The 54,230-nt window shown below is 46.3% G+C and carries 68 protein-coding genes and 1 other RNA gene (2 of these 69 only partly in view); 58 read left to right on the plus strand and 11 right to left on the minus strand.

Annotated elements, in window-relative coordinates; genetic code table 11:
- The 3 genes in view from ACXAFJ_RS08030 to ACXAFJ_RS08040 are tightly spaced (at most 2 nt apart) and all read left to right on the plus strand, a layout consistent with a single transcriptional unit that may run on beyond the window.
- Nucleotides 1–429: the 3' portion of an ABC transporter permease gene (locus ACXAFJ_RS08030; RefSeq protein WP_475322645.1), read on the plus strand. The gene continues 357 nt to the left of window position 1, outside the view; 429 of the gene's 786 nt are visible here — the last part of the coding sequence; its start codon lies off the left edge, out of view; the stop codon is at nt 427–429.
- Nucleotides 426–1,445: an ABC transporter ATP-binding protein gene (locus tag ACXAFJ_RS08035; protein WP_475322646.1), complete on the plus strand. Its 1,020-nt coding sequence runs from the start codon at nt 426–428 to the stop codon at nt 1,443–1,445. The genes ACXAFJ_RS08030 and ACXAFJ_RS08035 overlap by 4 nt, the downstream gene beginning before the upstream one ends.
- A 2-nt stretch (nt 1,446–1,447) precedes the next feature.
- On the plus strand, nt 1,448–2,101 hold the full coding sequence (locus ACXAFJ_RS08040; RefSeq protein WP_475322647.1) for an HAD family hydrolase: 654 nt from the start codon (nt 1,448–1,450) through the stop codon (nt 2,099–2,101).
- A gap of 67 nt (nt 2,102–2,168) precedes the next feature.
- Here the strand turns inward: ACXAFJ_RS08040 and ACXAFJ_RS08045 are convergent, their stop codons facing one another.
- Nucleotides 2,169–2,672: a transcription elongation factor gene (locus ACXAFJ_RS08045; protein WP_475322648.1), complete on the minus strand. Its 504-nt coding sequence runs from the start codon at nt 2,670–2,672 to the stop codon at nt 2,169–2,171.
- A gap of 68 nt (nt 2,673–2,740) precedes the next feature.
- Between ACXAFJ_RS08045 and ACXAFJ_RS08050 the strand changes: the two genes are divergently transcribed.
- Nucleotides 2,741–4,660 carry a RecQ family ATP-dependent DNA helicase gene (locus tag ACXAFJ_RS08050; protein WP_475322650.1) on the plus strand — a complete coding sequence of 640 codons (1,920 nt, stop codon included), beginning with the start codon at nt 2,741–2,743 and terminating at the stop codon, nt 4,658–4,660.
- A 712-nt stretch (nt 4,661–5,372) separates the two neighbouring features.
- On the opposite strand, the gene ACXAFJ_RS08055 is transcribed toward ACXAFJ_RS08050, so the two are convergent.
- Nucleotides 5,373–5,783 (minus strand): DUF3574 domain-containing protein, encoded by a 411-nt coding sequence (locus ACXAFJ_RS08055; protein ID WP_475322651.1) that lies wholly within the window; start codon nt 5,781–5,783, stop codon nt 5,373–5,375.
- 560 nt (nt 5,784–6,343) lie between these two features.
- Here ACXAFJ_RS08055 and ACXAFJ_RS08060 point away from each other — a divergent pair.
- Nucleotides 6,344–7,366, plus strand: coding sequence for an AraC family transcriptional regulator (locus ACXAFJ_RS08060; protein WP_475322652.1), 1,023 nt, complete (start codon nt 6,344–6,346; stop codon nt 7,364–7,366).
- A gap of 122 nt (nt 7,367–7,488) precedes the next feature.
- On the opposite strand, the gene ACXAFJ_RS08065 is transcribed toward ACXAFJ_RS08060, so the two are convergent.
- On the minus strand, nt 7,489–7,899 hold the full coding sequence (locus ACXAFJ_RS08065; protein WP_475322654.1) for a GFA family protein: 411 nt from the start codon (nt 7,897–7,899) through the stop codon (nt 7,489–7,491).
- 46 nt (nt 7,900–7,945) lie between these two features.
- Nucleotides 7,946–8,848, minus strand: coding sequence for a DMT family transporter (locus ACXAFJ_RS08070; protein ID WP_475322655.1), 903 nt, complete (start codon nt 8,846–8,848; stop codon nt 7,946–7,948).
- 165 nt (nt 8,849–9,013) lie between these two features.
- Here ACXAFJ_RS08070 and ACXAFJ_RS08075 point away from each other — a divergent pair, with 165 nt between their 5' ends.
- Nucleotides 9,014–9,421 (plus strand): hypothetical protein, encoded by a 408-nt coding sequence (locus tag ACXAFJ_RS08075; protein WP_475322656.1) that lies wholly within the window; start codon nt 9,014–9,016, stop codon nt 9,419–9,421.
- Nucleotides 9,422–9,461: 40 nt separating this feature from the next.
- On the opposite strand, the gene ACXAFJ_RS08080 is transcribed toward ACXAFJ_RS08075, so the two are convergent.
- The 3 genes from ACXAFJ_RS08080 to ACXAFJ_RS08090 form a co-directional block, all read right to left on the minus strand.
- Entirely contained in the window at nt 9,462–10,418 is a 957-nt protein-coding gene (locus ACXAFJ_RS08080; protein ID WP_475322657.1) for a DUF3179 domain-containing protein, read from the minus strand.
- 91 nt (nt 10,419–10,509) lie between these two features.
- On the minus strand, nt 10,510–11,052 hold the full coding sequence (locus tag ACXAFJ_RS08085; protein ID WP_475322659.1) for a PH domain-containing protein: 543 nt from the start codon (nt 11,050–11,052) through the stop codon (nt 10,510–10,512).
- A 72-nt stretch (nt 11,053–11,124) separates the two neighbouring features.
- Entirely contained in the window at nt 11,125–11,715 is a 591-nt protein-coding gene (locus tag ACXAFJ_RS08090) for a histidine phosphatase family protein (RefSeq protein WP_475322660.1), read from the minus strand.
- 202 nt (nt 11,716–11,917) lie between these two features.
- Here ACXAFJ_RS08090 and leuA point away from each other — a divergent pair, with 202 nt between their 5' ends.
- Complete coding sequence (gene leuA / locus ACXAFJ_RS08095; RefSeq protein WP_475322661.1) at nt 11,918–13,600, plus strand: 2-isopropylmalate synthase; 1,683 nt, start codon at nt 11,918–11,920, stop codon at nt 13,598–13,600.
- Here the strand turns inward: leuA and ACXAFJ_RS08100 are convergent.
- Nucleotides 13,589–14,440 carry an AraC family transcriptional regulator gene (locus ACXAFJ_RS08100; protein ID WP_475322663.1) on the minus strand — a complete coding sequence of 284 codons (852 nt, stop codon included), beginning with the start codon at nt 14,438–14,440 and terminating at the stop codon, nt 13,589–13,591. The genes leuA and ACXAFJ_RS08100 overlap by 12 nt on opposite strands.
- A gap of 410 nt (nt 14,441–14,850) precedes the next feature.
- Entirely contained in the window at nt 14,851–15,546 is a 696-nt protein-coding gene (locus ACXAFJ_RS08105; RefSeq protein ID WP_475322664.1) for a LexA family transcriptional regulator, read from the minus strand.
- A 385-nt stretch (nt 15,547–15,931) separates the two neighbouring features.
- Between ACXAFJ_RS08105 and ACXAFJ_RS08110 the strand changes: the two genes are divergently transcribed.
- The 49 genes from ACXAFJ_RS08110 (at nt 15,932) to ACXAFJ_RS08350 (ending at nt 51,380) form a co-directional block, all read left to right on the plus strand.
- Complete coding sequence (locus ACXAFJ_RS08110; protein ID WP_475322665.1) at nt 15,932–18,178, plus strand: DNA-binding protein; 2,247 nt, start codon at nt 15,932–15,934, stop codon at nt 18,176–18,178.
- Nucleotides 18,179–18,317: 139 nt separating this feature from the next.
- A complete protein-coding gene (locus ACXAFJ_RS08115; protein WP_475322667.1) occupies nt 18,318–19,049 on the plus strand; it encodes an AAA family ATPase in 732 nt (243 codons plus the stop codon).
- Between the two features lie 10 nt (nt 19,050–19,059).
- Entirely contained in the window at nt 19,060–19,650 is a 591-nt protein-coding gene (locus tag ACXAFJ_RS08120; protein ID WP_475322668.1) for a hypothetical protein, read from the plus strand.
- Nucleotides 19,637–20,197: a LacI family DNA-binding transcriptional regulator gene (locus tag ACXAFJ_RS08125; RefSeq protein WP_475322669.1), complete on the plus strand. Its 561-nt coding sequence runs from the start codon at nt 19,637–19,639 to the stop codon at nt 20,195–20,197. The genes ACXAFJ_RS08120 and ACXAFJ_RS08125 overlap by 14 nt, the downstream gene beginning before the upstream one ends.
- A gap of 70 nt (nt 20,198–20,267) precedes the next feature.
- Entirely contained in the window at nt 20,268–20,519 is a 252-nt protein-coding gene (locus tag ACXAFJ_RS08130; protein WP_475322671.1) for a hypothetical protein, read from the plus strand.
- Complete coding sequence (locus ACXAFJ_RS08135; protein WP_475322672.1) at nt 20,516–21,127, plus strand: DUF3164 family protein; 612 nt, start codon at nt 20,516–20,518, stop codon at nt 21,125–21,127. Before ACXAFJ_RS08130 ends, ACXAFJ_RS08135 begins: the two co-directional genes overlap by 4 nt.
- Before the next feature lie 26 nt (nt 21,128–21,153).
- Nucleotides 21,154–21,360, plus strand: a complete 207-nt coding sequence (locus tag ACXAFJ_RS08140) for an ANR family transcriptional regulator (RefSeq protein ID WP_475322673.1) — start codon at nt 21,154–21,156, stop codon at nt 21,358–21,360.
- A gap of 89 nt (nt 21,361–21,449) precedes the next feature.
- Nucleotides 21,450–21,758, plus strand: coding sequence for a hypothetical protein (locus tag ACXAFJ_RS08145; RefSeq protein WP_475322675.1), 309 nt, complete (start codon nt 21,450–21,452; stop codon nt 21,756–21,758).
- 10 nt (nt 21,759–21,768) lie between these two features.
- The gene (locus tag ACXAFJ_RS08150) at nt 21,769–21,915 is read left to right on the plus strand and encodes a hypothetical protein (protein WP_475322676.1); all 147 of its coding nucleotides are present in this window, start codon (nt 21,769–21,771) and stop codon (nt 21,913–21,915) included.
- Nucleotides 21,912–22,535, plus strand: a complete 624-nt coding sequence (locus tag ACXAFJ_RS08155; protein ID WP_475322677.1) for a gp16 family protein — start codon at nt 21,912–21,914, stop codon at nt 22,533–22,535. Before ACXAFJ_RS08150 ends, ACXAFJ_RS08155 begins: the two co-directional genes overlap by 4 nt.
- Nucleotides 22,489–22,671 carry a hypothetical protein gene (locus tag ACXAFJ_RS08160; RefSeq protein ID WP_475322678.1) on the plus strand — a complete coding sequence of 61 codons (183 nt, stop codon included), beginning with the start codon at nt 22,489–22,491 and terminating at the stop codon, nt 22,669–22,671. Before ACXAFJ_RS08155 ends, ACXAFJ_RS08160 begins: the two co-directional genes overlap by 47 nt.
- Nucleotides 22,668–23,219, plus strand: a complete 552-nt coding sequence (locus ACXAFJ_RS08165) for a hypothetical protein (protein ID WP_475322680.1) — start codon at nt 22,668–22,670, stop codon at nt 23,217–23,219. Before ACXAFJ_RS08160 ends, ACXAFJ_RS08165 begins: the two co-directional genes overlap by 4 nt.
- Nucleotides 23,209–23,505, plus strand: a complete 297-nt coding sequence (locus ACXAFJ_RS08170; protein WP_475322681.1) for a hypothetical protein — start codon at nt 23,209–23,211, stop codon at nt 23,503–23,505. The genes ACXAFJ_RS08165 and ACXAFJ_RS08170 overlap by 11 nt, the downstream gene beginning before the upstream one ends.
- A gap of 105 nt (nt 23,506–23,610) precedes the next feature.
- Nucleotides 23,611–23,964, plus strand: a complete 354-nt coding sequence (locus tag ACXAFJ_RS08175) for a hypothetical protein (RefSeq protein ID WP_475322682.1) — start codon at nt 23,611–23,613, stop codon at nt 23,962–23,964.
- Between the two features lie 4 nt (nt 23,965–23,968).
- On the plus strand, nt 23,969–24,985 hold the full coding sequence (locus ACXAFJ_RS08180; RefSeq protein WP_475322684.1) for a hypothetical protein: 1,017 nt from the start codon (nt 23,969–23,971) through the stop codon (nt 24,983–24,985).
- Entirely contained in the window at nt 24,982–25,452 is a 471-nt protein-coding gene (locus ACXAFJ_RS08185) for a hypothetical protein (protein ID WP_475322685.1), read from the plus strand. Before ACXAFJ_RS08180 ends, ACXAFJ_RS08185 begins: the two co-directional genes overlap by 4 nt.
- An 87-nt stretch (nt 25,453–25,539) precedes the next feature.
- On the plus strand, nt 25,540–25,947 hold the full coding sequence (locus tag ACXAFJ_RS08190; protein ID WP_475322686.1) for a Mor transcription activator family protein: 408 nt from the start codon (nt 25,540–25,542) through the stop codon (nt 25,945–25,947).
- Between the two features lie 196 nt (nt 25,948–26,143).
- Nucleotides 26,144–27,067, plus strand: a complete 924-nt coding sequence (locus tag ACXAFJ_RS08195; RefSeq protein WP_475322687.1) for a hypothetical protein — start codon at nt 26,144–26,146, stop codon at nt 27,065–27,067.
- Nucleotides 27,068–27,128: 61 nt separating this feature from the next.
- Complete coding sequence (locus ACXAFJ_RS08200; protein WP_475322689.1) at nt 27,129–27,563, plus strand: DUF5675 family protein; 435 nt, start codon at nt 27,129–27,131, stop codon at nt 27,561–27,563.
- A 4-nt stretch (nt 27,564–27,567) separates the two neighbouring features.
- Nucleotides 27,568–27,813 carry a hypothetical protein gene (locus ACXAFJ_RS08205; protein WP_475322690.1) on the plus strand — a complete coding sequence of 82 codons (246 nt, stop codon included), beginning with the start codon at nt 27,568–27,570 and terminating at the stop codon, nt 27,811–27,813.
- Nucleotides 27,779–28,399 (plus strand): hypothetical protein, encoded by a 621-nt coding sequence (locus ACXAFJ_RS08210; RefSeq protein WP_475322691.1) that lies wholly within the window; start codon nt 27,779–27,781, stop codon nt 28,397–28,399. The genes ACXAFJ_RS08205 and ACXAFJ_RS08210 overlap by 35 nt, the downstream gene beginning before the upstream one ends.
- Nucleotides 28,396–28,614, plus strand: a complete 219-nt coding sequence (locus ACXAFJ_RS08215; protein WP_475322692.1) for a TraR/DksA C4-type zinc finger protein — start codon at nt 28,396–28,398, stop codon at nt 28,612–28,614. Before ACXAFJ_RS08210 ends, ACXAFJ_RS08215 begins: the two co-directional genes overlap by 4 nt.
- Nucleotides 28,611–28,919, plus strand: coding sequence for a DUF2730 family protein (locus ACXAFJ_RS08220; protein ID WP_475322694.1), 309 nt, complete (start codon nt 28,611–28,613; stop codon nt 28,917–28,919). Before ACXAFJ_RS08215 ends, ACXAFJ_RS08220 begins: the two co-directional genes overlap by 4 nt.
- Entirely contained in the window at nt 28,919–29,209 is a 291-nt protein-coding gene (locus ACXAFJ_RS08225) for a VpaChn25_0724 family phage protein (protein ID WP_475322695.1), read from the plus strand. The genes ACXAFJ_RS08220 and ACXAFJ_RS08225 overlap by 1 nt, the downstream gene beginning before the upstream one ends.
- Before the next feature lie 8 nt (nt 29,210–29,217).
- Entirely contained in the window at nt 29,218–29,385 is a 168-nt protein-coding gene (locus tag ACXAFJ_RS08230; RefSeq protein WP_475322696.1) for a hypothetical protein, read from the plus strand.
- A gap of 9 nt (nt 29,386–29,394) precedes the next feature.
- Nucleotides 29,395–29,970 carry a DUF3486 family protein gene (locus ACXAFJ_RS08235; protein ID WP_475322698.1) on the plus strand — a complete coding sequence of 192 codons (576 nt, stop codon included), beginning with the start codon at nt 29,395–29,397 and terminating at the stop codon, nt 29,968–29,970.
- Nucleotides 29,967–31,523 carry a terminase large subunit domain-containing protein gene (locus ACXAFJ_RS08240; protein ID WP_475322700.1) on the plus strand — a complete coding sequence of 519 codons (1,557 nt, stop codon included), beginning with the start codon at nt 29,967–29,969 and terminating at the stop codon, nt 31,521–31,523. The genes ACXAFJ_RS08235 and ACXAFJ_RS08240 overlap by 4 nt, the downstream gene beginning before the upstream one ends.
- Before the next feature lie 21 nt (nt 31,524–31,544).
- Nucleotides 31,545–33,134: a DUF935 domain-containing protein gene (locus ACXAFJ_RS08245; protein WP_475322701.1), complete on the plus strand. Its 1,590-nt coding sequence runs from the start codon at nt 31,545–31,547 to the stop codon at nt 33,132–33,134.
- A 17-nt stretch (nt 33,135–33,151) separates the two neighbouring features.
- Nucleotides 33,152–33,889, plus strand: coding sequence for a phage head morphogenesis protein (locus tag ACXAFJ_RS08250; protein ID WP_475322702.1), 738 nt, complete (start codon nt 33,152–33,154; stop codon nt 33,887–33,889).
- Nucleotides 33,889–34,347 (plus strand): phage virion morphogenesis protein, encoded by a 459-nt coding sequence (locus ACXAFJ_RS08255; protein ID WP_475322704.1) that lies wholly within the window; start codon nt 33,889–33,891, stop codon nt 34,345–34,347. The genes ACXAFJ_RS08250 and ACXAFJ_RS08255 overlap by 1 nt, the downstream gene beginning before the upstream one ends.
- A 163-nt stretch (nt 34,348–34,510) precedes the next feature.
- The gene (locus ACXAFJ_RS08260; RefSeq protein ID WP_475322705.1) at nt 34,511–35,344 is read left to right on the plus strand and encodes a hypothetical protein; all 834 of its coding nucleotides are present in this window, start codon (nt 34,511–34,513) and stop codon (nt 35,342–35,344) included.
- A 53-nt stretch (nt 35,345–35,397) separates the two neighbouring features.
- Nucleotides 35,398–36,186: a hypothetical protein gene (locus ACXAFJ_RS08265; protein WP_475322706.1), complete on the plus strand. Its 789-nt coding sequence runs from the start codon at nt 35,398–35,400 to the stop codon at nt 36,184–36,186.
- Between the two features lie 36 nt (nt 36,187–36,222).
- The gene (locus ACXAFJ_RS08270) at nt 36,223–37,332 is read left to right on the plus strand and encodes a phage protease (RefSeq protein WP_475322708.1); all 1,110 of its coding nucleotides are present in this window, start codon (nt 36,223–36,225) and stop codon (nt 37,330–37,332) included.
- Nucleotides 37,332–37,718, plus strand: a complete 387-nt coding sequence (locus ACXAFJ_RS08275; RefSeq protein ID WP_475322709.1) for a hypothetical protein — start codon at nt 37,332–37,334, stop codon at nt 37,716–37,718. Before ACXAFJ_RS08270 ends, ACXAFJ_RS08275 begins: the two co-directional genes overlap by 1 nt.
- Before the next feature lie 4 nt (nt 37,719–37,722).
- On the plus strand, nt 37,723–38,622 hold the full coding sequence (locus ACXAFJ_RS08280) for a Mu-like prophage major head subunit gpT family protein (protein WP_475322710.1): 900 nt from the start codon (nt 37,723–37,725) through the stop codon (nt 38,620–38,622).
- Nucleotides 38,623–38,749: 127 nt separating this feature from the next.
- Nucleotides 38,750–39,166 carry an HI1506-related protein gene (locus tag ACXAFJ_RS08285; RefSeq protein ID WP_475322711.1) on the plus strand — a complete coding sequence of 139 codons (417 nt, stop codon included), beginning with the start codon at nt 38,750–38,752 and terminating at the stop codon, nt 39,164–39,166.
- Nucleotides 39,167–39,176: 10 nt separating this feature from the next.
- On the plus strand, nt 39,177–39,593 hold the full coding sequence (locus ACXAFJ_RS08290) for a gp436 family protein (protein ID WP_475322713.1): 417 nt from the start codon (nt 39,177–39,179) through the stop codon (nt 39,591–39,593).
- Entirely contained in the window at nt 39,593–40,024 is a 432-nt protein-coding gene (locus ACXAFJ_RS08295; protein WP_475322715.1) for a phage tail terminator protein, read from the plus strand. The genes ACXAFJ_RS08290 and ACXAFJ_RS08295 overlap by 1 nt, the downstream gene beginning before the upstream one ends.
- A gap of 11 nt (nt 40,025–40,035) precedes the next feature.
- Nucleotides 40,036–40,953 carry a phage tail tube protein gene (locus ACXAFJ_RS08300; RefSeq protein WP_475322717.1) on the plus strand — a complete coding sequence of 306 codons (918 nt, stop codon included), beginning with the start codon at nt 40,036–40,038 and terminating at the stop codon, nt 40,951–40,953.
- A 69-nt stretch (nt 40,954–41,022) separates the two neighbouring features.
- Nucleotides 41,023–41,352 carry a hypothetical protein gene (locus ACXAFJ_RS08305; protein ID WP_475322718.1) on the plus strand — a complete coding sequence of 110 codons (330 nt, stop codon included), beginning with the start codon at nt 41,023–41,025 and terminating at the stop codon, nt 41,350–41,352.
- 8 nt (nt 41,353–41,360) lie between these two features.
- The gene (locus ACXAFJ_RS08310) at nt 41,361–41,687 is read left to right on the plus strand and encodes a hypothetical protein (protein WP_475322720.1); all 327 of its coding nucleotides are present in this window, start codon (nt 41,361–41,363) and stop codon (nt 41,685–41,687) included.
- A gap of 19 nt (nt 41,688–41,706) precedes the next feature.
- A complete protein-coding gene (locus tag ACXAFJ_RS08315) occupies nt 41,707–44,679 on the plus strand; it encodes a tape measure protein (protein ID WP_475322721.1) in 2,973 nt (990 codons plus the stop codon).
- Nucleotides 44,680–44,687: 8 nt separating this feature from the next.
- Nucleotides 44,688–45,575, plus strand: coding sequence for a hypothetical protein (locus ACXAFJ_RS08320; RefSeq protein WP_475322723.1), 888 nt, complete (start codon nt 44,688–44,690; stop codon nt 45,573–45,575).
- Nucleotides 45,575–46,441, plus strand: a complete 867-nt coding sequence (locus tag ACXAFJ_RS08325; RefSeq protein WP_475322724.1) for a hypothetical protein — start codon at nt 45,575–45,577, stop codon at nt 46,439–46,441. Before ACXAFJ_RS08320 ends, ACXAFJ_RS08325 begins: the two co-directional genes overlap by 1 nt.
- Complete coding sequence (locus ACXAFJ_RS08330; protein ID WP_475322726.1) at nt 46,441–48,084, plus strand: hypothetical protein; 1,644 nt, start codon at nt 46,441–46,443, stop codon at nt 48,082–48,084. Before ACXAFJ_RS08325 ends, ACXAFJ_RS08330 begins: the two co-directional genes overlap by 1 nt.
- Nucleotides 48,071–48,820 (plus strand): phage BR0599 family protein, encoded by a 750-nt coding sequence (locus tag ACXAFJ_RS08335; protein ID WP_475322728.1) that lies wholly within the window; start codon nt 48,071–48,073, stop codon nt 48,818–48,820. Before ACXAFJ_RS08330 ends, ACXAFJ_RS08335 begins: the two co-directional genes overlap by 14 nt.
- Nucleotides 48,821–48,828: 8 nt before the next feature.
- Nucleotides 48,829–49,044 (plus strand): hypothetical protein, encoded by a 216-nt coding sequence (locus ACXAFJ_RS08340; protein WP_475322729.1) that lies wholly within the window; start codon nt 48,829–48,831, stop codon nt 49,042–49,044.
- The gene (locus tag ACXAFJ_RS08345) at nt 49,025–49,240 is read left to right on the plus strand and encodes a hypothetical protein (protein WP_475322731.1); all 216 of its coding nucleotides are present in this window, start codon (nt 49,025–49,027) and stop codon (nt 49,238–49,240) included. The genes ACXAFJ_RS08340 and ACXAFJ_RS08345 overlap by 20 nt, the downstream gene beginning before the upstream one ends.
- Entirely contained in the window at nt 49,233–51,380 is a 2,148-nt protein-coding gene (locus ACXAFJ_RS08350) for a phage tail protein (RefSeq protein WP_475322732.1), read from the plus strand. Before ACXAFJ_RS08345 ends, ACXAFJ_RS08350 begins: the two co-directional genes overlap by 8 nt.
- Before the next feature lie 83 nt (nt 51,381–51,463).
- Here ACXAFJ_RS08350 and ACXAFJ_RS08355 read toward each other — a convergent pair whose 3' ends face one another.
- Together ACXAFJ_RS08355 and ffs are read right to left on the minus strand one after the other, a co-directional pair.
- On the minus strand, nt 51,464–52,420 hold the full coding sequence (locus tag ACXAFJ_RS08355) for a hypothetical protein (protein ID WP_475322733.1): 957 nt from the start codon (nt 52,418–52,420) through the stop codon (nt 51,464–51,466).
- A 382-nt stretch (nt 52,421–52,802) separates the two neighbouring features.
- Nucleotides 52,803–52,899: signal recognition particle sRNA small type (ffs, locus tag ACXAFJ_RS08360), an RNA gene on the minus strand.
- Between the two features lie 175 nt (nt 52,900–53,074).
- Here ffs and ACXAFJ_RS08365 point away from each other — a divergent pair.
- Both ACXAFJ_RS08365 and tesB read left to right on the plus strand, forming a co-directional pair.
- Nucleotides 53,075–53,386, plus strand: coding sequence for an MGMT family protein (locus ACXAFJ_RS08365; protein WP_475322735.1), 312 nt, complete (start codon nt 53,075–53,077; stop codon nt 53,384–53,386).
- A 45-nt stretch (nt 53,387–53,431) separates the two neighbouring features.
- Nucleotides 53,432–54,230: the 5' portion of an acyl-CoA thioesterase II gene (tesB, locus tag ACXAFJ_RS08370; protein ID WP_475322736.1), read on the plus strand. Its footprint extends 62 nt past the window's final position; the window shows 799 of its 861 coding nt (coding positions 1–799); its start codon is at nt 53,432–53,434; its stop codon lies off the right edge, out of view.

Genomic DNA, 54,230 nt, shown 5'->3' on the forward strand with positions numbered 1-54,230 from the left:
CTTTATGCAGACAGTGATATCCCTATTGTTGGCACGCCGTGGATCCTCATAGGCACCTATTTCACCATTGCCCTACCCTTTATGTACCGAGCGATCGCAAATAGCTTTCAAGCCATTAACCTAAGAGATCTGATGGATGCTGCCCATCTGCTTGGTGCTAGTACCGCTAAGGCGTTTTGGTTAATCATTTTACCTAACCTCAAAAAAGGCTTAATGGCCTCACTGTTTTTGTCTTTCTCTTTTTTGTTAGGCGAGTTTGTGTTTGCCAATATCTTGGTAGGAACCCGCTTTGAGACCCTGCAAATCTATCTCTACAACATGCGCCAGACTAGCGGCCATTTCACATCTGCGTTAGTGATGACTTACTTTATTTTCGTTTTTCTAATGACTTGGCTTGCCAGTCGATTTAGCCAAGGAGCCAAACAATGAGCTACGTAACCGTGAATCAGTTAAGTAAGGCATTTGACCAAAATACCGTATTTGAAAACATTGGTTTTCAGATTGAACAAGGTGAATTCATCACCCTACTTGGCCCCAGTGGCTGCGGAAAATCGACCTTGCTGCGTAGCTTGGCAGGATTGGAATCTGTCGACCAAGGGACAATAGCAGTAGGCGGTGAAGACATCACCCACCTCGCCCCACAGAAGCGGGAAATAGGCATGGTGTTCCAATCATATGCCTTGTTTCCCAATATGACGGTACAAAACAACATTGCCTTTGGCCTAAAGATGCAGAAAGTTGCTCCTGATAACATCGCGCACCAAGTCAAAAAGGTCGTCGAATTGGTCGAGCTAGCAGGCAAAGAACACCACTACCCTCATCAACTTTCTGGCGGCCAACGTCAACGGGTCGCACTTGCTAGAGCATTAGTAGTTAAGCCCAGAATTTTGCTGCTTGATGAACCGCTCTCTGCGCTTGATGCCAAGATTCGAAAACACTTGCGTCAGCAGATTCGGGAAATACAAAAAGAGATGAATCTAACGACGATATTTGTCACCCATGATCAGGAAGAAGCCATGATCATGTCGGATCGAATATTTTTGATGAATCAGGGAGAAATTGTTCAGTCCGGTTCACCAGAGCAAATCTATACCAATCCTGCTAACGAGTTTGTCGCCGGCTTTATGGGCCACTACAATTTGGTCGATTCTCACCAAGCCAAACAGCTCTTTGATATCCAAACCAATCACAAAGTCGCGGTACGGCCCGAGTCTATCTATGTCAAAGAAGATGGTCACCATTACGGAGAGCATATTTCCAAACCGCGTACTGGCACGATTAAAAGCCATCAAGTACTGGGGAACGTGATTCGCTATCAAGTGGATGTCGAAAACTGTGAGTTAACCGTTGACCTACTCAACCGTTCATCAGAACGTTTGCTTGAGGACGGCAATCAACTTGAGCTGTTATTCAACCTTAACGAAATCCAACCCGTGGGAGCTTAAACATGTCACAGCCGTTGTATGTGTTTGATTTGGATGAAACGCTAATCAAAGAAGATTGCTCAATATTGTGGGCTCAATTTTTAGTCGATCAGCGAATTGCTACTCAGCCCGGATTTTTGGAAGAAGACCGACGTTTAATGGACCTCTACGCCGAAGGCAAAATGAACCTCGATGACTACCTGAATTTTGCAATGGGCCCATTACTAAACATACCTGTTGAGGAGGTCCGTCGACTTGCCGAACAATGCGTATTAGAACATGTGCTTCCAACACACTTTGCGCAAGCCAAAGCGCTTATCGAACAGTTAACTCGTGACAACATCGATATGGTGATCATATCTGCGAGCGTTAGCTTCCTGGTAGAAGCCACGGCCAAGCATCTAGGCGTTGAGCACGCACTTGGCGTGGATTTAGTCGAGCATCACGGAAAGTTCTCTACCGAAATCGCAGGTGTACCCAGTTATCGAGAAGGCAAAGTCACAAGGTTACAACAGTGGATGGAAGCACAAGATAAACCATACTCTGAAATACATTTCTACACCGATTCAATTAATGACCTGCCTATGTGCCAATACGCCGACCACGCCTATTTGGTCAATCCATGCGAACAGTTGAGGCAATATCATGACCAATTCACAGTTTTAAGCTGGGTTTGATTGCTACGTCTTCACAAATAGTCATTTTCCAGTGCTTACCATCAAACCTAAAGGGTAGATACAGTAACTAAATCACTGCTGTGATTTCAAAAGCCCGACTGTCTCTACCCCCACCTATTTGCACTTCATCACCTAAGTATTTTCCTTTTAATTCTTGTCCGAGCGGCGCTTGCAGGGTCACACTACGCACTGAGATCCCAGCTACCGTCACTTGCACGCCACCCGCAATTGGTGCCAAAAAATACCAAGACTGTTGGACGGAATCACCACTTGAATCTAACACCACAGGTTCGAGCTTAACCAAAGCCGACAAACCGATAGGCGTATCTTCTGTAAATTCTCTTAACACTAGCTCGTTGTACAATCGAATGTTCTCTTCACATTCAGCCACTCGCTGCGCCTGCCCGTGTGCCAAATAGGCCGCTTCTAGTGCCAAAGTATCGTATTTATGTTCTGGGACGGTTTCTTCATCCGTAGCTGATTCGATGGCAGTCTGAGCGGCGCTTAGTGCAGTCTTATGGACTCGGTGCAACTCTTCTAAAAACGCCTGTCGGACATCAGACTTATTCATATTTATGCTTCTTTCAATTTTGAGGCTGTTAGAATAGCCGCTCAGCTAGAGAAAAGGGAAGGTTTTACATGCTCGGTCAGGCGATTCAACACAGTTTGCAACAAACGTTCGGATTTAATGAACTTCGCAAAGGCCAAGAGGCGGTCGTGAGTAATGTATTACAAGGTCATTCAAGTGCAGCGATTTTTCCAACGGGTTCAGGCAAATCTTTGTGCTATCAGCTTCCCGCACTACACCTCCCCCATTTAACTCTGGTCATTTCTCCGTTGCTTGCGCTGATTAAAGATCAAATTCAATTTCTAAAAAGTAAAGGCATCAACGCAGAATCAATCGATTCAACCCAAGACCGAGCCACCACGCAAAAAATCATGCAATCTGTGCGCAATGGCTCGACTAAGATTCTGATGATTTCGGTAGAACGACTCAACAATGAGCGTTTCCGACAGTTCATTTCGCAAGTTCCAATTTCAATGATGGTAGTTGACGAGGCACACTGTATCTCAGAATGGGGGCACAATTTCCGACCGGACTATCTAAAACTACCTAACTACCAAAAAGCATTAAACATTCCACAAGTTCTATTACTTACCGCTACCGCCACCCCGCAAGTTATCGCGGATATGCAGAGCAAATTTTCAATCAAACCCGAGCACATTACGGTGACGGGTTTTTACCGTGCTAATTTGACACTCGACATCAGACCCAGCTTGGCAGAAGAGAGGCTTTCTAAGTTAAGTCATATCGTTCAGCAAGGTCCAACTGAGCCAACCATTGTGTACGTCACTTTGCAGCACACTGCCGAGCAAGTTGCTCAGCAGTTAAAACAAAATGGCATCAACGCAGTGGCTTATCATGCAGGCCTAAAAAGCGACGTTCGAGAGCAAATCCAACAAGCGTTTATGCAAGGAGCTGTCCCTTGTATTGTGGCGACCATTGCTTTTGGCATGGGCGTAGATAAATCTGATATTCGCCGAGTGATTCATTTTGATTTACCTAAATCTATCGAAAACTATTCGCAAGAGATTGGTCGTGCCGGGCGAGATGGTGAAGACTCCCAGTGTGTCCTACTTGGAGATAAATCGGGGCTCACCGTGTTGGAAAACTTTGTCTACGGTGATACTCCTGACGAAGAGGCAATTCAACATCTTATAGAGACAATTTACGACGCCGATAATGAATGGAGCATTATGCTTAATCGGCTTTCTCAAGAGACAAATATTCGATTGCTCCCACTCAAAACTCTGTTAGTTTACTTGGAATTAAAAGGCGTAATTGAGCCAAAGTACTCCTACTTCGCGGATTACCGCTTCAAACTAAATCAAAGCCAAACGGCTATCACAGAACGCTTTCAAGGCGAGCGAAAAACATTTGTTGATGCCATTTTCCAATGTTCACAAAAAGCCAAAACGTGGCATACGTTAGATTTTGACTCCTTATGGCACAACTACGCAGCAGAACGCAGTCGTGTGGTTGCTGCACTCGACTACTTTAATGAAAACGGCTGGATAGAGCTCGAGAGCAAACAAATCACCGATGTTTATCAGGTACTGAAGACTTCCCGACCCCCACGTGAGCTGGCGGCTGAGATTTATCAGCTTTTCGAACAAAAAGAAGCCAGCGAAATAACACGAATCAAAAACATGGTCACCTTTTTTGAAGAAACACGTTGCCTTAGCCATAGACTGGCTGGCTATTTTGCTGATCAAAATGCACCACAACACTGTAATCACTGTTCCGTCTGCAACGGTAATATTGCAGTACTACCAGCCTCAAAATCCTTGAGCATTAACAATGAGCAAGTTACTGCGTGGTTGGCTCCATATCTCAAGGCAAAACAAGGGCAATCCAAACCAAAGGCACTAGCGCGATTCTTATGTGGTATCACCACTCCGGAATCTACCAAATTAAAAGCGAAGAAAATGGAAGGGTTTGGCAAGCTTGAGAAAGTACCTTTTTCGGAAGTGCTTAAGTTAATCACAACCCGTTAGCTGATATAAAACAAAATGTAGTCAGTATGTCCGATTACCAATATTTGACCACGATTTTCCCTGCCAAATTCGTCCCACCATTACCTTACTCAGATTGGTTTATATGAGGAGTATCTAAGCACTGTTGACTAAAACCTAATTCGTTATCTGCATATTTGACTTAGGTAAATTTTGATAATTTGCTCAAAGCATCACCAATTGAGAACAACCTCTGTATACAAAATATAAGAGACATTTATCACATGACTTATAAAGCAGAAAATGAATGGATTAGATCACAGGCGTCATTCCTTGAAGAGGACGTCGAATTCGGGCTGGTGTCGTTCCAGAAACATCGAGACTCTTGCCTATTCCTATTGCTGTTTTTTATTTCAACTTTTCTATTGATAAATACTCTAGATTTCTTAAGGCCAATAGGTGAAACCACAGGTTCTTGGTTAGAAAGAACGGGAGCCATGTTAGTTTTTGGAACGGGCTATGTTTTGTTTAGAGTCCATCAAGTCGCAAGACAAATCGAAAGTTATCTCCAAACGCTTAATACAAGGACCCCCTACTCACTTAGCCTCGCTTTGATTAACCACAATAGACTAATACCAGTTTGCCATTATTTAATACTACTTGGCGCAAGCTGTTGGGTATTTGGGATTCCATTGCTCAACGGGTTCGAAGCCATTCATCTGTTTTGGCTTAGCAATGGCTATCTATAACCGTATCAATCAGCGCCAACAAAAATCCATTCTTCCACGGGGATTTTCACAATCATCACCGAGTTTTGCTTGAACTCTTTAGCGTATTCTTTAGCAACCTTTTTGGCTTTAGCCATTTCGCTTTCTTTAAGAATTACCGTCACCACTTTTGAGCGTTCCGGCTCACCCAAATAGTAACCAACCGAATCGACCACATTAAATCCGGGAAACTCTTTAGCAATCGTACCGATCTCAAAGTTTTGCCAGTCCTTTAAAGAAACCGCGCCACCATCTGGTTGAGATAACCCAAAAAAGATTCGCAACCGAACATAGTTTTCTTCATCAGTACTTGCTAATGCAAGTGGACTTGAGAAAAGCATTATGCTCATAACGATTGGCAAGAATGCTCTATAGATTTTGGTCGTTGAAATGTTCATTCACCCTCTCCTAGTTGGTTTATTCGATCCTTAAAGTACTTAATACCTATATATCGAATCAGTTAGCGTGAACTATGCATAAACCGAAATAGTGCGAGGATTGCGATAGCTTTGCAGTGGCATCAGAACAAATCCTGAAAGATATGAAACAAATCCCACTTATTGAACAAATACCAAACAGAAATTCATTACTCAAAAGTCTATCCGAATTTACTCGAATTCACCTTACTCCAAACCATTTGACTACCAACAATCCAGCTAAAAAACCGTATTAATCACACTTAGATAAAGCCGAAAACAGAGCGCCAGACTGCATTAACAGAAGTAAATGTTAAGTTCTATGCAAAAACCGAACAGCTAGTAACAATAAAGTTATTAGCGAGAAGCAACCCGTGATTCTCACTCATAGATTGTGATTATGATATTCCGTTCAGTTAAATTCCGAACCAAACAAAAAGCGTATATGAATGGACTCCAGCCCTTCAAAAAAAGCGCATAAAGATTGATTGCAGGAAAGCGATCATTTGAGTAGTGGATGAATCAAACTGATAAATGGACTTATGTGTGTCAATGAAACTAAACCGGAGCTAACAGTTCGTCATAAAACAGTTCACGAAATTGAGCTGGCCATACCCAAGGCAACCATGCGTTCAATTCGTACCGATAACGTTGTGGAATACACAAATTTTGTCACCCATAGGTATCGTAATTACACACAGCTAAAATCTGGAGTTATGGATTTTCAATACTCAGACTACGCATTTGGTGGCATTCGTGTGCTTCGCGAAAAAACTAATCTTGGCTGCAGAATTGAAGGCATACCACCAGACAACTTTTTACCTATTGCTACAATGGTAAACCCTGCTACCGAAGGTAATGTAATGGGTGAAACGTCTTTTCACAGCCGTCTACTGCTAGCATCTGGGAATGCATGGGAGATGAATCTTAGAAATGGTATGGAGTACGTGTGTGTCATCTTTGACAAAAACCAGTTCAACCAGGCGTTAGTTGATCTCAGACACTTCGAAATCCCCAAAGACTGGGTTGAAACAAAAGTTGTATCAACCATCAATGACTACTTGAACAACCTTAGATCTACTACGTTTAATTTTACAGAGCGTCTTAATCAGAAACCTGATTTATTAGAAAGCGAATTACGCGCCAAATATCTATCCAACCAGATGTTTCACCTTACCCTAGCTGCGCTAGAGCCTACTGTTGATACAAGCAAGCATGTGCGAATACAACAAATCCGATCAGGTGGAGTTAGGAAAGCAATAGATTACCTTCATCAACACGCCCACAAGATGCCGACAAATACAGAACTATGCAATGTATCTGGTTTAAGTGAGCGTAACTTACAATATGGCTTTCGTGACCATTTGAATGTGTCACCGCAGCAATACTCAAAAATACTCAGGCTCAATCTGGTAAGAAAGAAGCTGATTGAATGTGACCCAGCCTTAACGCGGGTCATGGATGTGGCCATGGACCTAGGATTTTTTGAATTGGGCCGATTTTCTGGAGAATACAAAAAGCTTTTTGGCGAAACGCCGTCAACAACACTTAAGAAGTACATCTAGCTTCAAAATCACGAGTAAAACTTATCGCACTTTTTCTCGCATTAGAATTACTTGCCCACCAATAGAAGGGGCTCACATTCAGCCTTTTTAATAATTCAAGTTACGGATTTTAAGCATCAGGGTTAGCCAATTTTTGGTGCTTCCTCATACAAAGGAACGCCAGTATCAGGAATATGTTCCCACGACGCTTTTGAACCAACAAATTGATGATGGATAAGTTCAATCTCGGGGTCTTCATTTAGACAGCCCAATGTAATCCCGTGCACTTCTCCATTGAATACTCCAGTTAAAGTCGAGCCACATTGACTGCAAAACTGGATGCCAAACCCATGTTGACCAACATAAGACGTGAGTTTTTCCTCACCAGTAACCCATTGAAACTCTTTAGCATCAACCAAAGCATAGGCAGAAGCTTGGGAACTGAACGCTTTGCGACATCGCGAACAATGACAAGACCGACCGTCATAAACTTTGCCACTAATCGAATACTGAACCTCGCCACAAAAACACTCGCCAGTTAGCGCAATCGACATTTCCTACAACTTTGTTTCGCCGTTAAAAACTTATTACTCAATTGCATTATTGCTTCTTCAAAAGGAAAGGAAAATGCTTACCCACAATGACGATCATCACACCGCCAAGAACCGTTATCGATGCAATCACTAGGCGAATTTCGAGGGTTTCACCGGCGAAAACAACACCGCCAACCGCAGCCAAAACAGGGACTAGCAGTTGAAGAATCGAGGCTTGTATCGATTTAAGCCCTTGTAAAGCAAGAAACCAAATGGCGTATCCACAGGCTGAGGCGAGCGCTCCGGAAGCCACGGCCAAAACAACACCCGTTAGCGAAATCTGCGCCGAGCTCAATGTCAAAATCGCCAACAAAAAAATTAAAGGCAAGGTACGAGTAAAATTGCCGGTTGTATCTGACAACGGACTTGCAGCCCCTTTGCCTTGCAGAGTGTATAGCCCCCACGCGGCACCCGACACGGTCATTAATACAAAACCCCAAAGTGTTGGTGTTTGAACTTGTGGTGCCATCAAATAGACAAAGCCGGTCAAAGCTAACATCAACCCTATCCAGTCAAACCAGCCAAGACGTTGCCCTTGCAATGAACTCACCACAATCATAGTGAACTGAACTGCACCAAACAAAATTAAGGCACCCGTGCCCGTATCGAGGGATACGTACCCATACGAAAAGCATGCCGCATAAGTAAACAAGTAAAAAGCGCCCAACCAACTTCCGCCTTTAAACTGCATCCAAACATCAGCTTCGCCATGCCTCAGAACCCCTCTAAACAATACAATCAGCCACAATGCAAAAACGCCAGATATCAGGCGAATAGTGGTAAAGCTTCCTGCGTCAATTACACCTTGCTCTAGTGCCAATCGACACAATACCGAATTACCAGCAAACGCTAGCAATGCGAGTGTTGTGTAAAGCCAAGTTTTGGCTTGATTTGAATTTTGTATTCTCATGCCCTCTAAAGACCGTGATGCACACTCTGACATTTCAATCCGTGCGCAAAATAAAAACTGCTTTGGCTGTATTTTCTACTCACCTAAATCGCCGATCTTCTGGTATTGCAGCGCTTTGCGATTAAACGATATTATACAACCCGAGCTCTCAACCAAGATGTCACTATGTCAGATGAAGAATTAGCGCTTGAATGGATGCGCCAACAAGCCAGTAAAATTGCACCTTATGTCGAGGAGCCGTCATTTGAAGAGTGTGTGGAGCTAATTAGCCCGGCCTTTAAAAAAGGGAAAAGCGTTGCTCAGCTTAGATTTTTATTGGCGGAAGCGGATCGCAGAGCAGGTGCCGCTGAGAGAAAACACGCGGCAATGAAATACGCCAAAGAAAAAAGCCCGAACGCGGGGCAGATTTTGCGCCTACAAGGCAAGTTGCAACAAGTCGAATTGGCACTGAAACTCGCGACGGGAGACAACAACATGTCCATTTCTCAGTTTTGTTCTGAATACAATGTCAGCAAGCGAGATGGCAACGAAGCATGGCGTGAGAAACTACTTCATCTGGGGAAGAAAAACTAATTAATAGTCGCCACTCCATTGCCTTTTAGACACTCCAAATTTACTCCACTGCCCAAAGCTCTGTTTCGGGATAAAACGCTTGCCACGCGAACCAAAAGACCGCTACTGACGGGATAAGATTACCAGCTTCATCAGTGATTGTGGGGTGGCGCGCACTGTTATCATATTGAATATGTAGCTTGCTGCCCCCTAATTCGTCAACAAAATCGGGTGACTCTTGTAACTGGTCAATTGGGTAGGCTTTGGCCTTACCATTGTGTATCACTCCAATCACCCAAGATTTCACTTTCAGCTCATCTCGGTGTTTGGGTACTGGGAACATAGTGCGGTCAGACTCAAAATAGTTTTTATAGGCCTGTGTCTGATAATTTCTGCGAAATCCGGTATCCAAAGACAGTACTTGGCTCTGCGGGTAAGTCTGTTTCCACTTAGCCCACTTCATGTGTTTGGAAGGTAGCCAAGTTAGTTGTTTTCCTGAATAAACGCCCGATACCGCTTGTCTGCCCAATTGCGTCCAGAGTGATTCGGTTTCTCTGTCATACATCAACACATCACTTTGATACAACAAACCACTCACACCGATATTTAATGCGGTTCCTTCAACTCTGGCATCAAATATCATCCCTGTCCCGCACAGTTGGCAGTAGGTAACAGTAATCGGAGTTTCCCCAATTTTATCGTTAACGATTTCGTGCCAAACCAATATGCGGTTTGGGTAAGCTCTTTGTTCCCCATTGATTTCAATGCCGAGGATGATGTCGAAGTCACTTAGGTAATTGACTTGTTCAACAGAGACAAATTTAGGATTGTCGATAGCAGGAATGCCATCTCTTGGTGGTCCACCCCGGAAGATATCGTTGGCATCAATGGTTAAATTTTCGAACTCAAAACCATTTAATGCGTTAGCGTGAAAAGAAGTAAAAGCCGCAATGGTGAGTGCGAACCAAATCGTTAACGCAAACCAAAAATTGTATAGTCGTTTTATTGTATCGAGCATGGCCGCAGTACCTTTTGCTATCACTACTCCTTAATTAGACCGCAAAGTGCACTGATAAATTTCTGCGAAGGCAAAATAGCTCTGGACCGTTTTATATGTTTTCTCGCTCTCGTCTACGTCTAATGGGGTAACGGGCAATGGGTACTAAAAAGCACTGAAGTCGAGTGATTTTCACTCTAGGGAAAATCGAATCAAATCTATCTGTTATGGTATACGGGATCCGTAGAACACTCCCGTTATTCAACTTGACTATTAGATACCGATAATATTCCCACGGGGCGACTAATGGGTTATTTCTGTACCGAGCACGTGATACATAATCTTGAATTGAAAGAATGTCATTTTTGTGAAACTCAATCGAGTTTTTCCCACATGAGTATTTAAACTTAGTTCCACATTTCACTAACACTACGTTATTAAAGAAAATTAGGAATGAAAACGAAGTTATCATTGCAGGTATAATAATCACCCCAAATAACCAAAAATAATAACCGCCATTCTCTACAAAAAACTGATGACTTTCAACTGAAACAATATAAAAATAAAGACCAGACAAATAAGACCCATGCCAAATTAGCGGCTTAATATGCTCAAATATATATTTTAATTTTGCCTTATATACAATCTTCTTCATTCTTTACCAATCAAATTCATAGAATAATAAAATCGATATAAATGGGAAAAATAATGCTATAATTTTTTGCAGTTAACCCACTTCAACATTAACACGAGTTACCTTCCCATCTTCAATCACAAAGTAAGCGTCTTGGGGAATATCTTGATGCCAAAGATCTTCATAAGGCATTTGAGATAGATGACCGCGTAAGATTAAACCCAACAACCCATGGGACACAGCAACTATGTTGCCTGACTCTGGCAAGTCATTGAGCCAAGATTCAAGTCGTTGTATCAAATCATCGTACCGCTCGCCTTTGGGCGCTCGTAGATACCAGTCTTTATGAGATAACTCTTCTGGGCAAGTTCGCTGCAGTTCACTAAATAATACTTCTTCCCAGTCGCCAAATGCGCATTCCATCAAGCGTTCATCTACTAGTACATCCGATTCTGAATAAGCGGTTGCATTGCAAATAAACGAGGTGGTTTGTTTGGTTCTGCCTAACGGGCTGGAGTAAATTGTGAAACTTTCATTCTTTAGTTCTTCAGCCAAAGCACGGCCTATGGATTTGGCTTGTTTTTGTCCAAGCTCTGTCAAAGGAGAGTTACACTGCCCTTGTAGTTGTCTTACTTTGTTGAATTCAGTTTGACCGTGTCTGACGAGAAAGATCTTCGTTGGCATTGGTTACCTCTGTTGGCTAGCGGCTATGTCATCAAACTAACAAACTCTTTGAACAGATTTCAATCGTTTTAATTTTCGATAGCCATCGAAAATTAAAGTGCTTTTGTCCAAATCTCGACGATTTTCGTCAATTGCTCTTAAGATCTCCTTGATTCCGTTTTTTAGCATTAACTCAGGCCACTACATATGAGAGAAGATATCGATGCTAGACAACCCATCTGAAAAATACCAAATTGCTCCTGTCCTTTTTTTCCCGCAAAGAACTTGGCCATCCAAGGTGTTAGATAAAGCACCACGCTGGTGCTCAACAGACTTGCGCGACGGTAACCAATCTCTTTCAAACCCAATGAATATTGATAAAAAAAAGAAGTTATTTAAGCACTTAGTCGAATGCGGATTTAAAGAGATTGAGGTTGCATTTCCGTCGGCATCACAAACCGATTTTGACTTTGTTCGAGGGTTAGTTGAGGAAAAGCAAATTCCGGATGATGTGACTATTCAGGTGATTACCCAATCAAGACCTGACTTGATTGAACGGACAATAGACAGCTTGATCGGTGCACGCAGCGCAATTGTCCACCTTTACAATGCAACCGCTCCTACTTTTAGAAACGTTGTCTTCAGCCAAGATAAAGAATCAATAATCCAACTCGCTATCAATGGCGTGAAAAAGATCAAAGCGCTATGTGCAAAGCATCCGGAAACTGAATGGACACTTCAGTATTCACCCGAAACATTTAACTTTACCGAACCCGAATTTGCGCTAGATATCTGTAAAGCTGTCACCGCAGTATGGCAGCCAAGCAGAGCAAGACCATTAATCATCAACCTACCGACTACAGTAGAGTGCAACACACCCAACGTTTTTGCTGACCAAATTGAACACTTTATAACGTCATTCAGCATGACAAAACACGTCACAATTAGTGTTCATCCCCACAATGATAGAGGCACGGGCGTGGCTAGCGCTGAACTTGCCATGTTAGCCGGTGCAAATCGTGTCGAGGGTTGCTTGTTTGGAAATGGCGAGCGTACGGGAAATGTAGACTTAGTGACATTAGCACTAAACCTCTACTCCCAAGGCATAAACCCTCAATTACGCTTCCCTGAGATTCAAAAGACCGTTGAGCTTGTTGAGTATTGCAATGAGATCTCTGTCCACCCTCGTCACCCATATGCTGGGAGACTAGTTTTCACTGCATTTTCTGGCTCTCATCAAGATGCTATTAAAAAAGGGTTTAGCCATTATAAGTCGCAAGCAAGTAGTCGCTGGAATGTACCTTATTTACCAATAGATCCTATGGATATAGGTTGCAATTATGAAGAGGTGATTAGGGTAAATAGCCAATCGGGAAAAAGCGGGGCTGCTTGGTTACTACAACAAAACCACGGTCTATTACTACCTAAGATGCTGCAAGCCGACCTACGTAAAAAGGTGAAAAATCACTCTACTCATACTGAATCTGAAGTCAGCCTTAGCGAACTATGGCAATTGTTTCGGCATTCTTATGGTTTGGTCGAAAAGCCCTTTATCAAACTGCAAAGCTACCAAAGCCAGACAATAGAAACAGGCCAGAGAATAGACGCTGTTATTGTTTACAACGATGAGAAAATTTCATGTATGGGTAGCGGCAATGGTCTAATGTCAGCATTGCTCAATGGATTGATTGAGCAAAACACGTTTCAAGCGAATATCGTTGATTATCACGAGCACACCCTTGGTTGTCGAACTCAAAGTAAAGCTGCTTGTTATGTTCAACTACAAACTGAATTGTCCGATGCAAGTTTTTATGGTGTCGCTATCGATGAAGACGCGACCAAAGCCTCTTTGCAGGCTTTGCTAAACGCTTATTCTAACGCGCTTGTCAGCAACCTACGCATGTGATTGCGAGACAGAACTAGCAATTGTACTCAAATCGGTAGGAGACAGCCCCGTACGACTTTTAAACATGGCGCTAAATGCGCTAGGGCTGTCGTACCCAACTGACAACGCTGTATCGAGCACGCTGGTTCCGCTTGTCAACAACTCAAAGGAATGGAGTAACCTCTTCTGCCGAAGCCATTCCGTAAAAGTAAGGCCTAATTCTTGTTGAAAACGACGAGAGACCGTTCTTTCACTTTGATTCAAATACTTGGCGGCATCTGATGCTGTCCAAGGATGTGAAATGCGCTCGGATACATCCTCACAAAGCATAGTTAACGCTTCTGAACGCGGTTTGGGAACGCTAAAATCAATTGAGTCTAACAAGCGTAATTCATCTAGGATCAACTCGAATATTCGGTCTTCTCGCGTACCGGAAACTCGAAGATCAGGCAAAGATACGGCTTCGACAATCAGACTTGTAAGTAATGTAGAAACTTTAGACAACAGGCAAGTATTAGGTAAATCTGCTCTCGCCATTGGATCCACAAATAGCGTGCGAACTCGGGTTTCGCCTGTAATTCTGAGGCTATGTGACACACCAGCAGGTATCCATAAACCTCGATTTGCTGTCACTACCCAACAGTCGGATAGTGTATCCACTCGAATCACACCGCTAATTGCATGTAAAAACTGAGCACATTGATGAGTGTGTGCTGGCTCTACCTCTCCATGAGCATAATTGTGAGCATAGGCAAGAATTGGCGGACCTAAGGCTTCATTGCAGAATTTCATAACGATTCGAGTCAGACTGTATAGACAGGTGATTGAAGTAAGGTAATCAACCCATCTAGGATTCGCCACAAGTGTAACCCACCACATAAAATGAAATATAAGGAATAGATAGGATTTGGGCGGAATAAAAGTGAGGAAACTAGGCTAGACAAGGGATTGGGCCGAAAATTCGGTCGAGGATTAGAAAAGTACGTTCGTTTGGTTTGAAATGGGTTTTTGAGTGGTTTTGGCCATTTGAAGAAAAATACGAAACGGATAAGTTGAAATACCCTACTTGTTTAAACAGCGTTTAAAGCCTTATTCAATAAGGGTTTAACCCCGTTTTCGTACTTTGATTATTTCAACTTAAACGAAGTGAGAAAAGTACGCTACGTACTTTTCTCAGAAATCAGACAAAAGCCTTTAAAAACAAATAGATAATAAAATTTCATTGAAAAACAATAAAAACCCAAAAGGAAAAGAAAAGTACGCTAGGTTAACTAAGAAATATCTTTTCCAATCCAGACAGCTCTACCTATAACCTCTACATTATCCACATCTTCACTAGCCAACCTTTCGACTGAATCTCCGAATTTATCAACCTTGACCTCAAAGCTGCCATCTAGACGAGCAGAAAAATGACGAATAACAGTAGAGCTTTTTAGTTTGATAGCAAAAGAGCCGTCTGAAATAGTTTTGTCCGAAAAATCAATCATGACGGTATCACTATTACTAATCAAACCACCGTCAAGCCCGCCACGAACAAAAAAGATTTTCAAGTTGTCAGGGTTTAGCCCACGCCACTTAAGCCACTTTTTTCTGAACGCTAGTTGCCGTCTTACTTCTCCAAGGCTTTTATCAGTTTCTAGATCTTCTACCTCGGTGTGATAGCCATCTATCAATACAAAGTCATCACCAAGCACGCTGTCCTTATTAGACTCAGAAACATACTTTTGGCCTGTTCCGGTACAAAGCCACTCCAAGGAGACACCCCTGGCCGAAGCAACTCTCACAACCTTGTCAAAAGAGGGTGAAGATTTTGCAGGTGGCAAATACTTTCTCAGCCCACCAGTTGATATAGAAACAGACTCAGCGAAGTCCTTAAGGGTTTCGTTTCCAATCAACTCTTTCAATCTTTCGGGGAACCCTGCGATACCTTCCTCTGGATACAGCAAAACTTCCGTTTTTTTATTCATTTTTTAACCAATTGATAAATAAACACTTTCTCTAAATGTATAGAAATACATCACAAAAAGCCCGATTGGACTCTTGTTAAGTCTAATTAGATCACTTAAAGTCTTTTTAGCCGTTTCGGTAAGTTACCAAATCGGAAGATTAGCATCTTAGCACGGAGTAAAACCATGAAGGTAGAAACAGCCCACGAAATATGCGGGGCATTGAAGTCTAAGGGCTATAGCGTTGCTTCTTGGTCAGTAGAGAAGGGCTTTCACCCTCGAACAGTTCACTACTGCATCAATACGTTTGCACCCATTAACCAAAAAAGGCCATCCAGGAGATTGGCCAAATCAATCATGAGCGCTCTTGGCGTAACTATCGGCGTCAACCTCATAGGAGATAACAATGAATAAAGAATGGTATTTGATATCGGAGTTAGTCGGTCTTCCTGGTCTGCCTAACGCTGTAAAGAACATTCGTTTTAGAGCCGAAAAAGAAAACTGGGAAAAGCGCGCACGCTCTACTGGTAAAGGCTTTGAATATCATATTCGCTCGTTACCTTCCGAAGCTATTGCAGAGCTCACGAAGAACTTTATCCAGCTAAAGTCACCTGGCGAGGTTGCAGCTGAGCAAGTGATTGCCGAGCTTAGAGCTGAAGAAGCCAGACAGCGCCGTATTGTTCTGGAGGTCTCAAAAGGCGCTTTGATTCAGTTGAACAGCATGGAAGAAAAAGACCGTCGATTGGCCAAAGCCCGTTTAGAAGTAGTTCAACTAAGAGACACGTATCTAAACGAGTTTGCTGGCAAAATTAGCCACGGCCACCGCGAATTTTGCGAAAAATACAACGAGCGTGGGTTTGCTATCGATGCCCGAATCTATGAGCAGATCCCCAACATTAGTCGCGCCTCAGTTGACCGTTGGCAAAAAGCTTTAACTGAGCAAGGAGTAGTCGGACTGGTCAAAAAGAAAAGCCCGCGCCGTGGTGATAGCGTAATTGCCCGCCAGCCAGAACTAGAAAAGTTTTTGACGTCCCTGTTGGTAGAAAGGCCGCATTTTAGAAACCAGTCGGCCAAGCTGCGTGACTATGCCCAGGTTCACTCTGAAAAGCTTGGTGCTGCTTTCGAAATACCCAGCACAAGTAGCTTTCGACGTTGGGTTGAGCAGTGGGTGAGTAAAAACGAGGGAAAATACACCTTCGCGACGGATCATAAAAAATTCTATGGCAAAGAACGTGGCCTGATTCATGAGCATGAAACTTGGGTCTCTAAGCCCAATGATTTGTGGGAGCTCGACTCCACACCTACTGACATCATGCTGCGTGTCGGCGACAAACTTACTCGCTATTCAATCGTAGGTTGTATCGACGTATTCACTCGCCGCGTGAAAATGTTATTGGCCCCTACTTCAACCTCTGAAGCGGTTGGTTTGTGCTTACGTAAAGCTATTCTCGATTGGGGTTTGCCCAATGATGGTGGTGAAATCAAAACCGATAACGGCTCAGATTACGTCTCTAAAAAGACCATGTTCATCATCAACAGTCTTGGTGTGAAACAAGTCAAGGCTACCCCGTTCTCGGGCTGGGAAAAGCGCTATATAGAAAGGTTCTTTGGCACGTTCCAAGGTGGCATCGTTGAGGTTATGCCCAACTACATCGGCCACAGTGTGCAAGATAGAGAGCTTATCGAAGCACGCCATGAGTTCGCGGCACGCATCGGCGCTGGCAGGAAAAAACGCTACCAAGATGCGCTTGATATCGGTATGACGCCAGACGAATTCCAAACCTTCATGGATGACTGGCTAGAGCACTTCTACCACCAAAAGCCGCACAGTGGTTTGGATAATGCGTCACCTTATGAAAAGTACTTAAACACCCAATACACGCCGCTGATCGTTTCTGACCCGAGAGCACTAGACACCATGCTCAATTATGTGGGTGAAAAGTCCGTGCGTCGTGGCGGTGTGCAAGTCAACAAGCTCATTTATCGTGCACCAGAGCTTCAAGAAGACATCTATATGCGTCAGCGCGTTAACGTGTATTTAGACCCGTGCGACGTTTCAAAAGCATATCTCTACCCCGTCGACATTACTGACGAAGATGGAAATAAAGTCTGTATTGAAGCAGTAAACGCCGACCTAATTGGCCGAGAAATCAGCCCAGATGCCTTTATTGCTGCACGCAGAAAGACCGAAAAAGCACTGCGTCGATTTAAACGTGAAACCAAAAAACTGGCTGAGGAATTTGGCATTGATGATTTAGCCGCAGAGCAGATCGCTCAAGCCAAGGCAAAAAACAACATGTTGGCATTCCCGAAAGGGAGTGAAGAGCACTCCAACTCTGTGCTCAAGGCACTAGAACAGGCTGGCATTAAAGACAGCGACGAATGGAGCCAAGCCGAGCTGGATGCCATTGCAGAGCAACGCAAAAAAAGAGAAGAAGCCGAGCAGGCCAAGGCTGAGCAGAAATCTCGCGCATTAAAAACAGAAAGAGAAATAGCGTGGGACATGGCAGATATTTTGGTTAACGGCGGTGAATTAGAGCCACGCCAACAGAAATGGTTCGATGACTACTTAATGAGTCACCAACTCACCGCACCAAGTATTAAAAAATACATTGCCTCTGGCGGCAAAACACGCCGTCAAGTCGCAAAGTAAAACACGGGTAAAGCAGTACCGTGGCTAGGATGCCCCAAGGCTGTAACGGGGCAATAAAAAACCCGAATCTATGCGGGATTCGGGTCAGTACAACGCTCTTTTTAGAGTACTTCGTAAAGTAACAGGAGTAATAATAGACATGAAAAATATGATTGTCGATGTAAAAAACGTCAGTAACGCCTGTGCAATGTTGGAAAACTTGAACAATCGCTCACAAATCGTACCAGGAATGGGACTGATTCACGGCGGTTCAGGTAGAGGAAAAACAACAGCATTGCAGTACATGTTTAACCTAGAGTCTACCAATGGTGTGTACTTACGTTGCAACGCCAACGACACGCCAACCAGTGTGATGAATCGCATTGCCAAAGAGTGTGGGCTGGTTCCTGCTGGCCGAGCTTACCAAACACTTGAAGAGATCATCGAATGCGTTCGCCGCAACGAGTTTTCTATCTTCGTAGATGAAGCAGACTATGTGGTTGGCAACAAAAAGATCATGGAATCTTTCCGTGATATATACGACAACACAGAGCAGCCCGTTGTTTTGGTAGGTATGGAAGAAATTGCCCGCCGCATCTCGCAACGTAAACAGCTCTATAACCGCATCAGCGAGTGGGTTGAGTTCAAACCTGCGGATCTAGAAGACGTTTCTATCTTCGCGCAAGAGCTAATGGAGATCGATGAACACATCATTATTGATGATGAAGTTTTAGATCATATTCGCGCTAAATCCCGTGGTGTTGTTCGTACTATTCTTTCTGCACTTTCAAAAATCGAACGCTCCGTTAACGCCGCTCCACCGGAGGATGGCGTCGTTACAATGCATGACATACAAGGTCTAGACCTATTTATGACTGTTTTCAGATCATAAGGGGCAAGCCATGAACATTCGAAAAGCAGTTTGGCGATTTGTTCATGGCAACCCACGTTGCCATGCAAGATTTATTGCTAATAGCTTGGGGCTGTCCATCACCCAGGTCAGAGATGCCATTAACGGTTTGCTCACAAATAAGTTGGTTAAAAAAGTAAAAGGTACTGGTCACGTTTCTAGACCATATCTTTACTCCACCACTGATGTAGAGCCCACGTTTGGCAAAGGTAATCACAAAGGGAAGAAGAGCCGGAAAAGGTTCAACAAAACGAATCGTCAAAAGCTCTGGAACAACATGAAGATCAGCCGGAAATTCACAGTTTCAGAACTTCTTTCGACCATTTCAATTGGTGAATCTACTGCGAGAAACTACGTCACATACTTACTCAAATCTGGGTATGTCGTCGAACGTTCCCGATTACCAAAACATAAACGTAATAGCGCCATGAATGGGAAAGAAATTGTTTGGCTGTTAGTCAGAGATTCTGGTCGACTCGCGCCAATTGTGCGAGCTAACGGAGTCTGGGACCAAAACGAGCAACGTTTTTATCCTTTTAAAACGCTAGGAAAAGAGCAGGAGACAAGAGATGACGTGGCTTGATGAACTTCGAAAACAAGTTGCTTCAAGTTCGATGTCTGAAGTCGCCCAAACACTCGGTATTAGTAAAGCAACGGTATCGCTTGTTTTGAATGGGAAATACCAAGCCAGTACAGATGCTATCCAGAAAAAAGTGGAGAGCATCTACCTTGGGCACACCGTCATGTGCCCAATACTGGGGGAAATTCCCAAGCACAAATGCGCTGCCCAACAAGTTACCAAGCATGTTGGCAGCTCACCTCAAGCGATAAGGCTATATAAGGCGTGCCGCAGCGGTTGCCCACATAGTGAGTTAGAAGAGCGTTTAAACAACCCCGTTCGAATATCTGTACAAGAGCGAGCACCAACCGCAATTACCAAGCGCAAAGAGGTGCAAACTCAAACCCGTCCTTATGACGCGCAAACCGCAATAAATCGGTTAGAGCGCCAAGCAAGAACGGACTCAGCAGAGAAAATGGGCGGCAGTTATCAACGTATCTATATCGAACTATTGCAGCGTGAAATCAAAGCCCTTGGCGCACGCTATAACCGAGCAATAAAACAACCTTAAATCAATGACCCAGGTGAATCTCGGTTTCCCACTCTTAGTGGGAAACTGGATTCAACAAGGAAGGTGAAACATGGAAAGCCAACACACACAAGTGGACAAGCACGCTTCCCACGTAATCAAACAACTTCGCCAACGTGGCTGTGATTTTATATCAGCAGTACGCACTCCGCGCGGCGTCATTATTAAAATCAAAAATCCAACACCAGAGCTGGCACGCAATGCACTAGAAATTCGCGAGAAACACAAGGGCCAGCCAAGCATTGTCTACACCAAGCATTTAGACGGTTGCTTAGTCAGTTGGAGACAAGGAGAAATCCAATGAATACAGCAGTACCAGAAGGTTATCGCCAAGCTGCGAATGGCAGCTTAGTCCCTGAAAGCCAAATCAAACCCATCGACAAGCTGCGTGATGATGTCGTCACGCTGGTTGTAGAAAAAGCCAAAGCTGCACAACAAGCCCTGCTTGAGTTCAAGCTGATGGCCATGGGGCAAATCAAAGACTTTGTTGACCTCAGCGCCGAAGAGTATGACGTCAAATACGGCGGCACCAAAGGCAATGTGTCACTTGTAAGTTTTGATGGCAAATACAAGCTGATGCGCGCCGTGGGTGAGCACAAAGTATTTGATGAGCGTATCCAAGCGGCCAAAGCCAAAATTGACGAGTGCATTCAGCGTTGGTCTGAAGGCTCCAAAGACGAAATCAAAGCCCTAGTTGACCACGCTTTTCGCGTGAACAAACAAGGCCATATCGATTTGGGCCAAGTGTTGAGTCTTCGCCAGCTCAACATTCAAGACCCTGACTGGCTAGAAGCCATGGACGCAATTGCCGATTCCGTGCAAGTCACTGGCACCAGTCAATATTTGCGCATCTACGAGCGCCAAGATAACGGGCAGTATAAGCAGTTCGCCCTTGATATTTCTAAGTTGTAAACACTTAAAGGATTAAGGATTTAACCATGAAAAAACAACCAAGCGATTACCCAAAGTTTGCAGAGCACGCCCGTGATTTAGAGCGCAATGGCTTTTTAAGTGATGCCGCGTTCGCCTGGCAAGCAGCCGCAGAAAAAGCCCGCCGAGGTGCCAACCGCCGTTGGGCACAAGCCCGTGCAGACTGGTGTTTACAGTGGGCAGGCCGTTGTGATTATCACGCACTCGCCGCTTGATTCCCTAACCTTCTAGAACCATCAAGCAAGCCCTAGCCCGCCTTGCGCGGGCTTTTTTACACCCAAAATTTGAGATTTAGGAGTGAATGATGCAAAGGCAAGACGCACTAATCAAACTACGCGAAGCCATACAAACTGCCGAAAAGTTTGGGCTTTTACGCACTGAAAACGGCCAAGTAATTACGGGCGCTTTAGATACGCAATTTGGATTTGAACTCGTAGCTGATGAACCTTCGCCAATTTCCAAGCAACAAGTGATCGAAACCGTCGCACAAGAGCTGGATGACTTGGTACAAGAAACTCAACTTTCTGATTATGCCGTCAATGAAACGGATTTAAGCCTCTGTGAAATTAATGGCAAGCCTTATGTGTTGTACATCGGGTTAAGACAAGACTAGGAGCAGCATCATGGTCAGCATTTATTATGTGTGGTTTGTGCTTGTATGCAGCACCCTTATGAGTTTTGTCGATGATGATGAACTTCGACTTCATATTGCACGCGGTTTAGCCGGTGGGGCATTGGTGGTTTGTTTATGGAACGAGGTGAGCGCATGAACCGCAACGCTCTGATTAAACTCATCCACATCGGCAAACGCGAGCTGGGCCTTGATGACGATACCTATCGTCAGTTGCTCAGTAACAGTGTCAACAAAACAACCTGTGCAGACATGAGCAACAAGCAATTAGAACTCGTGTTTAACATTATGCAAGACAAAGGGTTTAAACCGCGTTTAAACGGTGATCCTAAAAAGTTTAAACGTAGGCAGATTCCCAAATCAGGCAAAAGCAAGCTCGCTGAAATCGATAAAATTCGGGCGCTTTGGTTAGAGATGGCCCGCCATGGATTTATCAAAGACAAAAGCGAGGCTGCGCTAGATGCCTACGTACGCCGCATGACCAATCGACGCAGCAATGAAGGCGTGGATCATGTGGCATGGTGCAGCGCTGCCCAGGCTTACCAAATTATTGAAGCACTCAAAAGTTGGCACCGTCGGGTCATGATAGATGCGCTCAAAGAAGCAGGCTGGACAGTGCCTATGAATGAGCGAACGGGTAAACCCATGGGTTATGACTCTATCGCCAATGCATTTAACAATATGTTCGAGTCCCAACGGAGCGGCAGTAACAATGCGTCAAAAGACAGTATTCAACAAGCGAGACAAAGCCTTGATTAAACACGTTCAAGAGTTCGGCCGAAAGAGTGAAGCCGAAGCCATCGCTTATCTAGACAGATACTGCGGTGACTGGCGCGGCACTCCACTCCCCAAAGCCAAGCGCTTAACCATGTTAGGAACAGGAGAAAGCGAATGAAACTAGGCCGCTGTCCAATTTGCCATAGCCACATCCATTTGGATGCCTTAATACAAGACGAGTCCGGTCAAGCCTTGCTTGCTCTTGTCGCTAAGCTTCCCGATTTTGTGGCTAAGCCTTTGGTAAGCTATTTGGCGCTGTTTCGGCCAGCCAAACAAGATTTAACGAACAGTCGCGCGTTAAAAATTGCTCAACAAGTACTAGACGAGTACCGAGCCGACCACATACTCGCGGCAGCCCTTACTGAAACCGTGTCTAAAATTCGCGAAAAGCGAGTGCAATACCACGACACCAAACCCTTAACAAATCACAACTATCTCAAGCAGGTTTACCAAACCGCCGCCAACAAATTAGGTGGCAGTGTTTCACATTCGTCCAGTTCAAGCAGTAAGCCAAACGGTGACGCGCAGCATGTTGTTAAACAAGACAACACCGACTGGTACTTCGAGCAAGCTGAACGAATCCTAAAGACAGGACAAGACCCGCTGCAAAGCACCATTGGTGACAAGCTGAGAGAGTTAAATTGGAGGCATCCAAATGAAATTTAAAGAGGCTTTAGAGATAGCCAACGCTGGAAATAGAAAGATTTTAGTTCCAATAAAAATGGGTTTCTTTGTTGTCATTCGCAACGCTCAGAAACCTACAACAAAACAGTCCTATAGTAAGGCACTCGCCACTGAATTTGGCCTCGAAAATTACTCCAGAAGGTTTGAAGCTAATGTTGTTGAAATCAACTACCAGGGCGCTAAGTTGATGAAGGAAATACAAGATGACTGGCTTGGCTGGGAAGTCACGCGAGAAGATTTAGAGAGAGATACATATCTAGTCGTTTAATACAAAGCCGCTCACAACGAGCGGTTTTTCTTTTGTAGACAGTAACCCCCGTGAATCTCCTAGCCCGTTGCCTGTTTGCCAATATGGGCAAAACAGGAGATTCCTATGACCACTTACACGCACCAACTCACCATCGCTCAGCTACAAGCTGAGCCACAAATCGTCGAGATTGATACTAACCCATTCAGACACATCGAGGGCGATATCACCTTGCAGCTGATTGGTGTTAATGAACAACCCATCAATGCCACCGCAGGCGAACTCAAGCTGGCGATTAGTCCAACACGCACCCACTTTCGCGAAGTCTTAAACGGCACAGTCAACGCTATTGATATCAAAACCCAAGCGGCCAACTACGCTCAGCCACATTGGGCGGGTGCCGCTCGTTATCTTCAAGTCTCCATGCCAGTAACCATCACAGGCGCTCACTCAATCAAGCTGTTTGTTTGTCGAGGTTAATATGGTGGCATCACTAAAAGGCTCACCAAGAGTCCTACGGCACAGCCAAGTGTGGCAAGCCATGCGAGGCTCGCCAAGGTTTACGGAGAGTGTTGAAAAGCGGTGGTTTACCGAATTTAGTCGGTCAATTGGCAGTTACGCGGTGATTCAACCGGCAGTAAAGCTACCTACTATTGATACACTCAGATTAAGTTGGAATCAGATATCAAACTACGCATCAAATCAAATTGTGCTCGGGGGTATTCACACTCAGGATTGGTACTTCAATCAGGCAAGTAACAAACAAACCGTTTGGAATAACGGTAAGAATTGGAGCATACCAAACCAAACTAACGATCTAACTAGCGGCTCCATTACAAAGGTATGTATAGACATTGATGCTGTAGCTGGTACATATACGTTGCTCGTAAATGAGGTGATTCAAGGTAGTGTGAACGTAGATATTGCCAGAATCGCCCAAGAAGTGCTGATGCACATTGGTGATGACTTTGGGTCAATAAACTCTAGATTCGATGGGATTTTGTATGACTTAAAATTAGAGATAAATGAGAATCCCATTTTTGACTTTCCTCTGGATGAACCACCGGAGGCAACTGAATTTAAATCTAGAGTCGGTGGATATACCGCTAGAAAAGTAAACCTTCCCACCGAACAAACCGATCTTTATGAATCTTCAAAAGCCGGATATTGGTTGGGGCCAGAGCTATGGAACTCCAGTTCTGCAAATCCATCAATGTGGTCTGTAAACGGTAACAAAATATCCAAAATAGATACAGGTTGGAGCGGTATTCGCCCAGACAGTATGGCTGTTTCAGGTAACTTGCTCATAACAGGGAACTGTTTATCAACAAGCTACACAGCAGCGTTTTACACAAGGTCTGAAACGACTAATAATCCGGCGATTCCATTGGAATTAGGTGAGTTCTCTTTCTTTAAAAATTCTTACTTACAAACTTGGTTAGATAGCAGAGAACCTGGCACCACGGTTGAAAATATCAGCGTTCGGAGAGTTTTACGATGAAGATTGCCCTAGTCAACATCCACCAATTAGAAACAAGTTTAAAACCAGCGTTGATCTGGATTCGAGAAAACCCAAATACCTCATTACCCGGCACATCCCACGATGGAGTTAACCGAGTTGTTATCGAGCTGCCGCCTGCGAAAATTCTCGCTGAGTCCAATACGATTGAGAACACTCAAACACTCAACGAACTGGTAGAACCAGAACCTTTTGAGGGTGTGATTAAACGAATCGGCCGTGAGCTATTAAAAGGCTCTGATGCTTTGATTCTGCTTGAGAAACATCTACTCGATCAGCTTTTTGCTACTGCTCACCACCGAATATGGTGTGGTAACTATGAAGAAGTCGAAGCGCTTCAAGCCGATTACCAAAGCGCGTTTAACCAGAGTTTAAACCCCAGTTTAACCCTGCCTGAAGCCATCAGAACGGCGAGGCAAACTCTCAAAACATGGCTGCAAACACCCTAGCTTAAATGATCCTAAAAACCGATAGACGATCCTTTGGGGTCGTTTATTCTTTCCTATATCAAGTGGGAAACAATACGGGAAAAGGCCATGGCAGAGCAGCAAATCGACATGTTAGAGCAAGAATCTATCGACCCGCGCGTGCTCGATAACATCTCATCCCTACCCTATGATTCGCGTGAGTGGCCTACGCTACTTCATGAGCTGCTTGGCGTTACCCACAAATCACTTAAACAATCCGGTATTGAAGACATTGAAACTGCGCTCAAAGTGGTACTGGATTTAGGCGAATACATGGGTGGAGTGCAAATCTATTTGCCCCGTGGCGATAGGCTTAAACAACAAATTCGAGACATGAAGATTTACAACGAGTTTAATGGTTCGAACATTCGCCAATTGGCTTATCGCTACCACCTCACCGAAAAAGCCATTTATGAAATCATCGCCAAAATGCGCAAGATAGAATCCAAACGCCGCCAGCCAGATTTGTTTGAGTAAATGCCAACTGAGTCGCAGCAATTCATACAACGTAGTTTTGTTGATTCGCTACTCTAAACCTCGCCTAGTTCCTCGCAGAACATATCGGCACCTCCGTTTGCAAGCCCTCGAAAGAGGGCTTTTTCATACCTGTAGAAAGTTGCCCAAGGTTTTAAGCCAAGATATTATCTAGCCAAATAAAATCATGGGGTTAGGTATGGGATTACTCAGTAAATTGAAGTTCGATGTTTCTGATGGAAAAGGGCTAAGCGACCAATTAGCATTCCGGTTAGCCATTTTAACACCATTAACGATCGCGGGGGTGTTTTCAATACCTTTGGCAAAATACGACTTTTGTTTTTCTGCTGACAGCTTTAACTTCTTTCTAGAGAAAGCAACGTTGCCTCTGGGTATGGCGGCTCTAACTATCCCTCTAGTCGCAATGGTTTCTAGGCTATTCTCATCTGCTCAAACGGCCAAACAAATTGAAAACACCGAACAGCAGAACAAATCTAAGCTCTTTTTAGATCACTACGATTTTCTTACTACCCATTTTTCCAAGTTTATGGATAAAAAGCTAACCACTGTTGTTTCGATTAATGATGCGACAACAGCAGATGTTGAGCAGCTTTATTATTATCTTTTCCCTAATGCAGGGTTGGCAAATGGGCCTGGTGAACTTAACTGGAAGTTTTTTGATGATGCTATGCTGGAGTTGAAATCAGCTGCCCACCATTTCAGTCATTTGATCGAAGGTATTAATACCCGCAACCCTAACAGAGACAAAGATGGACATGCCACATATCTGGCAAATCACTTAGCAGCTTTGTCTGCAATTTTTTGCTTAAAAATCGATTCTAAGCACCGGTCTGTTTATAACACAGAGAAAATTATCCCCATACTAACTGACTATTATGCATATATTGCGACTTTTAACATGTACCTTGGTTTCATCGAAAAATTGGGCGACTACTGTGACGCGAGCACCCACTCATATTCACTTCGCGACACTATTAAAAATTTCAGAAAACAATTAGAAAGCTTACTTGGCCCAGAAGTTGACGACCTCAGAAACACCAATTTAGCTATTAATCAATTAAATGTAGGTTTTCTTTCGAAAGAACACACCAACCCAGGTTAATCCGCCCACCTCCCAATAAAATCAGACACTAAACCTTAGTTTTTATAACCGAGGTTTAGTGATGGAAACCTACTTTCTCTACCGTCGTTATTTCGATTTTGGCACCTTTGGCGCTATCACCACCCAAGCTGGCGATGAGCTCTGCAAAACCGTTGAGCGCGCTTGGCTCAACAATGCCCGTGGCAAGTCCTGCATTCCAGAAGGCGAATACCTTTTAAAACCCCACGTTAGCCCTAAGTTTGGCGAGTGCTACCTGTTAGAAGCACCAAGCCTTGGTGTGACTCACTCTGGCCCATCGCTTCGCACCCACATTCTCATTCACTCGGCCAACACCCCAGAGCAACTGGAAGGCTGCATCGCGCCAGGTTTGCGCTTTGGCACCGTTAACCAAGTATGGGGTGTTTTAGAGTCGAAAGTCGCCTTCGACCAGCTGATGAAAGCGCTTAATGGCAAGGTCGCAAAACTGGTTATCACCAACGCCCACATGAGCCACTAGCAACATGGGCAGAAACTGGGATTGGTCATATCAACACGGTAAGCAAAAACGGCTAGAAGCCGAACTGCAAGCCTATCATGACGGTGCGCCCGTCTCGCTTGCCAAGCTAGCGCCATTCCACAGCCACTGCCCCACCATGCAAAGCTACTTCAACAAAGGCTGGTGCAGTGTGTCGCCCAGCCAAATCTATCGTCATATACACGGAGCCAATAGCCATGGATTTACTCTCCCTCGGCGCGCTCGCGCTTAAAGTCGGCCCCATGGCCATACGCGGGATCTCCAGTTTGTTTGGGGGTAGCGATACCGCCAACAAAGTGGCCGATGCAGTCGAGCAAGCAGACAAGGCGTTCAGCTCGCCCAAAGACAAACAAGCCGCCATCGTCGAAGTACTGCAAAACATGCCGCCAGAGTGCCACGTTGAACTTGAACGGCTTGAAGTCGAAATGCAGCGCGAAATCACCGAGCGCCAACGCATCTACGCTGATGACCGCCAAGCCGAGCACGGTCAAACCCAGCAAACGATTCGCGCGGGAGACCGAGCCCAAGACGAATACGTGCGTCGCACCCGTCCATGGGGTTGTCGCAAAGCCTTGCTGTGGGGCATTGCTTACATCTTCATTTTTGAATTGCTTGAAGCCATTAACTATGGAACCGGCGCAGATTGGCAAATCATCTCGTTTCTCTTTGCCCCATTTCTTACCTATCTAGGCTGGCGCACGGTAGATAAACGCCACGAAAACAAACACGGCCAACCACTCACCCTTAATACAGGAATGGCCAACGCTGGCAACGGCATCAAAGCCTTTGCCAGCAAACTGTTAGGAACCCCTCAGTGACCGATTTATTAGACAAAGCTCAGCTGGCTGAGCAGCGCTTTACCCAAAGCTCTGTCAGCCAAGCCCTAAGCACCATGGCCGAACCGCCCCAACGCATCGAAGGTGGCCAAGTGTTTTGCCTGGCCTGTGATGAGCCCATACCCGCCGCCAGGCTTGCCGCCAAGCCTACCGCCGCTTTTTGCATTACGTGCCAACAAGCTAAGGAGCGCCAATGAACACCTTAGAAATGGTGCGTACCTGGTGGCCCGTGGTCGCCACCGTCTTCAACGTTGTGTTTGGGTTACTGATTTGGGCCTTGGTTAAAACCTTCGCCAAAAAAGAAGAGTTTCAAGCGCTGCAAGCCAGTCACAAACGGCTCGCCGAGCGAGTAGACCAAATGCCCGATCACAACGAAATCTCTGATCTCAAAATAAGCATCGAAAAACTGCGCGGTGACATCAAAGAGATCAGGCCCAAGCTCGATGGCTTGGACCGCATTAGCAGCCTGCTATTAGAAAACGAAATAAAGGAAAAGAACTGATGGCGCTTAACGAATTACTGCAACAAGACCGACGCCTAGTGATTCTTCGCGTTTTGTCCGAAATGCCCAGCTATGAGGCCAATGACTCGATTATCGATTCCGCGCTGGATGCCTACGGCCACAAAGTGAGCCGCGATTTAGTGCACAGCGAGCTGGCGTGGTTGGCTGAGCAAAACCTCATTACCCTGCGTGATATTGCCGGTACTCAGGTAGCCAAACTGACCCAACGCGGCAGCGATGTCGGCGAAGGCCAAGCCACTCACCCTGGTGTAAAACGCCCTCGCCCATAGGAGGCCGCATGATTGAATTTTTATTGTTTCTGCTCGCGTGGTGTGTGCTCTCAGTCGTCATCACATGCCTGATTGCCCGTTACTTTTTCATCTGCCGCCCCGTGCTTCGCCCTGCTCTTCATCGCTTAAAACTGCGCATTAAGGTGTGGCATCGCGTGTGCTTTCCAAAAGGCTAAGGATTCAATATGAGCAAACCGCACACTAAACACCGGCTCAGCAAAATTGATAAGTTACCAGAAGAGCTCAAAGCGCAGCTGCACATCTTGCTACGTGAAAAGAAGATGTCGCAAGAAGACATCCGCAAGCAGATAAACGAAATCATTGTTGAGCACGGTGTGACTGACGATGGCGAATACATTAAACGCAATGGCATGAGCCGATATGCGCAGCAGTTCAGAAAAGGCATGGAGCGCTACCAACAAGCGCAAACCCTGACCAAGCAATGGGTGCAAGAGTTTGGTGAAGTCCCGCAAACCGATATTGCTCGCTCGTTAATTGAAATTGGTAAAAGCCAAATATTTGAAATTCAAATGAACGCGCTGGAAGCCGACAAACCGCTCGATCCAAAAACGCTCTCCGTTTTATCGCTGGCGATTAAACGCTTACAAGAAGCGCAAAGCGGCAGCGTGAAGTTAGAAAAAGAGCTGAGAAAGCAGTTTGCGGAAGAAGCGGCCGACGTAGCAGAGAAAGCCGCCAAAGCCGCAGGCATGACGGCCGAGGGCATCCAATCAATTAAAAACGAAATCTTAGGTGTGGCATGAGAACCTTCGAACCCTCACCACTAGCCAAGGCCATTCGCCACCTTTGTTACGAATACAGCTCTGATGAGCTGCTGTTACCTTACCAGCGATACTGGATAGCCGATAAAAGCCCGCTCAAGATTGCAGAGAAAAGCCGTCGAACCGGTATCACTTGGGCCGAAGCAGCAGACAGTGCATTAACCGCAGGTGCCAGCAAAACCGCAGGCGGCACCAATGTATTTTATGTTGGCTCGAACAAAGAAATGGCGCGCGAGTTTATCGATGCCGTCGCCATGTGGGCCAAAGCCTTTGATAAAGCCGCAGGTGAAATTCAAGAAGAAGTATTAAACGATGAAGACAAAGACATTTTAACCTTTGTCGTTTACTTCGCCTCGGGCTACAAGGTGCAGGCGCTTAGCTCCAACCCATCGAACCTGCGTGGTATGCAGGGCAACGTTATTATTGATGAAGCGGCTTTCCATGACAGGCTCGCCGAAGTCCTCAAAGCTGCGTTGGCCCTAACCATGTGGGGCGCAAAGGTGCGTTTAATCAGCACCCACAACGGCGTTCAAAACCTGTTTAACCAGCTGATAAACGACAGCCGTCAAGGAAAAAAGCGATATTCCATTCACACCATTACCCTAGACGATGCCTGCCGCATGGGGCTTTACAAACGCATTTGCCAGCGCGCCAAAGAAGAATGGACACAGGAAAAAGAAGACGAATGGAAAGCCAATCTACTCAAAGACACCGCCACTGAAGATGATGCGCTAGAAGAATATTACTGCGTGCCCAAGGCCAGCGCAGGCCAATACATTCAGAGTGTGTTAATTGATGCCGCCATGCAACAAGGCATACCCGTACTTACGTGCGAAGCGCCGCAAGGCTTTATGGAATGGCCAGAGCATAAAAGAAAAGTGCATATCCAGGGCTGGATTGATCACGTACTCAGCCCGCATTTAGACACACTCGACAAAAGCCTGTCTCACGCATTTGGGGAAGACTTCGCCCGCAAAGGCGATTTGTCCATCTTTGTACCGCTGGCCATTCGCAAAGACCTATCCAAATTTGTGCCGTTCGTGGTGGAGCTGCGCAACCTTACCTATGAGGCCCAGCGCCAAATCATGATCGCCTTGTGTGATGCCCTGCCCCGTAAACGCGGCCTAGCGTTTGATGCTACCGGTAACGGCGGATTCTTGGCCGAATCGGCTGCCCTTCGCTACGGTACTGACATGGTTGACCAGGTCATGCTCAATGACCCTTGGTATCGAGAGTGGATGCCCAAGCTTAAAGCGGAATTTGAAGACCAGAACTTAACCATACCGCGCACCGAAGACTGCAAAGACGACCTGCACCAAATTCAAGTCATCAACGGCATTCCCAAAATCGACAAAGGCAAAAACAAGGGTGAAGACGGCAAGCAGCGCCACGGTGATTTTGCCATTGGTTTAGTGATGGCCGTGCGTGCCAGCTGGATGAGCGGCAGCGCCATTGAGTTCACCGCACTGCCTAAAGCCAGCAAACTGGACGAAGACGACGACTTACTCAGCGGTATAGAAAGCGGTTGCTACTAAACCCGCGAAAAGGAAACCACCATGATTGTAGACATCAACGGCAACCCAATCGGCACCAACGATTTAAAAGAGCAGCAAACGGATGACGCCAAACTCGCCCAGCTGCGCCGCCATTACGCCGACCATCCCTCAAGCGGGCTGAATCCACGTAAGCTAGCAGGCATTTTACAAAATGCCGAGCACCATGATTTAGTGAGTCAATGTGAGCTTGCCGAAGACATGGAAGAAAAAGACGCGCACATCCAAAGCGAATTGGCAAAGCGCAAAATGGCGCTGCTTGGTCAGGACTGGGTGATTACCCCACCGCGCAACGCCACCGCCCAAGAAAAGCGTGATGCCGATATGCTGCAAGAGCTGATTGAAGATGCTACCTGGCTTGACGATGCCATCTTTGATATGAGTGATTCTTTGCTCAAGGGCTTTGCTGCATTAGAGCTAAAGTGGCAGTTCCAAGAGAAACACCACATCATCACAGGGTACGATTTTCGCGATCCATCCTGGTTTAAAACCCACCCTGAGAATCGAAATGAATTAAGGCTCAGAGACAACAGCCATGAAGGCGCAGCGCTTCAACCGTTCGGCTGGATAACCCACTACGGCAAAGCCAAATCAGGCTATCTGGATAGACGTGGTTTAGTACGTGTGCTCGCGTGGCCATTCCTGTTTAAGAACTACAGCGTGCGCGACTTAGCCGAGTTTTTAGAAATTTACGGCTTGCCACTGCGCATTGGTAAATACCCTGACGGAGCCACCGAACGCGAGAAATACACGCTGCTCAAAGCCGTGATGAGCATTGGCCACAATGCCGGTGGCATCATTCCCAAGGGCATGGAAATCGAGTTTGAAAAAGCGGCCGACGGGGCCAGTGATCCATTTATGGCCATGATGTCGTGGTGTGAAAAATCGCAGAGCAAAGCGATTCTAGGCGGTACGCTCACCAGCCAAGCGGATGGCAAAACCTCAACCAATGCACTGGGCACGGTGCACAATGAAGTACGCGAAGAAATTCGAGACTTTGATTTAAAGCGTATCGCGGCCACGTTAACCCGTGATCTCGTTTACCCTCTTTATGTCCTTAACGGTGCAAGTTATCGAAGCCCACACCGCCACCCGCGCTTTGAGTTTGATTTAACCGAGCCGGAAGATCTCAAGCAACTCGCCACCTCCCTACCATCTTTGGTTGGGTTAGGGATGCGAATTCCGTTGGAGTGGGCGCACGAGAAAACCCAAATACCGCAAGCCAAAGAAGGCGAAGCAGTACTGTCTAACGGGCAAGCCAGCAAAGAACAGCCTAAACCAAACAACCCAGAGCACGCCACAGCAGAACTCAGCGCAAGTGATGCCAGCAACCCAAACAAAGTAACCGCCGAGCGCGACACACCCAAAACCCAAGCCGAGCGGCTGCAACAAGAAGCGGGTGGCTTGATGGACTTAATGACCGACCGTGTGCGCGAGTTGGTCGAGAACGCCACAAGCCTGGAGCAATTAAGCCAAGATATTTTGGCACTCGACAAAGAAATCGAGTTTGCTGATTTGGGCAACGTGATGGCACTGGCCATGGCCGCCGCCGAGCTGGCAGGGCTAGACGAAGCCGAGCTTAAGGACAGCTAAGAGTTTAAGGGCAGATAATGAAAGTCGAATACGGCAGCCTGCCGTTTAAACAGCAAATTGCGTACTTAAGGCAAAAGCACAATGTGCCCACTGAGCGTTGGGCCGATTTATGGCAGCACGCCCATGACCGTGGGTTTATGGTTGCAGGAGCCATGAAGACAGATTTACTCGCCGACTTTCGCGCTGCGGTAGATAAAGCCATATCGGAAGGCAAAAGTTTAAGCTGGTTTAAACAGTCGTTTAATAGCATCGTTAACAAACACGGTTGGGAATACAACGGCACGCCGAGTTGGCGCGCCCAAGTCATTTACGAAACCAACTTAAGACAAAGCTACACCGCAGGCCGTGAGCAGCAAATGCAAGCCACCAAAGCCACGCGGCCTTATGCCATCTACAAACACAGCGGCTCTGAGCATCCAAGGCTCGATCACTTATCCTGGCATAATTTAGTATTGCCGATTGATGATCCGTGGTGGAAGACCCACACCCCAACCAACGGCTATGGATGCGGCTGTAAAAAATTCTCGCTGAGTGAACGAGACCTAAAGCGTAAAGGTTTAACCGTGAGTAAAGCCCCAGTCATTGAGCGTTATGACTGGGTAGACAAAGTAACCGGCGAAGTGCATCAAGTACCAAAGGGCATCGACCCAGGCTTTGATTATGTGCCCACCACCAGTGCAGAGCTGACAGAACACACTCGCAAAGTGTTATCAAGGAAGCGACCACTGGCAGAACGATTGGGAGATAACAACTAATGGCAGGCGTTAAGCTTTCGATTCGTGCCAGCGAAATCGAAGCCATCCAAGCCCATATAGAAGAGTTTGCCAACCGTGGCCAAAACCTCATGCCCGCATTGAGAGACATTGGCGAGCATCTGTTGTTAAGCCATGACGAGCGTTGGGACAAACAACAGTCCCCAGACGGTACTCCATGGACACCGCTCTCCCCCCAATACCAAAAGCGAAAAAAGAAACATGCGGATCTTGTCTTAGTACTAAACCGGCACTTGTCGCGCTCACTCAACTATCAAGTCGAGCCACAAGGCTTAACGTTTGGCACTAACTCTGAATACGGTGCCATTCATCACTTTGGCGGTTCACCGAATATGAAGCCATCGAACGCGGCGATACCGGCGCGCCCCTGGTTGGGAGTGAGTGATTCAGATATGGAAGAAATCGCTCATATTCTGTCAGACCATCTTATGGAAGGTTAACGCGCTGTATCGTCCTCTAACGCGTTTAACTGTTCAAAGAGTGCCATTGCACGTTTGAAAATGTTTAAACACCTCTCAGAAAGATTTAAACAGGGTTTAAACACCTTTGGCATGTTAAGTAGAATCTTGTTTGCTATCTCTTTGAAAATATGAGGCTAGATTAATGCTCAAAAAGTTAGATGTACTTCGAAGCAAAATTTTGCGGCTCTTTACCATTACTTATGGTTCGAGCTTCTTTGGTCATCCACTTTTTTACATACCATTTTTCACTATGATTTGGTTAGTTGTAGTGGCGATGTTTAGGAGCATTGAGCTTGCAGAGCCGATAGAGCGCCCGTTTAAAGACTTGGTCGATATGCATAAGTATTATTTTTTCGTTCATGAATTATCTTGGAGGATAATTGCAGCGTTTGTACCAATCCTCGGCCTATGCGCAGTCCAACATCGTTCTATACAAACCAGCCTTCAGATGGAACTGACCAAAGAGCAAAATACATTTGCCAACTACTACAAACATCGAGAGGAGTTCTGTAAACATCTGAAGGACAGTGGTTGGGATAGACATGGAATAAGCCCCTCAACCTTTGCGACGCTACATAGATTTTGTTTTCCTGAGAGTGACAAAGGTATCTACACATACTCGCAACATGCGATCGATATGGTGAACACCGAAATTAGGTCGATTCTCTCAGTAATTAACACTAGGTATGAGAAGAGCGAAACTGACACCAATGTAGTTGGTCGACTAAAAGACTTTTTCGAGGAACTGGGTGTTGAACAGCAAGAATTCAATCGTGCAGTTGTTTCATTTAGAGATATTCAAACAAAGGATGCTGTTACAACAAAAGAATACTTGCATGGTGCTTCTAGGTTAATTGAAGATCTTTTTTCTTTTTCATACGCATCCAACCCTCCTTCATTTGATTTAGACAAGTTAGTCATTCACTATCAAGCCTACCTTGGCGAAAGGTCTAGATCTCAAAAGGAGGTGTACTGAAAAAACAGAATTGAAAATCGAGTTAATATATTTCCCAATAAAGATAATTTATAATGAACACAAATTCCCCAGAAAAAAGTTTCTTCAATTTACCCCATGTGCAGAAAGTGCTGATATGGTCATATCGTATTTTCTTCACTCTAATACTGCTAGCAATTGGCCTTGCCTCGACCTCAACTAGTTGGGACCTTTCAGTAACAGGGCTTAATTATCTCATTTTTGAAATCCTGAGAGTTCCATTTGGTTTTGCAGCCTTTGTCTTACCTGTTGTTGGTTTAATGGCTATTCAACATCGTTCTCAACAAACCGCGAGGCAAATTTCAGTAGCTGAATCTCAGAATCAATTTGCTAATTATTACAAGCATCAGGAAGAGTTCTTAAAGTACTTGAAACTACATAAGTGGGAAGAATACGGGCTAAAAGAAACTGATGCGTTAAAAATGCATAAGCTCTTTTTCCCAAAATGCGTTGAAGGCGACTATCGATACTCTAAAGAAAGTATCAAAATTGTTGAACGACATCTGGATGCCATAGATGAAAATATCCATCATGAACGGAAAGTAGAGGCTATCAACATGGGTATCGAACTTGAAATTGCAGACTTGTTTAAGGAACTTCAACTAACTGATTCGACAGGCTATATGGCCATCAATAAAAAACGTGAACGCGATGATGGAAAACGTATGTCAATCCAAGAACAGCTCTTCGTTACGGAGCAAATACTGACTGAACTGTTTTCGTTTACCCCTATCCCAAACAACTCTCATGAATTTTGCTTGCAGAAACATACCCAAAAATATTCCGCCTGTTTAAAAGAAATTTCGAACACCAACCCAGGTTAATCTGCTCAATCCTTCATGCCCGCCATTATGGTGGGCATGAAACGTTTAAACCCCATCAATTTAGCCATTCTCTCTGCTGCAACGGGATCCGTTGCCATCCTCAGTGCAGAATTGGCCACCGACACAGACGGCTGGTATCAGCTGCTGCCAGCTGGCGCATTTAAAGCGCGAGACGGTCGCCCACACGATACCGAAACCGGCTATTGGCATTTAAACGCCGACATTGCTGCCGACATGATTACGGCTACCCAGCAACAAGCTGGCAAAATTCTCATTGATTACGACCACCAAGCCCTCACCGCCCGCGAGCAAAATGGCCCCGTTCCAGCAGCGGCTTGGTTAAACGCCACCGACATTGAATGGCGCGAAGGCCAAGGCTTATACATCAAGCCCGAGTTTACCGAGCAGGCACAAACACTTATCAGTAACAAAGAGTACGGCTTTTTGTCTGCCGTTTTCCCCTATGACGCCAAAGGCCGCCCGCTTTCATTGCGCATGGCAGCACTCACTAATGACCCTGGGGTGCTCGGTATGGAGCCACTGGCCAAGCTGGCCGCTGACTTCAATCTCAGTCTTTACGCTCACGACAAATCCATTTCTATCAACGGTCAAACGGAGGATTCCCTTGTGAATGACCTACTCAAACAGCTGCTAGGTAAGCTCGGTATTGAGCTTGGCGACGGCAGCGAACTCAGCGAGGCGCAATCCACCGCCGCGCTGTCCGCTCTGGATGCGCTCCAGACCAAAGCGGATAAATCTGCCGAGCTGGAGATGCAAGTCGCCACGCTATCAGCTGAAAACGCCGACTTAACTCAAGCTTACAGTGGAGTAACAGAGCGCGTGGCAACCCTGTCTGCGGAATCGCAAGGCTCGCAGATTGATGGTTTGGTGAGCCAAGCCAAAGCAGAAGGCAAAATTGTAGAAGCCGAAGTCAGCTACTTAACGAACTTGGGTAAAAAACAAGGTGTGGCTGCGTTATCCGCCATGCTGGAAAAGCGCCCTGCTATCGCGGCTCTATCTTCTCAGCAAACCAAAGAGCAACCACCCAAAACTGAAAACACCGATTTGTCTGACGAAGACCTCGCCGTGCTTAGCGCCTGTGGTCTAGACAAAGACGCGTTTTTGGCAGCAAAAGGAGCGAAATAATGAGCTCAATTGCAAAACGAATCGGCACCCATCGCGGCTACCCGCTAAAAGCCAATCAACTGATTGAAGCTGGTCACGCTGTCTTCTTATTAGCTGGTTTGGCGGTTGGGTTTAGCGCTGCGACCAACGCCGCCACTTATGTGGGCATTGCACCCCAGTTTACCGAGTCACCAAACTTGGCCGATGGCGAGGTAAAAATCGAAGTCGATGCCACCGAAGTTAAGTTCGCCAACGCTGGCGACATCAATCACAGCCATGTCGGCAGCCAAGCGTATTTCGCCAGTGCCCGTACCTTGTCTGTGAGCAGTTCAACTAATACTCGCGCGCCAGCCGGTATCATCACTCAAGTGGATGAAGATGGCGTTTGGGTCAAGGCAGGAGTCTAGTTAGATGAATATCTCACCTTCCGCATTGCGTTCCCTTTATACAGCCGTTCGCACCGCGTTCATTCAAGGTCGCAGTGGTTACACTCCGTTGTGGAGCAACTACGCCACCATGGTTCAATCGACGACAGGTACGGAAACCTATGCCTGGCTTGGCGAATTTCCAAAACTGCGCGAGTGGATTGGCGAGCGCCAAATCAAGCAACTCAGCGGCCACGACTACTCGCTTAAAAACAAGAAGTACGAAAGCACAGTCGGCATTCCAAGTGATCATATTGAAGATGATCAATACGGCGTGTTTATGCCTTTGTACGAAGAAATGGGCCATGCTGCGGCTACGCACCCTGACGAAATGCTGTTTGAACTGTTCTCGAAAGGGTTCACCACTAAGTGTTTTGATGGCCAAAATTTCTTTGATACTGACCACCCAGTCAAAAACCCAGAAACGGGCGAGATGGAAAGCGTCTCCAACATGCAAACCGGTGCGGGTGCCGCTTGGTACTTGATGGATACAAGCCGACCACTTAAGCCGTTCATTTACCAAAAACGCAAAGACTACGACATCCAAGCCAAAACCAATTCTGGCGAGTCGGATCATGTATTTATGGCCGATGAATACCTCTACGGCGTAGACGGTCGAGGGGAATGGGGCTTTGCATTCTGGCAACAAGCGTTTGCATCTAAAGCGGAGCTGAACGCGGTGAACTTTGATAAAGCCGTGCAAGCCATGATGGAGCTGAAAAGCGACGAAGGCCGTCCGTTAGGTATTAAGCCGGTGCGCTTAGTGGTTGGCCCAAGCAATCGCGCCGCTGCTAAAGCGCTAATTGAAGTCGAGCGCCTAGCGAATGGTGGCAGCAACCCGAATTACAAAGCCGTCGAAGTCGATGTGGTGCCCTGGTTAGCGTAGTCGTTGCCTTAAGACACTAACCTAACCCAAACCACACGATTCATCGTTCGAATGCCAGGGCGACCCGCTCGCCCTGTCTTCAGAGCCTTATTTTCAGGACCCTATCTTCTTCAGGAGAAAGTATGTTATGCCTAGTACGCAAATTCTCATCATTAGTGCTGCACATTCTGGCTACCGCCGCGCAGGCTTGGCGCTGGATAACGGGGAAAACCTGTTTGACGCGAGCAGCATTTCAGACACCCAATTGGCCCAGCTTGCAGCCGACCCGCGTCTGGTGGTGGCAGCAGCCGAAGCCGACGCACCGGAAACAAATTCAAGTAACGACTCGCAAGGGGTGCTGGTTTCGTCAAGTACATCTGGCGATCTAACCTTTGCAGCGGCGCTGGCCCAGCTTGACCCGAGTAACAAAGACCACTTCACCGGTAGCGGCAAACCACAAGTCTCTGCGCTAGAAGGACTGATGGGTAAACCCCTGTCAGCTGCCGAGCGCGACACTTTGTGGGAAGAGTACCAAGCCGCCAATGCGCTAAACGAGCAAGAATAGGTCACAAACCATGTATTGCACGCAAACAGATTTAGAGACGCGCTTTGGCATTGACGAGCTAATCGAGCTGACTATGGATGACGGCGCTCCTAACGCCACCAAAATTAGTCAGGCCATTGAAGATGCAACCGCGCAAATCAATGGCTATCTCGCTGGCCGCTATCGCTTGCCTTTGTCAAGCTCGCCCGCTGTTCTAGTCCGTCTGTGTGCCGACATGGCCCGTTATCACTTATATGACGAAGTGCTCGACAGTGAACACCAAGCGGCGCGACGTTACCAAGCCGCCATTAAGTACCTGGAGAATGTCGGCACCGGCAAGCTGAGTTTGGGGCTGCCCGAGCACCAAGCGCCGAGCAGTAACAACACCGCCGAATTCAGCAGTGCAGGCAGTGTGTTTGCTCGCGATAAAAGCAAAGGGTTTATCTGATGAGTGTGCTTGATGCGACCGTGGATATGATTCGCGCTGACCACCAAGGCACTAAAAGCCCGTTTCGCAGTGTGAAAAAGCTAATCGCGCTCTCAGAGCTCGACAGTAAAAGCACCATCAATACACCAGCTGTATTTGTGATTGAAATGGCCAGTAACCCACAACCCGATGTGCGTGGCACTGGGCCTTATTTGCAGGCCGTGACTGACACCATAGGCATTGTGATCGTTGCCGATGCCCGCAATGGCAAGCACCAAGATTTTGATGCGCTGCGTACAGCGATTCGCGCGCGTCTTTTTGGCCGTTCCCCCACTCCAAAACACGAGCCGTTTTGGCTTGGCAGTGGCCGGCTTTTATCTGTCTCTACTGGCCGCGCAAGCTGGCTTGAACATTACGTCACTGAGCACACCGAAGACCAGCTCAGCTATTAGAGGAAAATACGATGGCACGTAAATCAAAGAAGATGTTGATCGGCTTTTTGCCTGAAGCCACCTACGGCGTTGACCCCGTTACCGCGCAAAACCCGCTCAAGTTTATCCTGGGCCGCGAGTTCACCATCACGCCACAAGCGGGGGAATCCCAAACGCTCGATTATGACACCGGCGAACTGGGTAACTCACCTGAAATCATGACCGAAGCCTATGTTGAGGTTGAATTCGGGGTGGATTTTGCACCAGGCAAAACACCTGGCGCGCCCGCGCCTTGGTCGGACTTAATGAAATCCTGCTTACGAGACGCCAGCCACGATGGCACCGCAGGCAAAACCACGTACTCAATTAAATCCGATTCCACTGGCAGTTTGACCTTGTATTTCTATCAGTCGGGAACGCTGCACAAAGTATCGGGTGCGCGTGGTTCACTCTCGATGGCGCTCAGTGCTAAGAGCTTCCCAAGCCTGAAATTCAAGTTCACGGGCCTACTCACCATGCCAGAGGCCAGCGCCCACCCAACGCCAGATTACACCGACTGGGTGACGCCTCTCAAAGTGGGGGTGGAGAATTCCGCATTCACTATCGATGGCAGCGCTTACAAAATGATCTCGCTTGAGTACGACCAAGCTAACCAAGTCGCGCACCAAGAATACGTGGGCCATGAAGAGGTGCAAATTGGTGACTTTGCGCCAACGGCCACCCTAGTGATTGAAGCGCCCGCACAAGCCACGTTTGACCCGTTTGCGTTGGCTAAGGCTGGCAGCGAGCACGCCATTAGCTTTAGCAACGGAGCCAAAAACAACCAAGTCGGTTGGGGCTCGACTCGCGTGCAATTTGGCCGCCCGAGCTACGGCGACCAGGACGGCACGCAAACCTACTCGATTCCGCTGCGCCTGCTTGGCGAAAGCGACGCCTTTTTCAATCAGTAACTCGGTTTAAACACGGGGTTAAATCCGCGTTTAAACGCGGGTTTACTCCCTCAATTGGAGCGTTAGCACATGTTCAAAATTACCAAAGTCCGAAATGTTAAGAACTGGCCCACGGTGATCAAATTGCCAACTGATAACGGCAAGATTATCGAGCACCCCATTACCGTCGATTTAGAGCTGATTTCATCCAGCGAGTTCACCCAGCTGTCACGCGCCGGTGATGCCGAACTATTCAAACGCGTGGTGACTGGATGGAGTGATATTGCTGACGAAGACGGCCAACCATTCGAATACAGCGACGCCAACAAAGCACTCGCTGCGGATAACCAGTTTTTCTTTACTGCGGTACTTAATGCCTACATGCAAGCCAGCTCAGGGCAGGCTGCTCAAAAAAACTAACCGAGGCCGTGCGCGCGGCCATCAACAGTAACGCCAGCTCACCCAGTGATGAGCAAGAGTTTCAAGCCCAATTGGCCAGTTGGGGCGCGACGCTGCCAGACACGGAGCGAGTGCCTGAGCTCATCGAACTGTGGCAAGAAAACCACAACGCTTTTGAGTGGTGGTTGTCTATCCCAGGTTTTTTGAAATGGCAAAACGGCGTGTGTATGGGCATGGATGTCCAAGCGGTGAAAGCCGATGCCGAGATGAGCGGACGTGAAGTTATTCCAAGTGAGTATCAGCAGCTCAAACTGATCGCCCAAGTGGCTACCGAAGAGCTAAACAACAACCGTTAAACGAAAAGCAAGGTTAAGCATGAATCAAAGCCTACAGTTTTCACTCAGATTTGATGCCAAAACCGGCCGTTTTGTTTCGGACGTGGGCGCAGCGTCGAAAGCCGTGGGCAACTTGGGCCACACGTCGAACGCCAGTGGTCAGCAGATTGGCCGGTTACAACGCGAAACCGCCCAGCTCGATAACCAACTCATTAGCCTGCGCAATCAAGCCATTGCCGTCGTGGGTGGTTTTTCTGCCATGGCCGCCGCAGGCGATGCCACGCGTACCCTAGCCCAATACCAAGACATGCGCACTCAAATCTCTGGTTTAGTGGGTGATGGCCAAGCCTGGGCCGAAACTGAGCAATACCTGATTCAAACCTCCACCGAGCACAACAAAGTACTCACCAGTATGGCGGGCAATTACGCGCGATTGGCCTCTTTGCAAGAAAGTGGCTTGTTATCGCTATCTGAAACGCGCGCGATTTTTGAGGGCATGAGCGACGCACAAAGCCAAACCGGTGCCAGCAGCGCGCAACTTGAACAGAGCTTGTATGGTTTAAGCCAAGCCCTTGCCTCACCCATAGTGCGTGCTGAAGAACTCAACCAAGTGGTTGAGCCCTTGCCAGGTCTGCTCAACAAACTCGATAAAGCCGCAGGACTGCAAGCCGGTGGATTTCGGCGCTTAATGCTCGATGGCCAAATCACCGCTGACTTTTTCAAAGACACCTTAATCACCGCGCTTGATGACTACGACGGAGCCGCTGAGCGCACCGCAAGTAACATCAATGCTCGCTACGCTGGGCTGAGAAACAGTTATCAGCAAACCGTGCTGGCCTACGAGCAGCCCATCAATGACAGCCTCACCCCCGTGCTCGGTGCCGCCAACGGTGCGTTGCTTTTGTTCGCCGAGAATGCTGATACCGTTTCAACGGTGATTGGCTTATCGCTTACCTTAGCTGCTGCGCGCGGTGTCACTGCGATTACGTCTTTAACTGCTAGCAAAATGGCGGATGTCCTAGCCGAGCGCCAACGTATGTTAGCCACCATCAATGGCACGAAAGCGACCTTGGCGCAAACCCAAGCCGAAATACACAAACTCACAATTCAGCGCCAGCAGGCGATTGGCGCAGTTACCGCTACCCGTATTGAAGACCAACTCAGCGCCGCCAAAGCCAGGCACACCGCTGCCACCAACACACTCGCCGCTGCACAAGCGCGTTTGAACGTTGTCGCGCGCGCCGGTGCCGGTGCTATGGCGTTAATGGGTGGCCCTGCGGGTGTGGTGATGCTGGCCGCAGGTGCTTTGGCTTACTTTAGTTTGAAAGCCCGTGATTCCCAACAAGATACTGAAGGACTGAAACAAGAAGTTGATGCGCTACTTGGCAGAATGAATGCACTCAGTGCAACTCGTATCGAATCGGCAATAGAAAAGCAAAAAACAAAGATTGCAGAGTTGCGCGAAGAGTACCGCAAAGTTGCTCTCGCCCCTGCGCCTGAACGTTCGCTATTCCAACGGCTTACCGAAAGTAATAGTGAAATGCGTGAACGCCAAATCAAAGAAGCAAGAGAAACGGCGGAGCAAACAACCGAAATCCAACGAGAGCTTGCACAAGCTGAGCGAGACTTAGTTGCTTTGCAATCGAAGTTAAAACAGACCCAGACGAAGCCAGACTCTAACAAAAATGAATCAGAGTCCTTAGATCCCAAAATGTTAGACTTGGGTGAGCAGCGCTTGCAGCAGCTTGAGCGACAGTTGGCCCTGATGGGCAATCAGTCTGAGCTTAACAAAATCAACTTCGAGTTAGAGCACGGCGCACTGACTGACATCACCCCACTATTGGCCGACAAACTCAAACACAAGGCACGCGAGATAGATCTGGTGCGCACTCGACTAAAACAGCAAGAATCCGAGCAGCAGATGAACGAAAAAGCGCAAGACCGCTTAGATTCTCTGCGTGAACAAGTCGCCTTGTTTAACGTAACCGGTGAAGCGGCCAAGATTCGTTGGCAGCTGGAGAACGGCGCGCTGAAAGGGGTAAACGAAGAGCTCGCCAAAAACCTCATTTTGGAAGCGCAGCGCCTTGATGCCCTCAATAAAAAGGAAACCGACACCAGCAAGATTGATGCGTTTTATGAAGAGTCCGACGCCATTGCCCACGCCTATTTGCTGCGTTCGGCTATTGCCGCCAATGCAGAGCAAGAAGAGCGAACCCGTGAAGAGTTTGCTCACCAAGAGCGATTAGAGCGCCACGCTCGTCAGTTTGAAGAAGCCTTCGAGCAAGCTACCGGTAATCAAGAGCAGCAAGACGCGTTAATGCAGGAGTATTTTGCAAACCGTGAAATGCTTCAATTTGAGCATGAGGCGCGACTCAGCGAAATCGAAAGAAAAGCGCAAGAAGAACGCCGGAATCAACAAGAGGCCGCGGTTAAACATGTTTTAGACTTTACCGTTGCTCAAGCCTCAATCACTACGAACTTTCTAAAACAAACCGGCAAAGAAAATTCGGGGCTGTATCGTGCGCTTTTTGCCGCGCAAAAGCTAGCGGCCATTCCAGCAATGATCGTCTCTACCGAAGAAGCTGCGGTTAAAGCGATGGCTGCGGCTCCGTACCCAGCCAACTTGGCCTTATCAGCGGCTGTTCGAACCATGGGTTATTCGAGTATCGGTATTGTCGCAGGCCAAGCCATTGCCGGTCAGGCGCACGATGGCCTATGGCGCGTACCCACCAACAACGAAGGCACCTATTTACTTAAGAAAGATGAAATGGTGCTCAATACTCAGCAATCGGACAATTTCCGCTGGATGGTCGGCGTTATGCAACAAATGAAGCAAAGCCAGCAACAACAATTAGCGATGCAGTACGGTGGCCAACCGGCCGTCAATGTGGCCGCATCACCGGTGCATGTCGCCTTCTTAGATAACGAATCTCAACTCGATGCGTACTTGCAAACCGATGCCGGTGAGCAGCGAGTGGTTGAGATCGTCAAACGCAATCAAAACAGTTTTTAGGAGAGACAATGGCTTTTCAAATAGGCAAAGTTGCAGACGGCAATGCCGTAGCCAATCACCGAGACTTTATAGATAAACTGCGGGGTTTCGCCGTTGCAAACGGGTGGACGGTACAACGCTGGACACAAGCACCTATTGATGCTCACAAACCCGCCGAAGGTGTTGATGAGCTGATTCTCAAATCAACTGGGCAAAGTGGGCAAGAATCGATAGTCGTTGGCTTTAAAACCAACTTCAACGCGACCAATGATACTTACAACATTTTGATGTATGCATCACCATTATTTTCTGCCGGTGCCACCTTCGAAACTCAGCCTGAAATGTCTCCTATTCACGTTGTATATGCGTGGCAAAACCCAATGGACTATCTGATTTGCCTTGATAAAGACCATATCAAATTTTGGCTCAACGTCGGGGCAGGTAACACTTCGCACGTTGGGTACATTGGTAAGTTGCGTTCGTATTGCTCTTTGGGGCATTGGCCAAGACAGTTAGCAGTCTTTGGTGAGGGTACAAATCAGAGCGGAAGATGGTCAGACCAAGGTAACTCATATTCAAGTTTTCAATGTATGCGGAATAATCCTCGGTCCATTTATTGGCTTGATGGTTCTTGGTGGAACAATAGCGGTGCAACTTTTCCGACCCAATACTCAGCAATGTCAACTATTGGATATGGGGGGAACTACAATAACGGCGGTTCATGGTTAGAGCAATTAAGTATTCTTGACCCTTCAAAAGGTGCGATTGGCGAATTTATCGGGTGTTTCTATATGTGTGGAGACAGAGTAAGTAACGGTACTTTGTTGCAAGATTTGGCCAATGCGAAAAACTGGCTTGCTATCCAAAATATATACAGAAATGGCTTTAATGATTATATGGCATGGGAGTTGGCTTAATGGCTTATGGATCTTATGAAGTAAATAACATTGAAGACTACAACACAGCAATATCCACGTTCATAGACTCTTTTCCGAACGCAGAATGGACGCTTGATAGCAATAATGAACCAGGCTCGTTTCAAGTCGCTCATAAAGCTCGTAGCTGGGTAGCAAAATTCAGTTTTTCTTACGCCAACGCATATGGCAGTCCCCAAAGCTCAATTCAAGTTACATTTGAGAATGTGGAAGGTTTTCTATTCCCACGACCAGGAAGACACAGCTCATATGGACGTATTTTCCCCTGCAAGCTACATATAATATGTTCGGCTGATTATTTCATCGTATGTTCTGTAAATCAGTCAACATCACGTTGTCTTCCTTTTGGGACAGCTATTCTCAGAGGGGTTGGTGATTTTTCCGCCAAGGAGTATTGCTATTACACAACAACAAAAGGTCATTTAAGCTACCCCACTTATCCATTTGAGTCAGTCACCCACCGAGCGGGGGATTATCCAGATTGGTGCGGTGGGGCAATACTCGAGAGTGGAACAGCAACCTGGAAGGCTGTTGGTTCAACAGAGATATCGGAGGTTTTTTCTGCGCCGAGCTCGAATGCTGGTAGATTTAGCACAGATAGGAACGCTGTTCGTCAGTCTTTTTTTGATTCAAGTGCAACGGCTGTTTTCTATCCCTTAATTTTAACATGCGACCGCGGTGATGGTCGGCACGTCCCAATGGCTGCATCTGATTCTATTAGAATATGTTCAACAAAATTTTATGGTCCCGGTGATACCCAAAACTACCAAGGCAGAAAATGGTTTGTTTTTAATCACCGAGACGTTAACGGTTATGGGCTAGCATTTCGCGGCAGCGTAGGTGATTGATGGTTGCTTACGCCTTACCTGCCCGATTTTTTGCCGGGCTTTATCCAGAGCCGCCATTTCCGACTCCCGCTAGAGTTGGTACTTACGCTCAAACTACAATCGCGAGTGTAGCTTCTCACTTCAGCAGCAGTATCGAAGTGTTACCAACAAAAACAGGGAAAGTCGCAGGTACGGGTTTTTGGGAGCGGGACTTCAAAAACTCACTCATTGTAAACCCAAAACATATCGACCTAGGCTTTATTACTGGCGAGTCTTCCCACGCTATTGAAATATGGTCAACGTTTGAGACTCCGTTACCTTTGAATCGGATCGTAAAACAGAAAGACAACGGGTTAACATTGGACGGCGCTACAGCTGGAGACAGCCTAGCGGCCTATGGTGGACATTGGGACTACACGTTGCATGTTTCGCGTAACGTAGATTTTAATGTTGATGCGCTGTTTGATTGGCAATTTGGTGGCGCACGGGCCTCAGTCAGTGTTGAAGGCACTCGCATTGTGCTTTGGCACTTCCGGCCAACTTATCCGGTGCAGCAATCATGGGCATTTTCTACTGCCATTATTGAAACCTTTGATGGCGAGCAGCGCCTTAAAAACAGTCAATACCCTATCCAACGTTTAAGCTATCGCCACCAAGATCCAGCGCCCGAACTAAGCCGCGCCTTGGCAACCTTCAGCGGTGGTGGTCGTTACCCAATTGCGCTCCCACATTGGCTCGAAAGTACGTCAAATATCAACGCTAATAAGGGTTCTAACACACTCGAACTCAGCACAAACAATAAGAGTTACTTTGTTGGTGGGTATGTGCTGATTTATCAGTCGGATTTGCATTTCGAAGTGCATCAAATTGCGAGCGTATCACCCACCCAGATTGGTTTGGAAAAACCGTTATCTATTGCATTTCAGAATGCGCAGGTGATGCCAACTAGTTACGGCATTTCAAAAAACGGGCTGAAAAGTACAAGGCAAGGGGCACAGATGAGCTCCAGTATTGAGTTTACCGACATCAACCCGCCTCATTTTTCAGCGGGTGATTGGACGACATTTCCTTGGTTAGAGCGCCATCTAGGCTTGCCGGTGTTGACTCAACGACTCGGGAAAAATGCAGGTGTTGCCGATAGGATTCAATTTAATATCACTGAAAAAACCACTGAGTCTGGGATAGTCCAGCACCTTGCTAATCAGTCTTATTCAAGACGGACGGCTAAAGTAGAGCTCATAGCCCAGGGCCAAACTCAGATTCAGCAACTAAAGCAATTTTTATGGCATTTAAACGGGCGTTTAAATGCGCTTTGGTGGCCGACATTTCACAACGAAATTCGTTTAGCAGACTCATGTTCTCGGAATCGTTTGAAAATCCATAACCTGAATTTTGAAAGCTATATCAACGGCGGTGAATTACGGTTGGTTTGGGATGATGGGACAGTGTATGTACACGCAAAAAGCCAAGGACTTGAGGAAAGTGGCCATGAAATCTTAGAACTAAATACAACTAATACCACTCCCGTTGAACCTGACGCGCTTATCAGCAGTGCACTTTTAGTTAAGATGAGGGCCAGTACAGACAACGTATCGATGGTGTATCACAAAGACCGGCTCACAGTGAGCTTAAACCTAGTTGAGATCCCTCATGGCAGTGATTGAGCTTTATAAAGTTGAAGTCCACAACACTCAATATCGCTTTACCAGTTCAAACTTGGACGTGCTATTTGAAAATGCGATATACAAGCCACTGGCCATCGATAGGCAGGCCGCCATTGAGCAAAGCGAAGACCCGTTAAAGTCCAGTACCAGCTTTCGCGTTGTTGCGGGCTCTGAACTGGCAAATTTGGCGCTTAACCCGCCGCTCAACATTGCGCCGAAAATTACGATTTATCGCTCCGAAAATGCTCGCGACTATGCCACGGTATTTACTGGCCGAATAATGGCTGGGAAGTGGGATGATGGCTTTGTGGTGGTGGAATTGGAGCCACTACATACTGAGCTGCAAGTCACAGGGCTCAATGAAACCATTACGCGTTTGTGTCGCTATAACTTAGGCAGCCGAAAATGCGGAAAGGTAATCACTGAGCAAGCCGCTGAAGTGACCGATGTCTTTGCAGATGTCATCACACTAAACGTTGCTTTGTCTTTAGAGTATGAATTTGGACGTCTACGCAAAGACCTTGACCATTACTTTATTGCCGAGCAACTCAGCACAACTCAGCTTAGGTTGCTGCATCCAGCCCAATTTGCGATTGGTGACGTAGTCTATTTAGCAAAAGGTTGCGATAGGACGCTTGCGACCTGCCACAAGCGTTTCAACAATGCTGCAAACTTTGGTGGTGCGGTTAATCTTCCCACAAAAAACCCATACCAGGGCGACCCCATCGACCGCTAGGAGTTCTCATGATTTGGTTAGCCACGATTACATTTGGACTGAGTATCTTTTTGGCCTATCGCGCCATGAATCGAGCTGAGCCAACTGAGCAACAATTTCAAACGCCAAAATCGCCAGTAGTTGAAGAGGGCAAGCCCCTCGGGGTTGTCTTTGGCCGTGTGCAAATCAAAGATCCAACTCTTTATTGGTGGGGAGATTTGGACTATGTCGAAGTCAAACGATGATCTGAAAATCAAAGCAAGCGATCTGGCAGACCTTGGACTATGTTGCTCGGGCTCTCGGGTGCTCGCGCTCAGTTATCAATTAGATTGGACTGAGTTTGTTAAACACGGTCTCAGTTGCCACACTTTATTGGCTTTAAACGACCCTATTATCACCGCCAACGTTCAGCGCTTTATGGAGCAACACAAACATGGGTAAGCCTAAAAGTTCACCACAAGTCGTCGCCCGCAAATGGTATTGGGGCCAGCACCTTTCACTCTGCCACGGACCAATTGACGCCATTCGACGAATTTGGTGTGGCGAGAAAGTGGCATGGAGCGGCAATGCGAACAGCAATGCTCGTATTCACATATCCCAGCCAAATCTATTTGGCCCAGAGGATAAAACCGGTGGCGTGGTTGGCCATGTTGACGTAATGCTCGGAGCACAAAACCAGGGAGTTAATGATTATCTAGCAAGCCGGTGTGGGCAAGTAATCAACGGGCAGCGTGTGGTCAGCGCCTATCGCCATATTGCAAGCCTAGTGTGGCGTAAAGTGTACATGGGCAATTCTCCCTACCCCGCACCGGTCTCGGTTGAGGCTGAACGTTTTTTAACTGGCTGGGACGGCCAAACGATTTGGTATGCGGGCAAAGCCAAGTTGGCTAACGGCATCAACCCCGCACACATTATTCACGAACTTATAGAGTGTCCTGAATGGGGCGTGGGCAATTCAGACATTGATGACGCGGGATTTAAACGCGCTGCCGATACGCTTTACTCTGAAGGTTTTGGGCTTAATTTCTTTTGGAATCAACAACGCGAAGTGAATGATGTCATCAAAGACTTGTGCCGCTACATCAACGGTTATGTTTTTACCGACGAAGCCAGCGGAAAAGTAACCATTAAATTGGCGCGTGACGACTACAATTCAACAACCTTACCTGTGCTCGATGGTCGCCATATTTCAAAAGTACGCAACGTTCGCAGACGAAGTAATGCAGACATCATCAACACATTAACACTCAACTACACCAACCCAAGTAACTACGACAAAGCCTCTGTCACTGCCATAAATTCAGCTCTGGTAAACGCAACTCGTCGAACGGTTGGCGAAAGTACCAACATGCCGCTAATCACAGATGGTCAGCTCGCCTATAAAATTGCAATGCGAGAGCTAAAGGTATTATCCGCTCAAATGCTCACTTGCGAGGTGTACGGCGATACGACACTCGCTCAATATCAACCTGGTGATGTGATTCGCGTGGTCTTCGAGAACGCGGGGATTAACCACATCATGCGCGTTCAAAAGAAACGCCGTGGAAGTATGGTAAACCCAGAAGTTAGGCTCGAACTTATGCAAGATGTATTCGTCGCAGCCGCTGGCAATTACGCCCCACCACCACCGAGTGATTGGACGAGCCCAATATCAGAGCCACAGCCTGTCCTCACACAAGACTTGTTTGAGCTTCCCTACTACTTACTCGCCACAGGCCTTGATGTAGGTGAACTGGCTAACTTGCCCGACTATGTAGGATACTTAGCGTGGCTTGGGAAAAAACCCACGGGTGACAGCTTTAACGCACAACTCTATGTCAATAACTCTAACGCTTGGCGCTTCGTAGAAAGCTCAGGATTTACCACCGCAAGTATTTTGGTTGGTTCGCTAAATAAACAGACCACCCAGGTCGAGATTCAGACGCCTGAATTACTCAATGGGAAGCTGCCTAAACTGGCTCTAATTGGCAACGAGCTAGTCGTGCTGACCAGTCTCACAGCAAACTCGGTCAATCTCATTCGAGCGGTACTTGATACAGAGCCACAAGAGCACACCAGTGGTACACCATTGTTGATGTTAGATGGCAGTGCAATCAACGAGCAGTTTGTCGAAGGCGAGACGGTAAAAGCGCGAGCGATAACCGTAACAGCTCGCGGTGAGCTACCAGTTAATCAGGCAGTAGAAGTATCTGAAACTGTTAAAGCCAGAGCGTTTAAACCCCTCAACGCATGCAACGTGAAATTTAACGGTCTATATTGGCCAGCCGAACTAACGTTACCCATCAACGTGACATGGTCACACAGAAATCGTTTAAACCAAACCACCAGCGAAGATACGTTGCAAAGCTGGTATAGCAACGGAGTCGCCGAGCCAGGAACAATCACCAAAGTTGACGTCTACAACGCAGACACAAATGAGCTACTGCACACGGCCAACCAAACCAACACAAACTTCGAGATCACCGAAACCATAGCACCAGCAACAGTCACCAACATTGAAATCAGACTCACCACCGAGAGAGATAACAAAGACTGTTTAAACCTGTTTAAATGGGTGTTTAAGACAAAGTATCCCAACTAAGGCTGAACTTCGTCTTAAATCATTGAATATTCATTATTCAAAATAGAAATTGAAGAGACTCAGTAAAACTCGAGGAAGTTTGATTACTCATCACAGAGAAAGTAGTCCACTACTGCTTGGCGTTTATCGCTTTTGTATCGATTGTCCTCTAAAAATTTCAGGAGAACTGGTCGCACTTGCTCAGCCAAAAATAGTAATTGCTGCAATTTTTTTTCATAAACGCTATTTTGATGAAAATCTGTTGGGTCCGTAGGTTTCATAACTTTGAAATTTGAGTCGTCACGTTCAAACAAACAATGAAATTGGTCCAAGAACTTTCGGACATTTCTTTTAAGATTTTGAACTATATTGTTCAAATCCTTATTATCAAATCGAAATTTTCGCGTTAAGAAACCCTCCACACCTTCTATATAAAGAGTCGGAAAAGATGTTGGTACATATGCAAAGGAACCTAGAAAGAAACCCGAGTGATGTTGTTGTTGAGGTCCGATAAAACAATCCAAAATCTCATCAGCTATTTTAATATCTTCATCGCAAAACTCGTTGTCTTCACACAAACTCTTTTCGGATAGACCCATCTCGGGATAGTACGTCTTCATTAAAGTGCTGCTATCGAGTATTCTTGAAACAATATCAGGCCAAAAGAGAACCGAAATATTGTAAGGTTTTTTGTCCTGAAGCTCATCTACATGTAACTGCAATGATGCACATACTGGAGAAGTTGTAGCTATCATATACTCTTCATATTGCTTAAGTTCACCAGGGGGCTTCCGAAACGGACCGTTTTCAAACTTCTCTATTTCTTCATCAACTTCTTTTATAGTTAAAAGTCTGCCTGATTCGGTTTTGCACTTGCATTGAACTGCAATTTTTGCCGTATTGTTTTTAACATCGACTCCAAATTGGCTTTGCCCTTTCCTACCGAAAATAACATACCTTTCGCCATCAGTGTTTCCGTCGTTCAACACGTCTTTTACCAAATTTTCAAAACTCACGTCGTTTTTTGGCTTTGGTAGATCGTAATCGTAGTTATAAGGCATAAGTTGGAACCTTCTCATAATAGTTAACAAATGGATAAAGAAACTAACGAGATCTGGACTTTGTAAAAGCTCCTGACCCTGAAATTTTGTACTGGGGTTGTTTGCTGAACATTTGGCGCAGTCAGATAGAAAGCTAGCCGATTTTGACCAGAAACAAGTAAGAAAGAACTCTAGCTGGGGTTTACAAATTAACAATATAGACTCTAGTCTATGGAATTCAGATAAATGCTAAAAGTAAGCTAATTGATTTCTGGACAGAGCACAATGGTGAGTGAGGCTATAACATTCGAATTGACAGAATACGCTTAGTTTGAAACAGTCCTTTCATTTCAAACTATCCGAATTCTTATCCCATTTCACGCGACGGGCTACATAAGGGTGGAAGCTCCAGCCACATCCCGGCACACGAGTCACACGCTGCGGCTGCTTCCTTCCGGACCTGACCGAGTTCACGAGCTATCGTTGCGAGAGGACCAGAGCCTCCATAATTTGGTTGTTATGCGCTAAAGCGATAACGTGCGGGGATTATTAAACATCCCTCCCCCCATTGCAAGTGAACACAATGATAAATTAGGCTATTAGCGATTGAATGCCGAAGAATTGCGCGCTTTCAAGTGCATACCGTCTATAAACACATTGCATGGATACGGATTAATGGACGCCTTTTTAGCTCAAATTTTTACTGTGATTCACAAAGTTCCTAAGGGAAAAGTCTCGACCTATGGCGAAATTGCCAAAATGGCGGGCTACCCCGGATATGCAAGGCATGTCGGAAAGGCGTTAGGAAATTTGCCTGAAGGTAGCCAGTTACCTTGGTTTCGCATTATCAATAGCCAGGGCAAGATTTCTCTCAAGGGTGACTGCTTCAATCGCCAGCGCAGTGCACTAGTGGCTGATGGTATTGAAGTATCTGATACTGGTAGAGTGAATCTTCGTCGCTATCGCTGGAATCCGCAAAGTAACTAAGTTAATGTGATCGCGTTTGAATAAATACTCTAAATGGGATGTAACATGAATAAGCCATTGAAAGAACTGCTGGAATTGCTAGAGCTAGAGCGTATTGAGCAAGGACTATTTCGAGGGCAAAGCGAGCATTTAGGGTTGCCACAGGTGTACGGCGGGCAAGTTATTGGTCAGGCGTTGTCTGCGGCGCATTACACCGTAGATCACGAGCGCACTGTGCATTCATTTCACAGCTATTTTTTGCACCCTGGCGATCCTGAACTGCCCATTATTTATGATGTAGAAAATCTAAGAGACGGCCGTAGCCTTAGTACACGCCGCGTTAAAGCCATTCAAAATGGTCGACCCATCTTTTATCTCACCGCGTCTTACCAAGGCCAACAACAAGGGTTTGAACACCAATCTGCTATGCCCGACATTCCGGGGCCAGAGAATTTTCAATCTGAGAAAGAATTAGTCAGTGCCATTGCGGATCAGCTCCCTAAGAAGCTTCGAGACACCTTCTGTGGCGATAGACCAATTGAAATGCGCCCCGTTAAGTTAGTTAACCCGTTAAAACCACATGTCGAAGAACCTAAGCAATATTTATGGATTAAGGCTGATGGTAAAGTGCCCGACAACCAACTTATCCATCAATATTTATTGGGTTACGCGTCGGATTGGGGTTTCCTCGTCACAGCTCTTCACCCTCATGGTGTAACCTTGATGACCCCTAATCTTCAAGTTGCCACCATAGACCACTCTATGTGGTATCACCGTCCGTTTAAAATGGATGAATGGTTACTGTTTGCTATCGACAGTCCAAGCGCGAGCAATGGACGAGGTTTGGTCCGAGGGGAAATTTTTA

This window comes from Vibrio sp. ABH4_348 (genome assembly GCF_056159765.1).

Bases quoted from the DNA above. Each gene is read 5' to 3' on its own strand.
- ACXAFJ_RS08350 (WP_475322732.1), top strand. From the start codon at position 49,233: ATGGGTAAGCCTAAAAGTTCACCACAAGTCGTCGCCCGCAAATGGTAT.
- ACXAFJ_RS08105 (WP_475322664.1), bottom strand. From the start codon at position 15,546: ATGAATAAAAAAACGGAAGTTTTGCTGTATCCAGAGGAAGGTATCGCA.
- ACXAFJ_RS08305 (WP_475322718.1), top strand. From the start codon at position 41,023: ATGTTCAAAATTACCAAAGTCCGAAATGTTAAGAACTGGCCCACGGTG.
- ACXAFJ_RS08340 (WP_475322729.1), top strand. From the start codon at position 48,829: ATGATTTGGTTAGCCACGATTACATTTGGACTGAGTATCTTTTTGGCC.
- ACXAFJ_RS08330 (WP_475322726.1), top strand. From the start codon at position 46,441: ATGGTTGCTTACGCCTTACCTGCCCGATTTTTTGCCGGGCTTTATCCA.
- ACXAFJ_RS08140 (WP_475322673.1), top strand. From the start codon at position 21,154: ATGAAAAAACAACCAAGCGATTACCCAAAGTTTGCAGAGCACGCCCGT.
- ACXAFJ_RS08185 (WP_475322685.1), top strand. From the start codon at position 24,982: ATGAAGATTGCCCTAGTCAACATCCACCAATTAGAAACAAGTTTAAAA.
- ACXAFJ_RS08230 (WP_475322696.1), top strand. From the start codon at position 29,218: ATGATTGAATTTTTATTGTTTCTGCTCGCGTGGTGTGTGCTCTCAGTC.
- ACXAFJ_RS08235 (WP_475322698.1), top strand. From the start codon at position 29,395: ATGAGCAAACCGCACACTAAACACCGGCTCAGCAAAATTGATAAGTTA.
- ACXAFJ_RS08240 (WP_475322700.1), top strand. From the start codon at position 29,967: ATGAGAACCTTCGAACCCTCACCACTAGCCAAGGCCATTCGCCACCTT.
- ACXAFJ_RS08190 (WP_475322686.1), top strand. From the start codon at position 25,540: ATGGCAGAGCAGCAAATCGACATGTTAGAGCAAGAATCTATCGACCCG.
- ACXAFJ_RS08205 (WP_475322690.1), top strand. From the start codon at position 27,568: ATGGGCAGAAACTGGGATTGGTCATATCAACACGGTAAGCAAAAACGG.
- ACXAFJ_RS08255 (WP_475322704.1), top strand. From the start codon at position 33,889: ATGGCAGGCGTTAAGCTTTCGATTCGTGCCAGCGAAATCGAAGCCATC.
- ACXAFJ_RS08355 (WP_475322733.1), bottom strand. From the start codon at position 52,420: ATGCCTTATAACTACGATTACGATCTACCAAAGCCAAAAAACGACGTG.
- ACXAFJ_RS08200 (WP_475322689.1), top strand. From the start codon at position 27,129: ATGGAAACCTACTTTCTCTACCGTCGTTATTTCGATTTTGGCACCTTT.
- ACXAFJ_RS08250 (WP_475322702.1), top strand. From the start codon at position 33,152: ATGAAAGTCGAATACGGCAGCCTGCCGTTTAAACAGCAAATTGCGTAC.
- ACXAFJ_RS08245 (WP_475322701.1), top strand. From the start codon at position 31,545: ATGATTGTAGACATCAACGGCAACCCAATCGGCACCAACGATTTAAAA.
- ACXAFJ_RS08150 (WP_475322676.1), top strand. From the start codon at position 21,769: ATGGTCAGCATTTATTATGTGTGGTTTGTGCTTGTATGCAGCACCCTT.
- ACXAFJ_RS08115 (WP_475322667.1), top strand. From the start codon at position 18,318: ATGAAAAATATGATTGTCGATGTAAAAAACGTCAGTAACGCCTGTGCA.
- ACXAFJ_RS08120 (WP_475322668.1), top strand. From the start codon at position 19,060: ATGAACATTCGAAAAGCAGTTTGGCGATTTGTTCATGGCAACCCACGT.
- ACXAFJ_RS08335 (WP_475322728.1), top strand. From the start codon at position 48,071: ATGGCAGTGATTGAGCTTTATAAAGTTGAAGTCCACAACACTCAATAT.
- ACXAFJ_RS08290 (WP_475322713.1), top strand. From the start codon at position 39,177: ATGTATTGCACGCAAACAGATTTAGAGACGCGCTTTGGCATTGACGAG.
- ACXAFJ_RS08225 (WP_475322695.1), top strand. From the start codon at position 28,919: ATGGCGCTTAACGAATTACTGCAACAAGACCGACGCCTAGTGATTCTT.
- ACXAFJ_RS08270 (WP_475322708.1), top strand. From the start codon at position 36,223: ATGAAACGTTTAAACCCCATCAATTTAGCCATTCTCTCTGCTGCAACG.
- ACXAFJ_RS08130 (WP_475322671.1), top strand. From the start codon at position 20,268: ATGGAAAGCCAACACACACAAGTGGACAAGCACGCTTCCCACGTAATC.
- ACXAFJ_RS08125 (WP_475322669.1), top strand. From the start codon at position 19,637: ATGACGTGGCTTGATGAACTTCGAAAACAAGTTGCTTCAAGTTCGATG.
- ACXAFJ_RS08365 (WP_475322735.1), top strand. From the start codon at position 53,075: ATGGACGCCTTTTTAGCTCAAATTTTTACTGTGATTCACAAAGTTCCT.
- ACXAFJ_RS08085 (WP_475322659.1), bottom strand. From the start codon at position 11,052: ATGAAGAAGATTGTATATAAGGCAAAATTAAAATATATATTTGAGCAT.
- ACXAFJ_RS08220 (WP_475322694.1), top strand. From the start codon at position 28,611: ATGAACACCTTAGAAATGGTGCGTACCTGGTGGCCCGTGGTCGCCACC.
- ACXAFJ_RS08170 (WP_475322681.1), top strand. From the start codon at position 23,209: ATGAAATTTAAAGAGGCTTTAGAGATAGCCAACGCTGGAAATAGAAAG.
- ACXAFJ_RS08080 (WP_475322657.1), bottom strand. From the start codon at position 10,418: ATGCTCGATACAATAAAACGACTATACAATTTTTGGTTTGCGTTAACG.
- ACXAFJ_RS08070 (WP_475322655.1), bottom strand. From the start codon at position 8,848: ATGAGAATACAAAATTCAAATCAAGCCAAAACTTGGCTTTACACAACA.
- ACXAFJ_RS08055 (WP_475322651.1), bottom strand. From the start codon at position 5,783: ATGAACATTTCAACGACCAAAATCTATAGAGCATTCTTGCCAATCGTT.
- ACXAFJ_RS08345 (WP_475322731.1), top strand. From the start codon at position 49,025: ATGTCGAAGTCAAACGATGATCTGAAAATCAAAGCAAGCGATCTGGCA.
- ACXAFJ_RS08280 (WP_475322710.1), top strand. From the start codon at position 37,723: ATGAATATCTCACCTTCCGCATTGCGTTCCCTTTATACAGCCGTTCGC.
- ACXAFJ_RS08090 (WP_475322660.1), bottom strand. From the start codon at position 11,715: ATGCCAACGAAGATCTTTCTCGTCAGACACGGTCAAACTGAATTCAAC.
- ACXAFJ_RS08035 (WP_475322646.1), top strand. From the start codon at position 426: ATGAGCTACGTAACCGTGAATCAGTTAAGTAAGGCATTTGACCAAAAT.
- ACXAFJ_RS08260 (WP_475322705.1), top strand. From the start codon at position 34,511: ATGCTCAAAAAGTTAGATGTACTTCGAAGCAAAATTTTGCGGCTCTTT.
- ACXAFJ_RS08155 (WP_475322677.1), top strand. From the start codon at position 21,912: ATGAACCGCAACGCTCTGATTAAACTCATCCACATCGGCAAACGCGAG.
- leuA (WP_475322661.1), top strand. From the start codon at position 11,918: ATGCTAGACAACCCATCTGAAAAATACCAAATTGCTCCTGTCCTTTTT.
- ACXAFJ_RS08265 (WP_475322706.1), top strand. From the start codon at position 35,398: ATGAACACAAATTCCCCAGAAAAAAGTTTCTTCAATTTACCCCATGTG.
- ACXAFJ_RS08210 (WP_475322691.1), top strand. From the start codon at position 27,779: ATGGATTTACTCTCCCTCGGCGCGCTCGCGCTTAAAGTCGGCCCCATG.
- ACXAFJ_RS08300 (WP_475322717.1), top strand. From the start codon at position 40,036: ATGGCACGTAAATCAAAGAAGATGTTGATCGGCTTTTTGCCTGAAGCC.
- ACXAFJ_RS08160 (WP_475322678.1), top strand. From the start codon at position 22,489: ATGCGTCAAAAGACAGTATTCAACAAGCGAGACAAAGCCTTGATTAAA.
- ACXAFJ_RS08325 (WP_475322724.1), top strand. From the start codon at position 45,575: ATGGCTTATGGATCTTATGAAGTAAATAACATTGAAGACTACAACACA.
- ACXAFJ_RS08040 (WP_475322647.1), top strand. From the start codon at position 1,448: ATGTCACAGCCGTTGTATGTGTTTGATTTGGATGAAACGCTAATCAAA.
- ACXAFJ_RS08060 (WP_475322652.1), top strand. From the start codon at position 6,344: ATGTGTGTCAATGAAACTAAACCGGAGCTAACAGTTCGTCATAAAACA.
- ACXAFJ_RS08175 (WP_475322682.1), top strand. From the start codon at position 23,611: ATGACCACTTACACGCACCAACTCACCATCGCTCAGCTACAAGCTGAG.
- ACXAFJ_RS08295 (WP_475322715.1), top strand. From the start codon at position 39,593: ATGAGTGTGCTTGATGCGACCGTGGATATGATTCGCGCTGACCACCAA.
- ACXAFJ_RS08135 (WP_475322672.1), top strand. From the start codon at position 20,516: ATGAATACAGCAGTACCAGAAGGTTATCGCCAAGCTGCGAATGGCAGC.
- ACXAFJ_RS08165 (WP_475322680.1), top strand. From the start codon at position 22,668: ATGAAACTAGGCCGCTGTCCAATTTGCCATAGCCACATCCATTTGGAT.
- ACXAFJ_RS08050 (WP_475322650.1), top strand. From the start codon at position 2,741: ATGCTCGGTCAGGCGATTCAACACAGTTTGCAACAAACGTTCGGATTT.
- ACXAFJ_RS08195 (WP_475322687.1), top strand. From the start codon at position 26,144: ATGGGATTACTCAGTAAATTGAAGTTCGATGTTTCTGATGGAAAAGGG.
- ACXAFJ_RS08075 (WP_475322656.1), top strand. From the start codon at position 9,014: ATGTCAGATGAAGAATTAGCGCTTGAATGGATGCGCCAACAAGCCAGT.
- ACXAFJ_RS08145 (WP_475322675.1), top strand. From the start codon at position 21,450: ATGCAAAGGCAAGACGCACTAATCAAACTACGCGAAGCCATACAAACT.
- ACXAFJ_RS08045 (WP_475322648.1), bottom strand. From the start codon at position 2,672: ATGAATAAGTCTGATGTCCGACAGGCGTTTTTAGAAGAGTTGCACCGA.
- ACXAFJ_RS08285 (WP_475322711.1), top strand. From the start codon at position 38,750: ATGCCTAGTACGCAAATTCTCATCATTAGTGCTGCACATTCTGGCTAC.
- ACXAFJ_RS08110 (WP_475322665.1), top strand. From the start codon at position 15,932: ATGAATAAAGAATGGTATTTGATATCGGAGTTAGTCGGTCTTCCTGGT.
- ACXAFJ_RS08320 (WP_475322723.1), top strand. From the start codon at position 44,688: ATGGCTTTTCAAATAGGCAAAGTTGCAGACGGCAATGCCGTAGCCAAT.
- ACXAFJ_RS08275 (WP_475322709.1), top strand. From the start codon at position 37,332: ATGAGCTCAATTGCAAAACGAATCGGCACCCATCGCGGCTACCCGCTA.
- ACXAFJ_RS08315 (WP_475322721.1), top strand. From the start codon at position 41,707: ATGAATCAAAGCCTACAGTTTTCACTCAGATTTGATGCCAAAACCGGC.
- ACXAFJ_RS08065 (WP_475322654.1), bottom strand. From the start codon at position 7,899: ATGTCGATTGCGCTAACTGGCGAGTGTTTTTGTGGCGAGGTTCAGTAT.